Origin of the sequence: Achromobacter pulmonis, assembly GCF_002885955.2 — a bacterium.
Taxonomy (GTDB): domain Bacteria; phylum Pseudomonadota; class Gammaproteobacteria; order Burkholderiales; family Burkholderiaceae_B; genus Achromobacter; species Achromobacter pulmonis_A.
On record NZ_POQS01000007.1, the window covers coordinates 407591 to 463604 of the forward strand.

53 protein-coding genes, 1 tRNA gene and 1 pseudogene (2 of these 55 cut by a window edge) are annotated in these 56014 nt (G+C 68.3%); 36 read left to right on the plus strand and 19 right to left on the minus strand.

Annotation, left to right across the window (positions count from 1 at the left end):
• From gpmA to C1I89_RS26210, 7 genes are all read left to right on the plus strand, one after another.
• Nucleotides 1–581 carry the 3' portion of a 2,3-diphosphoglycerate-dependent phosphoglycerate mutase gene (gene gpmA, locus C1I89_RS26180; RefSeq protein WP_102775303.1) on the plus strand. It extends 172 nt beyond the left edge of the window, so only the last 581 of its 753 coding nucleotides appear in the window; the start codon falls outside the window, past its left edge; the stop codon is at nt 579–581.
• Nucleotides 582–606: 25 nt separating this feature from the next.
• Nucleotides 607–2184, plus strand: coding sequence for a murein hydrolase activator EnvC family protein (locus C1I89_RS26185; RefSeq protein WP_102775304.1), 1578 nt, complete (start codon nt 607–609; stop codon nt 2182–2184).
• Between the two features lie 118 nt (nt 2185–2302).
• Nucleotides 2303–3748, plus strand: a complete 1446-nt coding sequence (locus C1I89_RS26190; RefSeq protein ID WP_102775305.1) for a S41 family peptidase — start codon at nt 2303–2305, stop codon at nt 3746–3748.
• Nucleotides 3745–4500, plus strand: coding sequence for a HesA/MoeB/ThiF family protein (locus C1I89_RS26195; protein WP_102775306.1), 756 nt, complete (start codon nt 3745–3747; stop codon nt 4498–4500). Before C1I89_RS26190 ends, C1I89_RS26195 begins: the two co-directional genes overlap by 4 nt.
• Nucleotides 4501–4608: 108 nt before the next feature.
• Nucleotides 4609–5808, plus strand: a complete 1200-nt coding sequence (locus C1I89_RS26200) for a GGDEF domain-containing protein (protein ID WP_102775307.1) — start codon at nt 4609–4611, stop codon at nt 5806–5808.
• A 76-nt stretch (nt 5809–5884) separates the two neighbouring features.
• Entirely contained in the window at nt 5885–6601 is a 717-nt protein-coding gene (locus C1I89_RS26205; RefSeq protein ID WP_102775308.1) for a FadR/GntR family transcriptional regulator, read from the plus strand.
• The gene (locus C1I89_RS26210; protein ID WP_102775309.1) at nt 6598–8010 is read left to right on the plus strand and encodes an FAD-binding oxidoreductase; all 1413 of its coding nucleotides are present in this window, start codon (nt 6598–6600) and stop codon (nt 8008–8010) included. Before C1I89_RS26205 ends, C1I89_RS26210 begins: the two co-directional genes overlap by 4 nt.
• A 200-nt stretch (nt 8011–8210) precedes the next feature.
• Here the strand turns inward: C1I89_RS26210 and thiC are convergent, their stop codons facing one another.
• Nucleotides 8211–10124 carry a phosphomethylpyrimidine synthase ThiC gene (thiC, locus tag C1I89_RS26215; protein ID WP_102775310.1) on the minus strand — a complete coding sequence of 638 codons (1914 nt, stop codon included), beginning with the start codon at nt 10122–10124 and terminating at the stop codon, nt 8211–8213.
• A 351-nt stretch (nt 10125–10475) separates the two neighbouring features.
• On the opposite strand from thiC, the gene C1I89_RS26220 reads away from it, so the two are divergent.
• On the plus strand, nt 10476–11030 hold the full coding sequence (locus tag C1I89_RS26220) for a SecDF P1 head subdomain-containing protein (RefSeq protein ID WP_102775311.1): 555 nt from the start codon (nt 10476–10478) through the stop codon (nt 11028–11030).
• 74 nt (nt 11031–11104) lie between these two features.
• Here C1I89_RS26220 and C1I89_RS26225 read toward each other — a convergent pair whose 3' ends face one another.
• A complete protein-coding gene (locus C1I89_RS26225; protein ID WP_102775312.1) occupies nt 11105–11557 on the minus strand; it encodes a helix-turn-helix domain-containing protein in 453 nt (150 codons plus the stop codon).
• 86 nt (nt 11558–11643) lie between these two features.
• Between C1I89_RS26225 and C1I89_RS26230 the strand changes: the two genes are divergently transcribed.
• Nucleotides 11644–12309: a winged helix-turn-helix domain-containing protein gene (locus C1I89_RS26230; protein ID WP_102775313.1), complete on the plus strand. Its 666-nt coding sequence runs from the start codon at nt 11644–11646 to the stop codon at nt 12307–12309.
• A gap of 10 nt (nt 12310–12319) precedes the next feature.
• On the opposite strand, the gene proB is transcribed toward C1I89_RS26230, so the two are convergent.
• The 4 genes from proB to rplU form a co-directional block, all read right to left on the minus strand.
• The gene (proB, locus tag C1I89_RS26235; protein WP_102775314.1) at nt 12320–13456 is read right to left on the minus strand and encodes a glutamate 5-kinase; all 1137 of its coding nucleotides are present in this window, start codon (nt 13454–13456) and stop codon (nt 12320–12322) included.
• Nucleotides 13457–13514: 58 nt separating this feature from the next.
• A complete protein-coding gene (gene obgE / locus C1I89_RS26240; RefSeq protein ID WP_102775315.1) occupies nt 13515–14651 on the minus strand; it encodes a GTPase ObgE in 1137 nt (378 codons plus the stop codon).
• A gap of 133 nt (nt 14652–14784) precedes the next feature.
• Nucleotides 14785–15045: a 50S ribosomal protein L27 gene (gene rpmA, locus C1I89_RS26245; protein WP_006389959.1), complete on the minus strand. Its 261-nt coding sequence runs from the start codon at nt 15043–15045 to the stop codon at nt 14785–14787.
• Nucleotides 15046–15079: 34 nt separating this feature from the next.
• The gene (rplU, locus tag C1I89_RS26250) at nt 15080–15391 is read right to left on the minus strand and encodes a 50S ribosomal protein L21 (RefSeq protein ID WP_006216228.1); all 312 of its coding nucleotides are present in this window, start codon (nt 15389–15391) and stop codon (nt 15080–15082) included.
• A gap of 439 nt (nt 15392–15830) precedes the next feature.
• Here rplU and ispB point away from each other — a divergent pair, with 439 nt between their 5' ends.
• On the plus strand, nt 15831–16796 hold the full coding sequence (gene ispB, locus C1I89_RS26255; protein ID WP_102775316.1) for an octaprenyl diphosphate synthase: 966 nt from the start codon (nt 15831–15833) through the stop codon (nt 16794–16796).
• A gap of 88 nt (nt 16797–16884) precedes the next feature.
• A tRNA-Pro gene (locus C1I89_RS26260) sits at nt 16885–16961 on the plus strand.
• 133 nt (nt 16962–17094) lie between these two features.
• On the opposite strand, the gene C1I89_RS36000 is transcribed toward C1I89_RS26260, so the two are convergent.
• The 5 genes and pseudogenes from C1I89_RS36000 to C1I89_RS26275 form a co-directional block, all read right to left on the minus strand.
• Nucleotides 17095–17235, minus strand: a complete 141-nt coding sequence (locus C1I89_RS36000; protein ID WP_440130665.1) for a hypothetical protein — start codon at nt 17233–17235, stop codon at nt 17095–17097.
• A 3-nt stretch (nt 17236–17238) separates the two neighbouring features.
• Nucleotides 17239–17301 (minus strand): annotated as a pseudogene (locus tag C1I89_RS36005) (hypothetical protein); the annotation flags it as partial.
• On the minus strand, nt 17283–17519 hold the full coding sequence (locus C1I89_RS34930; RefSeq protein WP_219929610.1) for a hypothetical protein: 237 nt from the start codon (nt 17517–17519) through the stop codon (nt 17283–17285). The gene C1I89_RS34930 and the pseudogene C1I89_RS36005, both read right to left, overlap by 19 nt.
• A gap of 13 nt (nt 17520–17532) precedes the next feature.
• Nucleotides 17533–17991 carry a type II toxin-antitoxin system TacA family antitoxin gene (locus C1I89_RS26270; protein ID WP_102775317.1) on the minus strand — a complete coding sequence of 153 codons (459 nt, stop codon included), beginning with the start codon at nt 17989–17991 and terminating at the stop codon, nt 17533–17535.
• A gap of 65 nt (nt 17992–18056) precedes the next feature.
• Complete coding sequence (locus C1I89_RS26275; protein WP_102775318.1) at nt 18057–19034, minus strand: LysR family transcriptional regulator; 978 nt, start codon at nt 19032–19034, stop codon at nt 18057–18059.
• Between the two features lie 122 nt (nt 19035–19156).
• Here C1I89_RS26275 and C1I89_RS26280 point away from each other — a divergent pair, with 122 nt between their 5' ends.
• From C1I89_RS26280 to C1I89_RS26295, 4 genes are all read left to right on the plus strand, one after another.
• On the plus strand, nt 19157–20125 hold the full coding sequence (locus C1I89_RS26280) for a tripartite tricarboxylate transporter substrate binding protein (protein WP_181391053.1): 969 nt from the start codon (nt 19157–19159) through the stop codon (nt 20123–20125).
• An 8-nt stretch (nt 20126–20133) separates the two neighbouring features.
• Nucleotides 20134–21663, plus strand: a complete 1530-nt coding sequence (locus tag C1I89_RS26285; protein WP_102775320.1) for a sulfatase-like hydrolase/transferase — start codon at nt 20134–20136, stop codon at nt 21661–21663.
• Nucleotides 21664–21777: 114 nt separating this feature from the next.
• Nucleotides 21778–22461, plus strand: a complete 684-nt coding sequence (locus C1I89_RS26290) for a LuxR C-terminal-related transcriptional regulator (protein WP_102775382.1) — start codon at nt 21778–21780, stop codon at nt 22459–22461.
• On the plus strand, nt 22371–24320 hold the full coding sequence (locus tag C1I89_RS26295) for a sensor histidine kinase (RefSeq protein WP_102775321.1): 1950 nt from the start codon (nt 22371–22373) through the stop codon (nt 24318–24320). Before C1I89_RS26290 ends, C1I89_RS26295 begins: the two co-directional genes overlap by 91 nt.
• Before the next feature lie 9 nt (nt 24321–24329).
• Here the strand turns inward: C1I89_RS26295 and C1I89_RS26300 are convergent, their stop codons facing one another.
• Complete coding sequence (locus tag C1I89_RS26300) at nt 24330–24713, minus strand: SecDF P1 head subdomain-containing protein (RefSeq protein ID WP_102775322.1); 384 nt, start codon at nt 24711–24713, stop codon at nt 24330–24332.
• Between the two features lie 217 nt (nt 24714–24930).
• On the opposite strand from C1I89_RS26300, the gene C1I89_RS26305 reads away from it, so the two are divergent.
• The 9 genes from C1I89_RS26305 (at nt 24931) to otnK (ending at nt 34543) form a co-directional block, all read left to right on the plus strand.
• Nucleotides 24931–27195 (plus strand): TonB-dependent receptor, encoded by a 2265-nt coding sequence (locus C1I89_RS26305; protein WP_102775323.1) that lies wholly within the window; start codon nt 24931–24933, stop codon nt 27193–27195.
• A 103-nt stretch (nt 27196–27298) separates the two neighbouring features.
• The gene (locus tag C1I89_RS26310) at nt 27299–27712 is read left to right on the plus strand and encodes a carboxymuconolactone decarboxylase family protein (RefSeq protein ID WP_102775324.1); all 414 of its coding nucleotides are present in this window, start codon (nt 27299–27301) and stop codon (nt 27710–27712) included.
• 158 nt (nt 27713–27870) lie between these two features.
• The gene (locus C1I89_RS26315) at nt 27871–28731 is read left to right on the plus strand and encodes a decaprenyl-phosphate phosphoribosyltransferase (RefSeq protein WP_102775325.1); all 861 of its coding nucleotides are present in this window, start codon (nt 27871–27873) and stop codon (nt 28729–28731) included.
• Nucleotides 28732–28733: 2 nt separating this feature from the next.
• Nucleotides 28734–29867, plus strand: coding sequence for a hypothetical protein (locus tag C1I89_RS26320; protein ID WP_258231529.1), 1134 nt, complete (start codon nt 28734–28736; stop codon nt 29865–29867).
• A gap of 62 nt (nt 29868–29929) precedes the next feature.
• Nucleotides 29930–30568, plus strand: coding sequence for a 3-oxo-tetronate 4-phosphate decarboxylase (gene otnC / locus C1I89_RS26325; protein WP_102775327.1), 639 nt, complete (start codon nt 29930–29932; stop codon nt 30566–30568).
• A gap of 8 nt (nt 30569–30576) precedes the next feature.
• Nucleotides 30577–31374, plus strand: a complete 798-nt coding sequence (gene otnI / locus C1I89_RS26330) for a 2-oxo-tetronate isomerase (protein ID WP_102775328.1) — start codon at nt 30577–30579, stop codon at nt 31372–31374.
• Nucleotides 31371–32345: a D-erythronate dehydrogenase gene (denD, locus tag C1I89_RS26335; RefSeq protein WP_102775329.1), complete on the plus strand. Its 975-nt coding sequence runs from the start codon at nt 31371–31373 to the stop codon at nt 32343–32345. Before otnI (C1I89_RS26330) ends, denD begins: the two co-directional genes overlap by 4 nt.
• Before the next feature lie 27 nt (nt 32346–32372).
• The gene (ltnD, locus tag C1I89_RS26340; RefSeq protein ID WP_102775330.1) at nt 32373–33281 is read left to right on the plus strand and encodes an L-threonate dehydrogenase; all 909 of its coding nucleotides are present in this window, start codon (nt 32373–32375) and stop codon (nt 33279–33281) included.
• On the plus strand, nt 33278–34543 hold the full coding sequence (otnK, locus tag C1I89_RS26345; RefSeq protein ID WP_102775331.1) for a 3-oxo-tetronate kinase: 1266 nt from the start codon (nt 33278–33280) through the stop codon (nt 34541–34543). Before ltnD ends, otnK begins: the two co-directional genes overlap by 4 nt.
• Here the strand turns inward: otnK and C1I89_RS26350 are convergent.
• From C1I89_RS26350 to C1I89_RS26380, 7 genes are all read right to left on the minus strand, one after another.
• On the minus strand, nt 34540–35247 hold the full coding sequence (locus tag C1I89_RS26350) for a FadR/GntR family transcriptional regulator (protein WP_102775332.1): 708 nt from the start codon (nt 35245–35247) through the stop codon (nt 34540–34542). The genes otnK and C1I89_RS26350 overlap by 4 nt on opposite strands.
• Nucleotides 35248–35329: 82 nt before the next feature.
• Nucleotides 35330–36238: a LysR family transcriptional regulator gene (locus C1I89_RS26355; protein ID WP_102775333.1), complete on the minus strand. Its 909-nt coding sequence runs from the start codon at nt 36236–36238 to the stop codon at nt 35330–35332.
• Between the two features lie 54 nt (nt 36239–36292).
• On the minus strand, nt 36293–37246 hold the full coding sequence (locus tag C1I89_RS26360) for an ABC transporter ATP-binding protein (protein ID WP_246842534.1): 954 nt from the start codon (nt 37244–37246) through the stop codon (nt 36293–36295).
• A complete protein-coding gene (locus C1I89_RS26365; RefSeq protein ID WP_102775335.1) occupies nt 37236–38261 on the minus strand; it encodes an ABC transporter ATP-binding protein in 1026 nt (341 codons plus the stop codon). Before C1I89_RS26365 ends, C1I89_RS26360 begins: the two co-directional genes overlap by 11 nt.
• Nucleotides 38262–38265: 4 nt before the next feature.
• Nucleotides 38266–39171: a nickel transporter permease gene (gene nikC, locus C1I89_RS26370; RefSeq protein ID WP_102775336.1), complete on the minus strand. Its 906-nt coding sequence runs from the start codon at nt 39169–39171 to the stop codon at nt 38266–38268.
• Nucleotides 39172–39176: 5 nt separating this feature from the next.
• Nucleotides 39177–40187: an ABC transporter permease gene (locus tag C1I89_RS26375; RefSeq protein WP_102775337.1), complete on the minus strand. Its 1011-nt coding sequence runs from the start codon at nt 40185–40187 to the stop codon at nt 39177–39179.
• Nucleotide 40188: 1 nt separating this feature from the next.
• Nucleotides 40189–41769: an ABC transporter substrate-binding protein gene (locus C1I89_RS26380; RefSeq protein WP_102775338.1), complete on the minus strand. Its 1581-nt coding sequence runs from the start codon at nt 41767–41769 to the stop codon at nt 40189–40191.
• 233 nt (nt 41770–42002) lie between these two features.
• Here C1I89_RS26380 and C1I89_RS26385 point away from each other — a divergent pair, with 233 nt between their 5' ends.
• The 12 genes from C1I89_RS26385 to C1I89_RS26440 form a co-directional block, all read left to right on the plus strand.
• Nucleotides 42003–43109, plus strand: a complete 1107-nt coding sequence (locus C1I89_RS26385) for a DUF917 domain-containing protein (protein ID WP_102775339.1) — start codon at nt 42003–42005, stop codon at nt 43107–43109.
• Nucleotides 43110–43118: 9 nt separating this feature from the next.
• A complete protein-coding gene (locus C1I89_RS26390) occupies nt 43119–44660 on the plus strand; it encodes a hydantoinase/oxoprolinase N-terminal domain-containing protein (RefSeq protein WP_102775340.1) in 1542 nt (513 codons plus the stop codon).
• A gap of 323 nt (nt 44661–44983) precedes the next feature.
• A complete protein-coding gene (locus tag C1I89_RS26395) occupies nt 44984–45742 on the plus strand; it encodes an ABC transporter permease (RefSeq protein ID WP_258231536.1) in 759 nt (252 codons plus the stop codon).
• Between the two features lie 3 nt (nt 45743–45745).
• On the plus strand, nt 45746–46792 hold the full coding sequence (locus tag C1I89_RS26400; protein ID WP_102775341.1) for an ABC transporter ATP-binding protein: 1047 nt from the start codon (nt 45746–45748) through the stop codon (nt 46790–46792).
• A gap of 8 nt (nt 46793–46800) precedes the next feature.
• Nucleotides 46801–47682 carry an ABC transporter permease gene (locus C1I89_RS26405; protein WP_102775342.1) on the plus strand — a complete coding sequence of 294 codons (882 nt, stop codon included), beginning with the start codon at nt 46801–46803 and terminating at the stop codon, nt 47680–47682.
• A gap of 26 nt (nt 47683–47708) precedes the next feature.
• The gene (locus C1I89_RS26410) at nt 47709–48956 is read left to right on the plus strand and encodes a metal-dependent hydrolase family protein (RefSeq protein WP_102775343.1); all 1248 of its coding nucleotides are present in this window, start codon (nt 47709–47711) and stop codon (nt 48954–48956) included.
• 5 nt (nt 48957–48961) lie between these two features.
• On the plus strand, nt 48962–50620 hold the full coding sequence (locus C1I89_RS26415; RefSeq protein ID WP_102775344.1) for an amidohydrolase family protein: 1659 nt from the start codon (nt 48962–48964) through the stop codon (nt 50618–50620).
• 1 nt (nt 50621) lies between these two features.
• Nucleotides 50622–51596, plus strand: a complete 975-nt coding sequence (locus tag C1I89_RS26420; RefSeq protein WP_102775345.1) for a CobW family GTP-binding protein — start codon at nt 50622–50624, stop codon at nt 51594–51596.
• Nucleotides 51597–51639: 43 nt separating this feature from the next.
• Nucleotides 51640–52689 (plus strand): ABC transporter substrate-binding protein, encoded by a 1050-nt coding sequence (locus tag C1I89_RS26425; RefSeq protein ID WP_102775346.1) that lies wholly within the window; start codon nt 51640–51642, stop codon nt 52687–52689.
• 123 nt (nt 52690–52812) lie between these two features.
• Nucleotides 52813–54888 (plus strand): TonB-dependent receptor domain-containing protein, encoded by a 2076-nt coding sequence (locus tag C1I89_RS26430; protein WP_440130666.1) that lies wholly within the window; start codon nt 52813–52815, stop codon nt 54886–54888.
• A 50-nt stretch (nt 54889–54938) separates the two neighbouring features.
• Nucleotides 54939–55724: a 2-oxo-tetronate isomerase gene (gene otnI / locus C1I89_RS26435; RefSeq protein ID WP_102775347.1), complete on the plus strand. Its 786-nt coding sequence runs from the start codon at nt 54939–54941 to the stop codon at nt 55722–55724.
• A gap of 123 nt (nt 55725–55847) precedes the next feature.
• Nucleotides 55848–56014: the 5' portion of a hypothetical protein gene (locus C1I89_RS26440; protein WP_102775348.1), read on the plus strand. It continues 409 nt past the right edge of the window; the window shows 167 of its 576 coding nt (coding positions 1–167); its start codon is at nt 55848–55850; the stop codon falls past the right edge of the window.

Below are 56014 nucleotides of genomic sequence, written 5' to 3' on the forward strand. Positions count from 1 at the left end.
TCAAGCGCGCCATCCGCACCCTGTGGATCGCCCTGGACGCCATGGACGCCATGTACACCCCCGTGGGCGTGAACTGGCGCCTGAACGAACGCCACTACGGCGCGCTGCAGGGCCTGAACAAGTCCGAAACCGCGGCCAAGTACGGCGACGAGCAAGTGCTGATCTGGCGCCGCGCCTACGCCATCGCCCCGGAACCGCTGTCGCTGGACGACGAACGCCACCCGCGCTTCGACAGCCGCTACGCGCGCATCCCGGCCGACCAGCTGCCGGCCACCGAGTGCCTGAAGGACACCGTGGCCCGCGTGCTGCCGTTCTGGAACGAATCCATCGCCCCGGCCATCCGCGCCGGCCGCAAGGTGCTCATCGCCGCCCACGGCAACAGCCTGCGCGCCCTGATCAAGCATCTGGACAATGTGTCGGACGACGACATCGTCAACCTCAACATCCCCACCGGGCAGCCGCTGGTGTATGAATTGGATGATGACCTGAAGCCCATCCGCCACTATTATCTGGGCGATGCGGCCGAGATCGAGGCTGCCATGGCGGCCGTGGCCGCCCAGGGCAAGGCCAAGAAGGGCTGATATCCACAGAAGGACTGATATTTCCATGTGTCGCGCGGCGGGGTTGTTGTTGGCGGTCATGCTGGCCGGAGGGGCGTTGCCGGCCGGCGCCGCAACCGACGACCTTGCCGGCCGTCAGTCCGATGCCGAAAGGCAGCAGGCCGCCCTGCGCGACCGCATCGAAAACCTGCAGAAGGAAATCGACGACCGCGAGGCCGCCCGCAAGGAAGCGGCCGACGCGCTCAAGCAGTCCGAGTCGGCCATTTCCCGGATCAACCTGCGCCTGCGTGAACTGGCCGAGGCCAACCGCCAGGCCCAGTCCGACCTGGCCGGCCTGGAACAGCAGATCGACGCCCAGCAGGCCGTGCTGGCCAAGCGCCGCACCGAACTGGCCGAGCAGCTGCGCACGCAGTACACCAGCGGCCTGTCGCCCTGGACCGCGCTGCTGTCCGGCGACGATCCCCAGGTGCTGGGACGCAACCTGGGCTACCTGGATTACGTCTCGCGCGCCCGCGCCGCCGCGGTGCAGGCCCTGAGGGCCGACATCGACCGCCTGGCCGCGCTGCAGGGGCGCGCCGACGCCCGGCGCGCCGAGATCGAAAAGGTCGTGGCCGAGACCTCCGAACAGAAAACCGCGCTGGTCGCGCAGCAGAAAGAGCGCGCCACGCTGCTGGCGCAGCTGGAAGGCCAGATCGCCGCCCAGCGCGCCGAGGCCAACAAGCTGGGCCGCGACGACCAGCGCCTGTCGCGCCTGATTACCGACCTGGACGCGGCCATCGCCCGCCAGATCGAAGAGGCGCGCAAGGCCGAAGAAGCCCGCAGAAAGGCCGAAGAGGCCCGCCGGGCCGAGGAAGCGCGCCGCGCGGCCGCCGAAGCCGCCCGCAAGCAGGCCGAGGCCGAACAGGCCCGCAAGAAAGCCGAGGCGGACCGCCTGGCCGCCGCCGACAAGGCGCGGCGCGAACGCGACGCCCGCGACGCCCGTGAAGCGGCCCAGGCCCGCGAGCAGGTCGAGGCGGCCTCGCGCCAGAACCGCGGCCCGGTGGCCCTGGCCGATCCGGACGCCGCCGGCCTGCGTCCGGCCGAACAGCGCGAATCCCGCGTGATCGTGCCGCCGGCACCGCCCGTGGAAAAACCCGAGCCGGCGCCGCAGAAAGCGGAACCCGCGCCCGAGAAACCCGCTCCAACCCGCAGCGAGTCTGCGCAGCAGACGGCGCGCGCCGCGCCGCTGGGCGGCGGCAACGGCCTGCGCCGCGGCCTGGCCATGCCGGTGCGCGGCCAGGTGCAGGGCCGCTTCGGGGTCGACCGCCCCGACGGCGGCGTCTGGCGCGGCGTGGTGCTGCGCGCGCCCGAGGGCACGCCGGTCAAGGTGGTGGCGCCCGGCACCGTGGTCTACGCCGATTGGCTGCGCGGTTTCGGCAACCTCATCATTGTGGATCATGGGCAGCAGTACCTGACCGTCTATGCTTACAACCAAAGCCTGCTCAAGCGGGTGGGAGATTCGGTGACGGGTGGCGACACGATCGCCACGGTCGGCGCAACCGGCGGCCAAGTGGAATCCGGCCTATACTTTGAAATTCGCCATCGCGGCGCGCCTGTCGATCCAGCCCAGTGGCTGGCGCAGTAAGCGCCGTCGGCAAATGCGTGTCGTTGGCAATTATGTGTCGTTGGTAGAAAACCGTTGGTAAATTCCAAACCCTACCAAACCCCAACCCATCGGCGAAAACACAATTCGGGAAGTGTGCATGGGCACTCGTAAGTTTCGCGGTTTCGGTCTGATTGCCATCGGTGCGGTGGCTGGTGTGTTGCTCAGCGTGGGCGTGACGGCAGTCGCGCAGCGCGGCAGTCCCCTGCCTCTGGACGAGCTCAGGCAACTGAGCAACGTATTTGCCGCCATCAAGAACAACTACGTCGAGGCCGTCGACGACAAGACCCTGATCGACAATGCCATCTCCGGCATGGTGTCGAACCTGGACCCCCACTCCGCCTACCTGGATGCCGACGCGTTCCGCGAAATGCAGACGGCCACGCAGGGCGAGTTCGGCGGGCTGGGCATCGAGGTCGGCGCCGAGGACGGCTTCGTCAAGGTGATCTCGCCCATCGAGGACACGCCCGCCGCGCGCGCCGGCGTAATGGCCGGCGACCTCATCATCAAGATCGACGACACGCCCACCAAGGGCATGACGCTCAACGACGCGGTCAAGCTGATGCGCGGCGCGCCCAAGTCGCCGATCACGCTGACCATCATGCGCGCCGACCGTCCGCAGCCCATCGTGCTGAAAATCGTGCGCGACATCATCAAGGTGCGCAGCGTGCGCAGCAAGATGCTGGACAACGGCGTGGGCTACGTGCGCATCGCCCAGTTCCAGGAAAAGACCGGCGCGGACCTGGCCAAGCAGCTCAAGGACCTGGGCGCCAAGGAAGCTCCCAAGGGCCTGGTGCTGGACCTGCGCAACGACCCGGGCGGCCTGCTGACCAGCGCCATCGGCGTGGCCGGCGCCTTCCTGCCGCCCGATGCGCTGGTGGTGTCCACCGACGGCCGCACGCCCGACGCGCGCCACAAGTACCTGGCCACCCCGTCCGAGTACGCCCGCGGCGAAAGCAACTACCTGGCCGGCCTGCCGGCCTGGACCAAGAAGGTGCCGATGGTGGTGCTGGTCAACGTCGGTTCGGCCTCGGCTTCCGAGATCGTGGCCGGCGCGCTGCAGGACCACAAGCGCGCCAAGGTCCTGGGCAACCGCAGCTTCGGCAAGGGCTCGGTGCAGGTGATCCTGCCGCTGTCGGAAACCACCGCGGTCAAGCTCACCACCTCGCGCTACTTCACGCCCAGCGGCCGCTCGATCCAGGCCACCGGCATCGAGCCCGACTACGTCGTGGCCGACACCGCCGACGGCGACCTGTTCCGCCTGCCGCGCGAAGCCGACCTGCAGCGCCACCTGTCGAACCAGCAGACGGCCAACGAAGTGAAATCCAACGCCGACCAGGACAACGTCGACGTGCCGGCCAAGGTGTTCGAATTCGGCGGCAAGGACGACTTCCAGCTGCAGCAGGCGCTGAACCTGCTGGCCGGCAAGCCGGTGCAGAAGGGTTCGGCCCGCGCCCAGGCCAAGGCCGATTCCAAGCCCGGCGTGGGCGCCGCCCAGCGCATGACGATCACGCCGACCGGAGTCGAGCCCGTCAAGACCAAATGAACGACGAGCAACTGCTGCGCTACGCCCGCCACATCCTGCTCGACGAGCTGGGCATAGAAGGGCAGGAAAAACTGCTGGCGGCGCGTGTGCTCATCGTGGGGGCGGGTGGACTGGGTTCGCCTGCCGCGCTCTACCTGGCCACCGCCGGCGTGGGCGACATCACCCTGGCCGACGACGACGTCGTCGAGCTCAGCAACCTGCAGCGCCAGATCCTGCACACCAACGCCAGCGTCGGCCGCCGCAAGGCCGAGTCCGGGCGCGACATGCTGGCGGCCTTCAATCCGCAGACGCGGGTCCACGCCCGCGTCGAGCGGCTCGCGGGCCAGGCCCTGTCGGACGCGGTCGCGCAGGCCGACCTGGTGCTGGACTGCACCGACAACTTCACCACCCGCCACGCCATCAACCGCGCCTGCGTCCAGCACCGCAAGCCGCTGGTGTCCGGGGCCGCGATCCGCTTCGACGGCCAGGTCAGCGTCTACGACCTGCGCGACGACGACGCGCCCTGCTACCACTGCCTGTTTCCCGAAGCCGACGACGTCGAAGAGGCCAATTGCGCCACCATGGGCGTGTTCGCGCCGGTGGTGGGCATCATCGGCAGCATGCAGGCCGCGGAGGCCCTCAAGCTGCTGTCCGGCGTGGGCGAGAGCCTGTCGGGGCGGCTGCTGTGGCTGGACGTGCGCACCATGCAATGGCGCAGCGTCAACGTGCAGCGCGATCCGGAGTGCGCCGTCTGCGGCCATCGCGGGCGATGAACCGGCCCGGGTATTGAACCCGCGGACAATACTAAAGGCGTCACAGACCTGCTATAACGCCAGCCTGCCCATCTGAAACCGGATGGACGTGGCCAGGGACGTGACAGCGTGGATACTGCACTGAAGTTCAGCTTGCCCAGATGGCGCCTGACGCGCTGGCTCACGCATTCCGGGCACGATACGCCGGCGGACATCCGCGCGGCGCTGATCGCCAGCCTGTTCGGCACGCTGCCGATCTTCGCCGGCGGCGTCATCAACACCCTGATGATCTCGGGCGTGGTCGCCTGGCGGCGTCCCGAGCCGCTGTACCTGTCCTGGCTGGCGATGGAAGTCCTGCTGGCCGTGGTCCGGGTGACCGTGCTGCGCTCCGCGCTGAAGGCCGCGCCCCGCGGCGGCAACACCCATACCGACATCTACATCCTGCTGGCCCTGCTGTGGGCCTTCAGCGTGGGCTACGGCGTCTTCGTCACCTTCCTCAACGGCGACTGGCTGGCCGCCACGCTGGCCGGGGTGTCCTGCGGCGCCATGGCCGGCGGCATCTGCTTTCGCAACTACGGCGCGCCGCGGCTGGTCGGCGCCATGATCTTCCTCAGCCTGGGGCCGATGTGCCTGGGCGCGCTGTTCACGGGCGAATACGTCACCGCCATCGTGTTCATCCAGATCCCGTTCTACCTGGTCAGCATGAGCATCGCGTCGCACCGGCTCAACCGCATCCTGGTGTCGACCATGCTGGCCGAGCGCGACAGCGAACGCCGCGCCAGCCAGGACGCGCTGACCGGCCTGGCCAACCGCGCCGGCCTGCAGGCCGCGCTCGAACGCGTCTGCGCCAGCGCGCGCAGCCAGGACAGCTCGGCGGCGCTGCTGTACATGGACATGGACGACTTCAAGCTCATCAACGACACCTACGGCCATGCCGCGGGCGACCAGGTGCTCATGACCATCGGCCAGCGCATGCGCGCCATGCTGCGGGTCGACGACATGGCCGCGCGCATCGGCGGCGACGAATTCATCGTGCTGGTGACCGGCATCGACGCCACCTCCGCACTGCGCCTGGGCGAGCACCTGCTGCACGACGTCTCGCAGCCGATCACGCTGGCCGACGGCACCCGCGTCAGCGTGGGCCTGTCCATCGGCATCTCCATCGTGTCGGGGGCCAACCGCAGCCCGCAGGCGGCGCTGGATTCCGCCGACGCCGCGCTGTATCGCGCCAAGGCGCGCGGCGGACGCTGCTGCGCGGTGGCCGGCGGCGGCGAGCCGGGCGCGGCCGATGGCGGCGTGCTGCCGGACGGCGCGCGCGCGGTGGCCTGAAACGCCGCACCGGTATGCGGGCATCGTTTTCAATAAAGTTATCAGATAACCTGAAAAGTCTGTCTATAATCGCTCCATGCTGAGCAAGAGCCTGACCCTGACCGAACAGGTCGCCCGCCGGATCGCGGGCGACATCGCCGAGGGCGCCCATCCCGTGGGCGCCAAGCTGCCGCCCGGGCGCGTCCTGGCGCAGCAGTACGGCGTCAGCGCCGCCGTCATCCGCGAGGCCACCGAGCGCCTGCGCGCCCAGGGCCTGATCCAGAGCCGCCAGGGCTCGGGCAGCGTGGTGGTGTCGCGCACCGGCGCGCAGGGCTTTCAGGTGTCGGCTGGCATCGCCGACCGCGAACAATTGGCCAGCGTGTACGAACTGCGCATGGAACTGGAAGGCGGCGCGGCCGCGCTGGCGGCGCTGCGCCGCAACGCCGCGGACCTGGCGGCCATGGGGCAGGCCCTGGCCGCGCTGCAGCAGCATCTGGACGATCCGGAGCAGGGCGTGGAGCACGACATCGCGTTCCACGTCGCGATCGCCGCGGCCACCCACAACCGCTACTACCAGGATCTGCTGCAGTACCTCAACCTGCAGCTGCGCCTTGCCGTCAGCACCGCGCGCAGCAACAGCCGCCGCCAGGCCGGCCTGACCGCGGCCGTGCACCAGGAGCACGTGGCCGTGTTCGAGGCCATCAGCGCCGGCGACGCCGAGCGCGCCCGGCTGGCGGCCACCCGGCATTTGCAGCAGGCGGCCAGCCGCCTGAACCTCGAACTCTTCTTTCCGGCCGCAAGGCAGACATCATGAGCGCAACCGACTTCACGCAACGCCTGGTCCAGGCCCTGGGCCCCGACACCGTTCTCACCGCCGAGGCCGACATCGCGCCCTGGCTTTCCGACTGGCGCGGCCTTTACAAGGGCCAGGCCCAGGCCGTGGTGCGCCCGCGCAGGACCGAAGAAGTCGCGACCTGCCTGGCGCTGTGCCAGCAGGCCGGCGTGCCGGTGGTGCCGCGCGGCGGCAACACCGGGCTGTGCGGCGGCGCCACGCCGGACGCGGGCGCGGCCAACGTGGTGCTCAGCCTGGACCGCATGAACGCCGTGCGCGCCATCGACACCGTGGCCAACACGATGGTGGCGGAAGCCGGCGCCATCCTCGGCAACCTGCGCCGCGCGGCCCAGGAAGCCGGCCGCCTGCTGCCGCTCAGCCTGGCGGCGGAGGATTCCAGCCAGATCGGCGGCAACGTGGCCACCAACGCCGGCGGCGTGAACGTGGTGCGCTACGGCATGGCGCGCGAACTGGTGCTGGGCCTGGAAGCGGTGCTGCCCACCGGCGAAATCTTCCACGGCCTGCGCACGCTGCGCAAGGACAATACCGGCTACGACCTCAAGCAGCTGCTGATCGGCTCGGAAGGCACGCTGGGCGTGATCACGGCGGTGGCGCTGCGCCTGTTCCCGCGCACCGACGTGCGCTCGGTGGTGCTGGCCGCGGTGGAGTCGCCGGCGCAGGCCCTGCAGCTGTTCGAGATCCTGTTCGAGCAGTGCGGCGCGCGCCTGCAGGCCTTCGAGTACTTTTCGGGCGATTGCCTGGACCTGGTGCTGGCGCACGCCGAAGGCGTGCAGGAGCCTTTCGCGCAGCGCTACCCGGGCTATGTGCTGGTGGAACTGGCCGATACCGCCGACGAGGCGGCCCTGACGAATCTGCTGGAGAACGTGATCGGCGCCGCGCTGGAGCGCGGGCTGTGCCTGGACGCGGCGGTGTCGGCGTCGCTGGCGCAACTGCAGGCGCTGTGGAAGCTGCGCGAAGAGATCTCAGAAGCGCAGCGCGCCGACGGTCCGCACCTCAAGCACGATGTGTCGCTGCCCATCGAACGCATCCCGGAATTCATGGAATCGGCCGAGGCGCGGGTGCGGGCGCTGTTCCCGGACATCCGTCCGTTCATCTTCGGCCATTTCGGCGACGGCAACCTGCACTACAACCTGTCGCGGCCGGCCGGCGCCGACCGCGACTGGGTGGCGGTGCATGGAGAGGCGATCACGGACGCCGTGCTGGACGAGGTGAACCGCTACGGCGGGAGTATTTCGGCGGAGCACGGGATCGGGCAGCTCAAGCGGGCGCATTTCCTGCACAGCAAGGACCCGCTGGAGCTGCGCTTGATGCGCCAGATCAAGGCGGTGCTGGACCCGGCCGGGATCATGAATCCCGGGAAGCTTCTGTAGGATGGGTGCAGCGCGAGAGCATCCGGGCAAGGAACCGGATGCTCATCGCGCGTAACCCATCGGCCGGCGGGAGCCGGCTTTGTCTCTTGCCACGAAAAACGGCGGCTGGCGCCGCCTGATGGGTTACGCGCGTTGGATATTTGAGTTCTTGCTTAAGGACTCTCGCGCTGCACCCATCCTACGACGCGACGCGCCGCCTGTCACTGCCGGTGATAAACCTCGGCTCCCTTCTTCACGAACTCCACCGACTTCTCCTGCATCCCCTTCTGCAGCGCGTCCTTCTCGCTCACGCCCTGCGCCGCGGCGTAATCGCGCACGTCCTGCGTGATCTTCATGCTGCAGAAGTGCGGGCCGCACATGGAGCAGAAGTGCGCGACTTTCATCGAGTCCTTGGGCAGGGTCTCGTCGTGGAACTCCTTGGCGGTGTCGGGGTCCAGGCCCAGGTTGAACTGATCGTCCCAGCGGAACTCGAAGCGCGCCTTGGACAGGGCGTTGTCGCGGATCGCGGCGCCGGGGTGGCCCTTGGCCAGGTCGGCGGCATGGGCGGCGATTTTGTAGGTGATGATGCCGTCCTTCACGTCCTTCTTGTTCGGCAGGCCCAGGTGCTCCTTCGGCGTGACGTAACAGAGCATCGCCGTGCCGTACCAGCCGATCAGCGCCGCGCCGATGCCGGAGGTGATGTGGTCGTAGCCCGGGGCGATGTCGGTGGTCAGGGGGCCCAGCGTGTAGAACGGCGCCTCGTGGCAGTGCTCCAGCTGCAGCTCCATGTTTTCCTTGATCATCTGCATCGGCACGTGGCCGGGGCCTTCGATCATGACCTGCACGTCGTGCTTCCAGGCCACCTGGGTCAGCTCGCCCAGGGTCTTGAGTTCGGCGAATTGCGCTTCGTCGTTGGCGTCGTAGCCCGAGCCGGGACGCAGGCCGTCGCCCAGCGAGAAGCTGACGTCGTAGGCCTTCATGATTTCGCAGATTTCCTCGAAGCGCTCGTAGAGGAAGCTTTCCTTGTGGTGGGCCAGGCACCACTTCGCCATGATGGAGCCGCCGCGCGAGACGATGCCGGTCATGCGGTCGGCGGTCATGGGGATGAACGGCAGGCGCACGCCGGCGTGGATGGTGAAGTAGTCCACGCCTTGCTCGGCCTGTTCGATCAGGGTGTCGCGGAAGATTTCCCAGGTCAGTTCCTCCGCCTTGCCGTCGACCTTCTCCAGCGCCTGGTAGATCGGCACGGTGCCGATGGGCACGGGCGAGTTGCGGATGATCCATTCGCGCGTTTCGTGGATGTGCTTGCCGGTGGACAGGTCCATGACCGTGTCGCCGCCCCAGCGGATCGCCCAGGTCATTTTCTCGACTTCCTCGCCGATGCCGGAGCTGACCGCGGAGTTGCCGATGTTGGCGTTGATCTTCACCAGGAAATTGCGGCCGATGGCCATCGGCTCGATTTCGGGGTGGTTGATGTTGGCCGGGATGATGGCGCGGCCGCGCGCGATCTCGTCGCGCACGAATTCGGGCGTGATGGCCGCGGGAATCGAGGCGCCGAACGATTGGCCGGGATGCTGGCGCAGCAGGCGCTTGACCATCTTCTCGCCGTCGGGGCCGCTGTCGCGCAGCGACTGCAGGTATTGCTCGCGGCGCAGGCTTTCGCGGATCGCCACGTATTCCATTTCCGGCGTGACGATGCCGCGGCGCGCATAGTGCATCTGGGTCACGTTGGCGCCGGCCTTGGCGCGGCGCGGCGGGCGCTGCAGGTCGAAGCGCATGGCCGTCAGCTTGGGATCGGCCAGGCGCGCCTTGCCGTAGTCGCTGGTGGGGCCGGCCAGCACCTCGGTGTCGCCGCGTTCCTCGATCCAGGCGCGGCGCACTTCGGGCAGGCCGCGGCGGATGTCGATGCGCACGTTCGGGTCGGTATAGGGGCCGCTGCAGTCATAGACCGTGAGCGGCGGGTTCTTCTCGCCGCCGAACATGGTCGGCGTGTCGGCCTGTTCGATCTCGCGAAACGGCACGCGGATGTCGGGCCGCGAACCGGTTTCGTACACCTTGCGCGATTTGGGCAGCGGCGCGACGGCGGCCGCGTCCACTTCTGCGGTGGCGGCCAGGAATTTGGGATTTGCGTTCATGGAAAGCTCCAAGCGAGTGGTTGGAGCCGATCGGGAAGGAATTTCCGCCGCGCGCGGGCGGACGGAAATACGGCTCCCAGCATCGGCATTATCCGTACTGGTACGAAGGGACTCTCTCAACACGTCGCGGCGTTTAAGCCGCGGCGAGTACCCCTGCACGAAAGCGGAGTATAGATGCTGGCGGGCGATTCCGACGAATCGCGGCGTGCGCGGCCGGCGAGCAGGCTGGTATTACCGCTTTACAATTGGAATCAGACTGCGGCGACACGCCGATTCAGGTTCGGTACACTTTTCAGACGTGCCGGGCGCGCGCCGCGACCTGGTCTTAGTCCACTTGAGAAGGAATCGAGCATGCAACTTACCTTACGCAAATTGGCGCCCGCCCTGGTTGTCGTGACGTTGGCGCTAGCGGGTTGCAAGACCGCCCCGACCAAGACCTCCGACACCGGCGCCACCGCGCCCGCGGCCGGCCAGCAATCGACCACGCCCGCCACCGCCGCCAGCGTGGACTTCTACCTGGCCCACAAGCAGCCCGGCGCGGGCCTGCGTGAAATCAGCCTGCCCGACGGCAAGCTCTACATGCAGGAAGTGCCCGTGCTCACGCGCGCCGACCTGACCGACGCCGCCGCGCTGGTCGACCGCCAGGGCCAGAACTTCGTGGGCCTGCGCTTCTCCGAAGCCGGCGCGCGCAAGCTCAACGACGTCAGCTCCAAGAACGTCGGCAACATGCTGGCGCTGGTGATCGACCGCGAACTGGTCGCCGCTCCGCTGATCGGCGAACCGCTGAACCGCGGCGTGCTGGCCTTCGGCGTGCCCTCGGCCAAGGCCGCTTCGGAAATCGCCGCCAAGATCCGCGGCGACGCCGCGGTGCCCGCCACCAGCACGACGCCGGCCGCCAAGCCCTGATCGGCTCGCGCACGAAAGCCCGCTACGGCGGGCTTTTTTTCGTTTGAAATAGGACCACGATACGGCCCCGATCGTCAGCCGCTCTTGCGGCCGCGCGGCTTGGCGTTGCGGCGGATGCGCAGGACCTGTTCGATATAGGTCTGCGCAATGGCTTCCAGTCCGATGCGTTCGTCGGATGTGAGCGATTCCACCTGGGCTGGCGATATATTGAAGAACGGCCAGGGCGCATGCGGACGATGCCGGCCGCTGGCGCGCGGCGGACCTTCCGCCACGCCGGTGACCGGTAGCGTGTCGCTCAGGTCGTACCCGTCCATGGGCAGTTCCATCGGGCCCTTGCCGGTCTCCAGCCATTCGGCTTCGACCTTCAGCACCTGCGCCAGCTTGCGCGAAGAACGGCTGGAATGCCGCAGTCCGCTCTCATAGCTGCCGATGGCGCTTTGCGAAAGGCGCGCCATACGGGCGAGCGTTTTCTGCGTGTGGCCACGCAAAAGACGCGCATGCTTCAGCCGGTCCGAGAATGTCTTCACAAAGCGATTGAAGCGTGGCGTTAGTTTACGTTGGTAGTTATAAATATTACCTAAGTGATAAACGTATTGATGGGCAGGAGGACGGCATGCAGCAACGAGGCAGCGTTTTCGTACTCGCAAGCGATGGTGCAGCTCGCGATCTGGTCGCAATGTTGCGCACGTTCCATTGGACGGTTTGCGCGTTTGATTCCCTGGCGGCGCTACTGGACGGCCTGCAGGCCCAGATGGTCGATGTGCTGGTGTTGCAGGGCAGTTGGCCGGACGTGGCCGAGCGCGTGGTTTCGCTGGGCCGCGCGGTGCCGGCGGCGGCGCTGGTCTGGCGGGTGCGCGGCGGCGTCACGGTCGAGCGGCGCATCGCGGCGCTGGATGCCGGCGTGGACGTCTGCGTCGAAGCCGGCATGCCCGGGCCGGAATGGGATGCCTTGCTGCGCAGCCTGTGCCGGCGCGGGCGCCGGGGCGGCTCGCCGTGGCGCGTCGACCTGCAGGCCGGCGCGCTGGCCGGGCCTGCCGGCCAGCGCGTGCCCCTGACTGCGGCTGAATGTGCGTTTCTCGTCCGCCTGCTGAACGCGCCCGGCCACAGGCTGCCGCGCGAAGCGCTGCTGCCCGAGGAAGTGCGCGGCTCGCAGGTCGGCATGCGGCGGGTGGACGTGCTGGTGTCGCGGCTGCGCGCCAAGGCGCGCCGCCTCAATGTGGAATTTCCGGTGCTCGCGGTGCGCGGCTGGGGCTATATGCTGCTGCCCGACGGCAGTTAGCGCCTTGCCGCTACAGCACCACCAGGTTGTCCCGGTGCATGAGTTCCGGTTCGGTCATGCTGCCCAGAATGCGCGCAATCTGAGACGAAGGCTGGCGCAGGATGCGCCGCGTATCGGCCGACGAATAATTGATCAGCCCGCGTGCGCATTCATGTCCCTGGCTATCCACGCAGGCCACCACGTCGCCGCGGCCGAACTCGCCTTCCACGTCGGTCACGCCGATGGGCAGCAGGCTCTTGCCTTCGCGCAGCAGCGCCCGCACGGCGCCGTCGTCCAGCACCACGCGGCCGCGCAGGCGCAGGTGGTCGGCCAGCCATTGCTTGCGCGCCGACCACACCGGCAGCACGGCGCGCAGTTCGCTGCCTATGCATTCGCCTTCGGCCAGCCGCGTGAGCACGTTACGCTCGCGGCCGGACGCAATCACCGTGTGCGCGCCGCTGTGGGCGGCGCGCTTGGCCGCCAGCACCTTGGTCAGCATGCCGCCGGTGCCGATGCCGCTGCCGGCGCCGCCGGCCATGGCTTCCAGCGCCGGATCGCCGGCCTGGGCGTGCGCCATGAACTTGGCGTCGGGATTCTTGCGGGGGTCGGAATCGTACAGGCCGCGCTGGTCCGTCAGGATGATCAGCGTGTCGGCTTCGATCAGGTTGGTGACCAGCGCGCCCAGCGTGTCGTTGTCGCCCAGCCGGATTTCATCGGTGACCACCGTGTCGTTTTCGTTCACGATGGGCACCACGCCCAGGCGCAGCAGCGCGAACAGCGTGCTGCGCGCGTTCAGGTAGCGGTGGCGGTCGGCCAGGTCTTCGTGGGTCAGCAGGATCTGCGCGGTGCGCAGGCCGAATTCGGCGAACGCGGCCTCGTAGGCCTGGCATAGGCCCATCTGGCCCACGGCGGCGGCGGCCTGCAGCTCATGCATCACCGACGGGCGCTTGCGCCAGCCCAGGCGCGCCATGCCTTCAGCGATGGCGCCGCTGGAGACCAGCACGACCTGCTTGCCCTGCTTGTGCAGGGCGGCGATCTGCGCGGCCCAGTGGGCCACGGCGGCGCGGTCCAGGCCGCGGCCTTCGTTGGTGACCAGCGACGAGCCGACTTTGGCGACGAGGCGCTGAGCTTGTGAGACGACGGAAACTGCGGGTGATTCGGCAGACATGATGGCGGCGGGCTGCGGCGCGGAAAAAAGGCGTAATCGTAAGGACTGCGATTATGGCTTATTCGTCGCCGCTGCGCGGCGTGGAACGCGGGTCGGCGTCCGAGCGCTTGTCGTCGAAGCGGGGGTCCGGCGCCACGTAGCTGCCATCGGCCTGGTCCTGCGCCAGCTGTTCCTTTTCACGCTCGGCGTCCAGGTAATCCTGCAGCGCGTAGATCAGGTCCTGCGTGCCCTCGCCGGACAGGCCGGAGATGCCGAACACCGGGCCCTTCCAGCCGTACAGCTCCAGGAAGCGGCGCTTGGTGTCCTCGGGGTCGGCCACCATGTCCAGCTTGTTCAGCACCAGCCAGCGCGGCTTGGCGGCCAGCTCGGGATCGTAGCGGCGCAGCTCCTCGACGATGGCGCGGGCATCGGTGACGGCCTGTTCGACCGGGTCCGCATCGGGATCGGGCGTGGACACGTCCACCAGGTGCAGCAGCACACGGGTGCGCGCCAGGTGGCGCAGGAACAGGTGGCCCAGGCCGGCGCCCTCGGAGGCGCCTTCGATCAGGCCGGGAATGTCGGCCACGACGAAACTGCGCGACGGCGAGGTGCGCACCACGCCCAGGTTGGGATGCAGCGTGGTGAACGGGTAGTCCGCGATCTTCGGCTTGGCGTTGGAGATGCGGGTGATCAGGGTGGACTTGCCGGCGTTGGGCAGGCCGAGCAGGCCCACGTCGGCCAGCACCTTCAGCTCCATGCGCAGGTAGCGGTGCTCGCCTTCCTTGCCCGGCGTCCACTGGCGCGGCGCGCGGTTCACGCTGGACTTGAAATGGATGTTGCCCATGCCGCCCTGGCCGCCGGCGGCCAGCACCACCTTCTGGTCGTGCTGGTTCAGGTCGAACAGGACTTCGCCGGTTTCCGCGTCATGGATGACGGTGCCGACCGGCACGCGCAGCGTGATGTCGGGCGCGGCCGCGCCGTACTGGTCCGAGCCGCGGCCGTTTTCGCCGTTCTTGGCGCGGTGCAGGCGGGCGTAGCGGAAATCGATCAGCGTATTGATGTTGCGGTCGGCCACCGCGTAGATGGAGCCGCCGCGACCGCCGTCGCCGCCGTCCGGGCCGCCCTTGGGGATGAACTTTTCGCGGCGAAAGCTCGCCACGCCATTGCCGCCTTTGCCGGCGACGACCTCGATGGTGGCTTCGTCTACGAATTTCATGGTGTCCGTGCGTATGAAAAGTGAGGGCAGGGCGGGACGTCCCGGCCGCTGCCTTGAAACAAAAAAGCCCTGCCGCATGCGACAGGGCTTTGCCGAACGCGGCGGACCGCGTTGCTGACCGTGCTCTTGCCGATTACTCGGCGGCGACGATCGAAACGGTCTGCTTGTTCAACGCGCCCTTGAAGCCGAATTGAACCTTGCCGTCGACCAGCGCGAACAGGGTGTGGTCCTTGCCCATGCCGACGTTCACGCCAGCGTGGAAACGGGTGCCGCGCTGACGCACGATGATCGAACCGGCGGGGATCAATTCACCGCCGAATGCCTTGACGCCCAGACGCTTCGATTCTGAGTCGCGTCCGTTTCGCGTAGAGCCGCCGCCCTTTTTCTGTGCCATGTTTAGCTCCTGCTAAGTGGTACCGAGTCGCTACTTAAGCCGTGATGGCTTCGATGCGGATTTCGGTGTAGTTCTGACGGTGGCCCTGACGCTTCTGATAGTGCTTGCGACGGCGCATCTTGAAGATCTTGACCTTGTCGTGGCGGCCTTGCGCAAGAACCGTTGCCTTGACCACGGCGCCGGAGACGAGGGGCGTGCCAACTTTCAGCTGGTCGCCTTCGCCCACGGACAGCACTTGGTCCAGGGTGATTTCTTGCCCAATGTCAGCCGGTATCTGTTCTATCTTGAGTTTTTCGCCAGCGGCAACGCGATACTGCTTGCCACCGGTTTTTACGACCGCGTACATGGGGTGTTCCTTAAATAGGTAAAAAGGTCCATTTGCCTGGCCGGCCCTGCTGGGCGGGCTGCGCGCTGTGCCTGCCTGCCGTGCTCCGGATTGCAGGAGCACCACGTGCATCTGGCACAAATCACTCGGCATAAATGAAACCGACGTAATTCGGCCATTGCTGACCGAATCGAGGATATTAGCCCGAGATGCGCGGAAAGTCAAAAAGCGCTTGTAGGGTAAGGGCTTAGGTGTGGCGTACAGGCTTCATGCGGCATCGCCAGGCCTTGCGCCTTCGGTCCCAGAGTTCCGCCGGGCCGGCCGGCGGCGGCCCGGCGCGCGCCCGCGCACGTTACTCCCCGTATAATCGCTGGTCGAATCCCCCGGCCTGGTCCGGCGGTCCAGCGGTAAGAGCCGTCACGCGTACACCCTACGGCTCGTTTCACACTCCGGATACGTCTTGAATCTCCCCGCGCTCATTGCCCCCATTGCTGACGATATGAAAGCCGTCGATGCGGTTATCCGCGAGCGGCTGAACTCCGACGTGGTCCTGATCCGCACCATCGGCGACTACATCATCGGCGCCGGCGGCAAGCGCATGCGGCCGGCCATGGTGCTGATGGTGGCCCGCGCGCTGGGCTATGAAGGGACGCATCACCAGCTGCTGGCCGCGGTGGTGGAATTCATCCATACCGCCACCTTGCTGCACGACGACGTGGTCGACGAATCCGACCTGCGCCGCGGCCGCGAAACCGCCAACGCGGTGTTCGGCAACGCCGCCAGCGTGCTGGTGGGCGACTACCTGTATTCCCGTTCCTTCGAAATGATGGTCGAGGCCGACTCGATGCGCGTCATGAGCATCCTGTCCGAGGCCACCACCGTCATCGCCGAAGGCGAGGTGCTGCAGCTGCTCAACGTGCACGACCCCGACGTCTCGCAGGAGCGCTATCTGCAGGTCGTGCGCTACAAGACCGCCAAGCTGTTCGAGGCCGCCGCCCAGGTCGGCGCCGTGCTGGCCGGCGCCACGCCCGAGCAGGAAGCCGCCGCGGCGGCCTACGGCCGTCATGTCGGCACCGCCTTCCAGCTGGTCGACGACGTGCTGGACTACAGCGGCGACGCCGCCGCGCTGGGCAAGAACGTGGGCGACGACCTGCGCGAGGGCAAGCCCACGCTGCCGCTGATCCGCGTAATGGAAGTGGGCACGCCCGAACAGCAGCAACTGATCCGCGACGCCATCAAGACCGGTGACGCCGACTTCGCCGCCGTGGCCGCCGCCATCCAGGCGACCGACGCCCTGGAACACGCCCGCCAGGCCGCAATCGCCGAGGCCGAACTGGCCAAAAAAGCACTTTCCGACTATCCCATTTCCCCTTTTCAAAAATCTCTGTTAGAATTCTGCGCTTTCGCGGTAAACAGAGATCGCTGAACAAATTCAGCGGTATCGGGACCGAGAGAAAGGCAGGACAGCCCAGCCGTACTGAGCACGGCGAAGCTGAAAGTAGTAGGTAGTAAATCGGGGCGTAGCTCAGCCTGGTAGAGTACTGCGTTCGGGACGCAGGAGTCGGAGGTTCGAATCCTCTCGCCCCGACCACTCAATGTGGTCGAATTCATGAAGGTGTTTCCCGACGCCTCAAGCTGAAAGCCGGTATCGCACAAGCGCTGCCGGCTTTTTTGCGTTCGCTCGCTCAAAGACCGTTTACATGCGGGCGTGGGGAGGTCGGACGCTATGCGCTCGGCTGTTCTATGGCGCTGCGCGCATTCTTCGCGGTCATAAAAAGCTTCAACGGATCCACGTCCCGAAGGGCGATAAAACCATACTTGCGATAAAACGCTGCCGCTTCGTCATCCTTTGCGTCAACCAGCACCACTGTCACCGCGAGTGGACCCGAGATTGCCAGTTCAAGCGCCTCGATCAGGAGCGCGCCGCCCAGGCCCTGGCCTGCGGCAGGCGTGTCAATTCCACCGCGCCAGCCGAAAGCGTGAAGAATCCCGCCACCATGTCGTCGCTCAGAAGCAGATGCGCACGCGCGGAATTTCGTTCCTCATCTTGTCCCAGCCGTTCAACAAAATACCTATCGAGTTCCGGGTTGCCGCAGCAAAACCCCCTACGGTCAATCGACTTCGAGAAGGGCGCGAATTGGAACGCCATGCCGTGTCAGCCCTTATTGGCCTTCGACTTGACGCAGGATCTTTTTCCGCGTCGTCGCCGCGCGTTTGAGCGCGGCCGTCGGTTCGGATGGTTCGGCGTCAATCGCTGCGGCGATTGTTTCGGAGTCCCGTTTGGACAGCCGCAAAATCACCTGATGCTCGATCTGGCGCAGTGCGGCCTGGTGGGCCGCGTGCACCACGAAGTCGGAGAGCGAGCGGCCGGAAATATCGGCTGCGCGTTGAATGACAGCGCGTTCTTTCGCGGTCAATCTGGCGTCCAGGCGAGCGGTTCGGGGCTCGTCCACGCGCTCAAGTTCCTGGCCGATGAGCTCGCGTAGACAGGCGATGACGTCGCTCGGCACCTGCTCTGTGATTCGCGTTTCCTGGGACGGGTTGTGTTCCGGGCCGGGGTGTTTGCGCTTGGGCTTTTGCTTGAGCGCCGCAATGATGCTTTCTTCGTGCTGTGTGGTCATGGCGCATCCTTCATGTACGGAAAATCACGTACAAAAATGTAGTGTACGGAAAAATTCGTACCTGCTCAACGCCCAACTGCCTCCCCGTCCGGCGCGACGCTCGCCACCGCTTGCAGGCATTCGATCAGCCCCCGCATGTGCGGAGACAGGTCCAGGCTGCAATGGCGGACCAGGCCGATGGGGCCGAAGACGGGCGGCAGGTCGATGTCGAGGATGGCCAGGCCCTGGCCGCGGGCCAGGTGGCGGGCCACGCAGCGCGGCATGAGCGACAGGGTGTCGCTGCTGTTCATCAGGATGGTGTTGTTCAGCGCGGACGCCGATTCGATCCGGGCGTAGGGATAGACGCCATGGCGTTGCAGCAGCATGTCCAGGCCGATGCGCACCGGGCTGCCGCGCGGCGGCATGATCCATGGGTAGGCGGCCAGCCGTTGCCACGGCACGCCCGGTTCGCCGGCCAGCGGGTGGCCGGCGCGCGCGCAGACGCACATCGGCTCTTCATACAGCACCTGGCTGGCGAGGTCGGGTTTGCGCACGGCCTCGCCCAGCCTGGCGACCAGCAGGTCGAGCTTGCGGGTGTACAGCTCCGGGGCCAGCGCTTCGAGCGAGCCTTCGCGCACCAGCACGTTGACGTTGGCGGCCTGCTGCTTGAACCGCAGCAGCGCGCGCGGCACGAGGAAGGCGGCGGCGGTGGAGTTGACGCCGATGCTGATGGTCTCGACGTCCAGGTCCGGCGCGCCGGACCATTCGCCGCTCATGCGTTCCAGGTCGCCCAGCACCCAGCGCGCATGGCGGATCAGCGATTCGCCGTGGCGCGTGGGGAAGGTGCCTTTGGGCGTGCGGTCGAACAGGCGCGCGCCGAGCATGTCTTCGAGTTCGGCGATCATGCGCGATACGGCCGGCTGGGTGGTGGCCAGGCGCCGGGCCGCCAGGCCGACGTTGTGGACTTCGTCCAGCACCCGCATCAGGTGCAGGTGGCGCAGCCGCAGCCGCCCGCGCAGATACCAGCCGGGCGGCAGGGCGGGGGAGTCGTCGGCGGGCTGCATCTACATATCAACATTGATATGGAAAGGCCAAAATATATCATTGGACCGGAATGTGCCGCTGTTCCATGATCGTCATGACCAGCGCGCCCGCCGACGAGGCGCGCGGCGGGAAGGAGACGATCATGCTGAATTTCATACGCGCGCCGCTGGCCATGCTGTGCCTGGCGATTCCGCTGGCCGCCGCCGCGGCCTACCCCGACCGGCCGATCACGCTCATCGTGCCCTCCGTGCCCGGCGGCGGCGCGGACGTGGCGGGCCGGCTGGTGGCCGCGGAGCTGGCCAGGCGGCTGGAGGTGCCGGTGATCGTCGAGAACCGGGCCGGGGTCGCGGGCATCATCGGCTCGCAGGCCGTGGCGCGGGCCAGGCCCGACGGTTATACGCTGCTGCTGGGCCTGGACGCTTCGTTTACCGCGGCGCCTTATCTGATGGAGGAGGCGCCGTACCGGACGGAGGATTTCGCGCCCATCGCCACGCTGGCCACCTTGCAGTACGTGCTGGTGGCCTCGCCCTCGGCGCCGTTCGGCTCGCTGCGCGAGCTGCTGGACCAGGCGCGGGCGCGCCCGGACACGATCACCTACGCCAGCGGCGGGCTGGGCTCGACGCATCATCTGGCCATGGCGCTGTTCGAGCACGATGCCGGCATATCGCTCAAGCACGTGCCGTACAAGGCCGCGCCGCAGGGCTTCGTGGGGGTGATGGGCAGCCAGGTCGATCTGATGTTCATCGTGGCCAGCACGGCGTTGCCGCAGGTCCGGGCGGGCAAGGTGCGCGGGCTGGCCAACGCCGGCACGGCGCCCATCGCGGGCGCGCCCGATCTGCCGATGATCAAGGAGGCCGTGCCCGGCTACACCTTCTATAGCTGGTTCGGCCTGTTCGCGCCGGCCAGGACGCCGGCGCCGGTGGTCGAGGCGCTGGGCAAGGCGGTGGCCGCCGCGCTCAAGAGCCCCGAGCTGCGCGACAAGATGCAGGCCCAGGGCATGATCGTGGGCGACGAAGGCGCCGAGGGCCTGCGCCAGCGCATCGCCCGCGACACCCGTGTTTTCGCTCCCATGCTCGCCGACATCAAGACCGCAGCCGCCAGACAGCCATGAAACCAGCCATGAAACGTCCCAATATCCTGCTCATCACCACCGACCAGCATCGCGGCGACTGCCTGGGCTACGCCGGACGGCGGGTCAAGACGCCGCACATCGACCTGCTGGCGCGCAACGGCACGCACTTCTCGGCCTGCATCACGCCCAACGTGGTCTGCCAGCCGTCGCGCGCGTCCATGCTGACGGGCCTGCTGCCGCTGACGCACGGGGTGTGCGACAACGGCATCGACCTGGACCTGCGCACCGGCGAGGCCGGCTTTGCCGGCAGCCTGGCCGCCGCGGGCTACGACACGGGCTTCATCGGCAAGGCGCACTTCTCCACTCACCACACCTTCGAGGCCACGGGGCGTCCGGAGTGCCAGTACAGCGAGGCGGCCCTGGGGCCGGGCTGGAACGGCCCGTACATGGGTTTCGAGCACGTGGAGCTGGTGGTCGAGGGCCACAACTACTGGCTGCCCACGCCGCTGCCGGGCGGCCTGCACCATTCGCGCTGGCACTACGGCGACGGGCAGGGGGAACTGCGCAACCAGCTCTACCAGAAGGACCTGGGGCCGCCCAGCGGCGCGCCACAGACCTTCAATTCGGCGCTGCCGGCGGCCTGGCACAACTCGGCCTGGATCGGCGACCGGACCATCGAATACCTGCGCCGGCATGGCCAGGAGCGGCCGTTCTGCCTGTGGGCCTCGTTTCCCGATCCGCACCATCCCTTCGATTGCCCCGAGCCCTGGTCGCGCCTGCATCATCCCGACGAGGTCGATCTGCCGCGCCATCGCAGCACCGACTACGACCGCCGGCCGTGGTGGCACCGGGCCAGCATGGAAAGCAAGCCCATGGGCAATGCCGAGGTGCAGGCGCTGCGCCAGAACTTCTCGCGCATGCCGACGCCGTCCGAAGCGGCGCTGCGGCGCATCACCGCCAACTACTACGGCATGATTTCGCTGGTGGACCACCAGGTCGGGCGCGTCATGAAAGCGCTGGCCGAGTACGGGCTGGACCGGGACACCATCGTGATCTTCACGTCCGACCACGGCGAGTGGCTGGGCGACCACGGGCTGATGCTGAAAGGGCCGATGCCGTACGAGGGCCTGCTGCGCGTGGCCATGGTGGCCAGCGGTCCGGGCATCGAGGCCGGCCGGCAGGTGGCCGATCCGGTGTCGACGCTGGACCTGGCCGCCACCCTGTACGACTACGGCGGCGCCTCGGCCCTGGGGCCGGTGCACGGGCGCAGCCTGCGTCCGCTGCTCGAAGGCCGGGATGCCGGCCGCGCGTTCGCGCTCAGCGAATGGGACGTGGCGGCCTCGCGCTGCGGGGTCGAACTGAAGCTGCGCACGGCTCGCACCCGCGACTGGAAGCTGACGCTGGAACTGGATAGCGGCGCGGGCGAGATGTACTGCCTGGCCGAAGATCCGGACGAGATGGACAACCTGTTCGACGATCCCGGCTACGCGGCCCGGCGGCGCGAACTGACCGACATGATCAGGAGCCGTCCCGCCGATCAGCTGCCGGCGCGCCTGCCGGCTTCGGGCATCGCCTGAAGGCGCGCGCCGGCATTTGCTTTATATTCCCTGCGAATACCAACTTCCAGGGATACCCGGCCGGCTGCGACTGCGTCATAGTTCGGCGTGGGCAATGCCGCCCGCGCCTTTCTCATGACCGTCGCCATGCTTGCTTCCGAGTCGACCCTGCCTGCCCCGGTGCTGCTGGTGGAGGACGAACCCCTGATCTGCCGCCGGCTCGAAGGCCTGCTGCTGCAGCTCGGGTATGCGCCCGAGGCGCTGGTGTTCGCCGCCACGCTGGCCGAGGCGCGCGCCTGCCTGGCCACGCAGCCCGTGGCCCTGGCGCTGGTGGACCTGGGCCTGCCCGACGGCAACGGCACCGAACTGATCACGGAAATGCACGCGGCCGATCCGGGGCTGGCGATACTGGTCATTTCGGCCTGGAGCACCGAGGACGCGATCCTGGCGGCGCTGCGGGCCGGTGCCACCGGCTATGTGCTCAAGGAGCGCGACGACCTGGAGGTGTCGCTGTCGATCCGCAGCGTGCTGCGCGGCGGCGCGCCCATCGACCCCTTCGTCGCGCGCCGCATCATCGAGGAATTGCGCCCCAGGCCGGCGGAGCCGGCAGGCGCGGCCGCCGGCGAGACGCTCAGTCCTCGCGAAAACCAGATTCTTCGCCTAGTATCCGAGGGGCTGGGAAACCGCGAAATCGCCGAGGAACTGCACCTGTCGCGCTACACCGTCGAATGCCACGTCAAGCACATCTACCGCAAGCTCGCTGTTTCCTCGCGCACCCGGGCGATCCACGCCGCGCGGTCGCGGGGGCTGCTCGATTGAGGCTGGCGATCCGGCTGGCGGTCTTGTGGCTGGCGCTGGCTTTTTCCCCGGTATGGGCGCAGGCGGAATGCACGGCCCAGGTGCTGTCGATCCAATCGGCGCAGGGCGATGCCGAGGGCGGCCGTCCCGGGCCGGACGCATGGCGGCCGGTGACGCTGCCCGATGACTGGACCGCGCGCTGGCCCGACTACAGCGGTACGGCCTGGTATCGCATCGACTGGCGGGCGCAGTGCCCGGACGGGCGCGCCGGGCCGGTGGCGCTGGTGCTCGAATCGGTGGTCATGGCTGGCGAGGTCTACGTCAACGATGCGCGCATCTGGAGCGATCCTCAGCTGAGCGAGCCCCTGTCGCGCAGCTGGAACATGCCGCGCTACTGGCTCATCCCCGAGGCCCTGATGCGCGATGGCGTGAACACGCTGTGGCTGCGGGTGGTGGGCGTGGCCGAGCAGACGCCCGGCCTGGGGCCGGTCTACCTCGGAGAGCCCGGCCCGCTGCTGCGGCGCTACGAGGACCTGCGGTGGCGCAACCGCACGCTGTTCATGCTCAACCTGATCGTGTCGGCCGTCCTGGGCGGGCTGTGCTTCTGCATCTGGCTGATGCGCCGCGAGCAGCGCGCCTTTGGCTGGTATGCGCTGATGGCGCTGTTCTGGGTGCTGTTCATCGCCAACGTGCTGGTCACCAGCCCCTGGCCATTTGCCGACAGCATCGGGGCGGCGCGCGCCAACGCCATGGTGCTGGTGCTGTACGTGGCGTGCTTCTGCATTTTCACGTGGCGCTTCGGCGAGCAATCGCTGCCGCGCACCGAAAAGGCCTTGTGGATACTGTCCGCGGCGCTGCTGGCGGCGGTGGCCCTGGCGCCGCGGGCGCAGCTGCCCGAGGTCCGGCTGGCCGCGGTGCTGACCGCGTCCGCCATTTTTTTCGCGAACTGCCTGCAGTTCCCGTTCCACGCCTGGCGCACCCGGCGGCCCGAAAACCTCATGCTGGCGGCCTGCCTGCTGGTGTTCCTGGCCGTCAGCGTCCATGACCTGCTGCGCATCCTCAAGCTCATCTCCAGCGACACCGCGTATACGCCGTTCACCAGCGTGGTGGTCACGCTGTGCATATCGGCCGTGCTGGGGCTGCGCCACGCGCGCAACGTGCGCCGCATCGAACGCTTCAGCCAGGATCTGGCCGTGGGCATCGCGCAGGCGCGCACCGAGCTGGCCACGACGCTGGAGCGCGAGCACGCGCTGGCGCTGGCCAATGCGCGCCTGCAGGACCGCCTGCAGATCGCCCACGACCTGCACGACGGCCTGGGCGGTTCGCTGGTGCGCATGATGGCCGCGGTGGAGCAGGCCAGCCAGCCGGTGCAGAGCCAGCAGTTCCTGTCCATGCTCAAGCTGTTGCGCGACGACCTGCGCCAGACCATAGACAGCGGATCGAGCGCGGGCGTGAAGGTGCCAGCCACCCCGCGCGAGTGGATCGCGCCGCTGCGCCACCGTTTCATGCAGCTTTTCGACGAACTGGAGATCCGCGCGAGCTGGGCGGTCCCGGCGCAGTGGCGCACGCCGCCCAGCGCCTTGCAGTGCATGGCGCTGACCCGGCTGGTCGAGGAATCGCTGGTGAACGTGCTCAAGCACAGCCGCGCCCGCCGCGTCGAGCTGGCGCTGCGCCAGCCCGAATCCGACAGCCTGGAGCTGCTGATCGAGGACGACGGCGCCGGTTTCGATGTGGCGGCGGTGCTGCGGGCCGGTATCAGCGTGGGCATGCGCAGCATGCACACCCGCATCGAGCGGGTGGGCGGCAGGCTGGAGGTGGCGTCCCGCCCGGGACGGACCGCGCTGACCGCCACGCTGGCGCTGCGCGCGTCCCAGCCCTGAGGCGCGCCGCTACCGGTTTTCGTCGCCTATCGTCAGCCCGCCGGCCTTCATGATGCGTTGGGCGATCTCTTCGGCGGACTTGCCTTCGAAGCCATGTTCGCCCGCGACGATGCGCAGGTTGTCGCTTTCCAGCGGGGCCATGAGGGTGGCCGACGACAGCACCACGCCGTCGGCGCGCAGCTGAATGCGCTGGCCGACGCGCGCGCGGGTGAAGTCGGCCAGCGCCTTGGCGCTTTCCGGCTTCAGCGTGATTTCCACCGTGCGGGCCGAGGTGGCCGGATCGGCGCTCGCCGTCGCCTGCTGCGCCTGCAGCATGACCGTCTCGGCCTGCGCCGCGCAGGGCAAAAGCTCGGCCAGCAGGGCGGCGCGCAGCAAATGGCGGATGGGCGGCATGGAACTCTCCTTCCGGGCAACGGCCCGCGTTTTCGCATCCTAGCCTATCCCCTGGTGTTGTTAATCGGCCAGAAAATTCGACAAAAATGACGAATTTCTGAATAAAGCCTGACAAATAGTTGAATGCAATAATGGTAATGAATATCATTGGCCTTCTTATAAAACCAAGAGCGCATCCATAGCGCACCCGCCGCGGGGCGGTTTCCGAAAGAGTCCAATGAGCAAAGCAGAGAGTTTGACGGCCGGCGCCAAGGCCGGCGGCAGCATTTCGTCTACGAATTCCACGATCTACGCCGCGGTCTGCGGCGCCCTGATGTCGCCGGGCCTGGTCCTGGCGCAGGGCAGCCTGGCGCCGGGAGCGGTGCCGGAACTGTCGCCCGTGCAGGTGCAGGGCCAGGCGGTCAGCGACGGCTACGAGGCGAACGTCGCCTCGTCTCCCAAGATGACGGCGCCCCTGCTGGACACGCCGCGCTCGGTGACCGTGATCACCGAGCAGCTGATGCGGGACCGCGCCGCCTCGTCGCTGATGGACGTGCTGCGCACCGCGCCCGGCATCACTTTCGGCGCGGGCGAGGGCGGCACGCCCGCCGGCGACCGGCCCTTCGTGCGCGGCTACGAGGCCAGCACCGACATGATGGTCGACGGCATGCGCGACCTGGGCCGCTTCTCGCACGAGACCTTCAACCTGGAATCGGTCGAGATCCTGAAGGGCCCCAGCTCGGCCTACACCGGGCGCGGTTCGACCGGCGGCAGCATCAACCTGGTCAGCAAGACGCCCAAGCTGGAAGACTTCGTCGAAGGCACGGTCGGCGTCGGCACCGACAAGAACTGGCGCCTGACCGGCGACGCCAACTGGGGGCTGGGCGAGAGTTCGGCGTTCCGCCTGAACTTCATGAAGCAGGGCGGCGACATCCCGGGCCGCGACCACGTCGAGACCGACCGCTGGGGCGTGGCGCCGTCGTTCACCTGGGGCCTGGGCACGCCGACCCAGGTCACGCTCAGCTACTACCATCTGCAGAACGACGACACGCCCGACCTGGGCATCCCGTTCAAGAACGAATCGCGCCCCGGGCGCGTGACGCCGCCCGACGTGGACCGCGACAACTACTACGGGCTGGTCGGGCGCGACTACCGCAAGAACCAGGCCGACATGGGCACCCTGATGGTGGAGCACAAGTTCAGCGACAGCCTGAAGCTGCGCAACGGCACGCGCTACACCCAGTCCAGCAACGAATACGCCATGACGCGCCCCTCGTTCGACAACTGCGCGGCGCGCACGGGCGGGCGGCCCAATCCGGCCTATGGCGTGGCGCCGTGCTCCACCGAGGCGCCGGGCGTGCAGATGACCAAGGCGCTGCGCACGCTGAACCAGACCAACCGGTCCTTCATCAACCAGACCGACCTGTTCGGCGAATTCCTCGCCGGCGGCGTGCGCCACAGCTATGCGGCCGGCCTGGAATACAGCAACGAGAAGATCATCAAGCGCGACGGCGTGCCCCGCGGCGGCTTCGACAAGGCCCTGATCGACGATCTCTACCACCCGAACCCGCACCAGGCCTATACCGGCAGCCTGAGCTGGGGCCCCAGGTACGACGCCGCCGAAACCATCACCCGCGCGGCCTACCTGTTCGACACGATGAAGTTCAGCGAGCAATGGGAGGCCAACGTCGGCCTGCGCTATGACAACTACCGCGTCACCAGCGGCGATGCGCAGCGCACCGACAATATGTGGAACTACCAGTTGGGCCTGGTCTACAAGCCCGCGCCCAATGGCAGCATCTACGTGTCCTACGGCACTTCGTCCAACCCGTCCGGCGAAACCGCGGCCCAGTCGGGCGGCGCCGACGGCGCGGCCGGCGGCCGCCTGACCGCGGACACGGCGCAATTGGCGCCGGAAAAGAGCCGCAGCATCGAAGTGGGCACCAAGTGGGACGTGTTCGACGAGCGCCTGTCGCTGACGGCGGCGGTGTTCGAGACCCGCAAGACCGACGCGCGCAGCGCCGACCCGATCACCGGCGACGTGACGCTGTCGGGCAGCAACCGCGTGCGCGGCATCGAACTGGGCGCGGCCGGCGCCATCACGCCGAAATGGCAGGTGTGGGCGGGTTACAGCTACATGGACCCCAAGGTCACCAGCTACCAGAGCGGCGGCACGGACTACAGCGGCAACCAGATGAAGTTCATTGCGCGCCAGAGCGCCAGCCTGTGGAGCACCTACCGCCTCATGCCCGAGCTGACGGTGGGCGCCGGCGCCACCTATACCGGCAAGCGCTACGTGGACGACGCCAACGTCTACCAGCTGCCCTCGTACTGGCGCTACGACGCGATGGCGTCCTACCAGTTCAACCGCAACTTCAGCCTGCAGCTCAACCTGAACAACCTGACCGACGAGACCATATACGAAGCCTCGCACGTGGGCCTGTTCAGCTACGTGGCGCCGGGCCGCTCGGCCATGCTGACCGCCACCTTCCGCTACGACTGAGGCGCGAAGCCGGCCCAGCCGCGGGGCCGGCCATGATTGCGCGCCGGTCCGCCATGGTCAAGAATGTTGCTCACCGAGTGTCGGCAACATCAAAGGAGCAACCATGGCAGACATCAAATCCGAAACCCAGGCCCTGTTCGACCAGGGCCTGGAACTGCGCCGCGAGGTGCTGGGCAGCGAATACGTGGACGGCTCGATGGCCCGGGCCAACGAGTTCATGATGGCGTTCCAGCACATCACCACCGAGTGGTGCTGGGGCTACACCTGGGGCCGGCCCGGCCTGGAGAAAAAGACTCGCAGCATGCTGAACCTGGCCATGCTGACGGCGCTGAACCGTCCGGCCGAAATCAAGCTGCACGTCAAGGGCGCGCTCAACAACGGCGTGACGGTCGAGGAGATCAAGGAGATCCTGCTGCAGGCCACCGTGTACTGCGGCATTCCGGCGGGCCTGGACGCCTTCAAGGCCGCCAATCAGGTGCTGGAGGAAGAGGGCGCCTTCAAGGCTGACGCGTCGTAAGCCGGCGCCGCCCGCTGCGGCGGGCATGAGTCTGATAAAGCGCGGCGGCGTCCCGGGCGCCGTGCTTTCGCTGGCATAGTCTGCGGCACTTCAACGGACGGATTCCGTCGCGCCAGCCGCATGACCCTACCACCGCAGTCCTTCCCGCGGGCGCTTCCATGAGCGCCGTCATCACGCTACTGCGTCCGCAGCAATGGCTGAAGAACGGCTTCGTGCTGATCGGCCTGATCTTCAGCAACGGCTGGGCCGATCCCCGCCTGGTGTTCGCCGTGTGCGTGGGCTTCGTGGCGTTCTGCCTGGCGTCCAGCGCGGCCTACGTGCTGAACGACTACCACGACCGCGGCGCCGACGCCGCGCATCCCGTAAAGCGCCATCGTCCCATCCCGGCCGGCCGGGTCGGGCTGCGCGAGGCGCGCGCGCTGATGCTGCTGCTGGCCTGGGGCGCCCTGGCCATTCCGCTGGGCACGGGGCAGTGGGCGGTGGCGCTGGCCGTGGCGGTTTATCTGCTGCTCAACGTCGCCTACAGCCTGAGCCTGAAGCATCACGTGCTGGTGGACGTGTTCTGTATTTCCGCCGGCTTCATGCTGCGGCTGGCCTGCGGTACGTATGCGGTAGGCATCGCGCCCTCGCGCTGGATGCTGCTGTGCAGTTTCATGCTGACCCTGTTCCTGGGGTTCGCCAAACGCCGCGCCGAAATCGCCGTGCGGTCCGAAGGCGCGCGCAGCGTGCTGCAAGACTACAGCGCGCAGCTGCTGGATGCGCTGGTCGCCATCACCGCCTGCGCCAGCCTGCTGGCCTACGGGCTGTACACCGTGGACCCGGAGGTCGCGGCGCTGCACGGCACCGACCATCTCATCGCCACCCTGCCCATCGTCACCTTCGGGGTGTTCCGTTACCTGTACCTGCTGTACCGGGAAGGCGCGGGCCAGGAGCCGGGCCGCGATCTGCTGGCCGACGGCCAGATCCGCCTGGCGGTGCTGGCCTGGGCGGCGGCGGCCATTCTGTTGCTGGGAGCATGAACATGACTGCGCTGGCGCGAATGTTCGCCTTCGAGCGTCCGGGCTTGCGCCGGTTCCTGCTGTGCTGCGCCTATGTGGTGGTCGCGGCCGCGGCGTTCAACGGCTTCTACACCAAGTGGCGGCTCAATGACGGCAATCCGGCCCTGAGCCTGGCGCACATGGTGGAGGGCACGGCCCACCGTCCCTATGTGTACCGGCAATTCGTGCCCGCGCTGGCCAACGGCATCCAGGCGCTGCTGCCGCCGGCGATGGTAGCGCGCATCTCCGCGCGTCTGGCGCGGCCGGAGCGGGTCGACAGCCGCTGGGGACTGGCGATGCGCTATCCGGCCTCGGAATCGCTGATCCCCGCGGTCGCGCTGCGCTATCACCTCGTCTATTACCTGGCCTTTCTCGCGCTGGTGGCCGCGCTTTTCGTCATGCGGCGCGTATGTCTGCGGGCCGGCGCCGACCGGATGGGCGCGACCCTGGCGCCGGCCGCCGTCGCGCTGCTGCTGCCGTTCTTCCTGACCGGGGGCGGCTATTTCTACGACTTCTTCGAACTGCTGTTCATGATGGGCGCGGTGCTGCTGGCGCTGGGCGCGGATCGCCGCCGGCCGCTGCGCATGCTCGGGCTGCTGGTATTGACCGGCGTGGCGGCCTGGAACAAGGAAGCCTTTTTCTTTTTCGCGCTCTCGCTCTATCCGCTGTTGCGCCGCGGGCTGCCGCGCTGGCAGGCCGGCGCGCTGGTGATGGGCATGCTGGCGATAAGCGGCTGCGTATACCTGGCGCTGCGCTTGCGTTATGCCGGCAATCCGGGGGGAACCGTCAGTTATCAGCTGTTGCATACCCTGCGCTTTTACGTCAATCCGGGCAACTGGCTGCTGACGGAAAGCACCTACGGCGTGCTGCTGCCGCGCGGCTTCGGCATCGTGAGCGCGCTGGCGCTGGCCGGCGTGGCGGCCGCCGGCTGGGAGCGTCTGCCGCCGGCGCTGCGCCGGCACGCGCGCCTGGCCCTGTGGATCAATCTGCCGCTCTTCCTGCTGTTCTGCTCGCCGGCGGAAATGCGCAACCTGAGCATGCTGTACCCCACGCTGACATGCCTGATGGCCCTGGCGCTGGATCGGTGGGCGCGGGAACGGCCGCCGCCAACGGGTTAGCCCTAGGTGTGGGGAATCGTCAAAGTTGTATGATGACCCGATTACTTCCAGCGCTGTTTCCCATGTCCGAAGAAGCCCGCATCCGCGAAGAAATCTGCACGGTAGGCGCCAGCCTGTACGACCGCGGCTACACGGTCGGGGCGGCCGGCAACATCAGCGCGCGGCTCGACGACGGCTGGCTGATCACGCCCACCGACGCCTGCCTGGGCCGGCTGGACCCGGCGCAGCTGGCCAAGGTGGACGCGGCCGGCAACTGGGTGTCGGGCGCCAAGCCTTCCAAGACCCTGGCGCTGCACCAGGGCATTTACCGCACCAGCCCGCAGTCGCGCGGCGTGGTCCATACGCATTCCACCCACCTGGTGGCCCTGACCCTGGCCGGCGTGTGGCGGACCGACGAAGTGCTGCCGCCCATCACGCCTTACCAGGTCATGAAGGTGGGGCGGATTCCGCTGATCGGCTATCGCCGTCCGGGCGATGCGCAGGCCGCGGCCGAGGTCGCGGCCGTGGCGGCGCAGGTGCGCGGGGCCTTGTTCGAGCGGCTGGGGCCGGTGGTGTGGGAGCGCTCCGTGTCGCACGCCTCTCATGCGCTGGAAGAACTGGAAGAAACGGCCAGGCTGTGGCTGATGAGCGATCCGCGCCCGCAGCCGCTGAGCGCCGAGGCCATCGAAGAACTGCGCGCCGTCTTCGGCGCGCGCTACTAGGAGCCGCCATGCCGCGCCTGGCCGCTAACCTGAGCATGATGTATGCCGAGCACCCGTTCCTGGACCGCTTCAAGGCGGCGGCGGACGATGGATTTGCCGGCGTGGAGTTCCTGTTTCCCTACGAATTCGCGGCGGCCGACCTCAAGGCGCGGCTGGCCGATCACGGCCTGACGCAGGCCTTGTTCAATGCGCCGCCCGGCGATTGGGAAGCCGGCGAGCGGGGCATCGCCTCGCTGCCCGGCCGCGAGGACGAATTCCGCCGCGGCCTGGACCGGGCGCTGGAATATGCGGCCGCGCTGGGCTGCCGCCGGCTGCACGTGATGGCCGGCCTGATCCGCCCGGACCAGGACCGCGAGGCGCATCGCCAGGCCTATCTGGAGAACCTGGCGCGGGCCGCGCTGGCGGCGGCGCCGGCAGGCATCACCGTGGTGATAGAACCCATCAACCCGCGCGACATGCCGGGCTTTTTCCTCAACCGCCAGGACGAGGCCCAGGCCATCTGCGCCGAAGTCGGCGCCGACAACCTCAAGGTGCAGTTCGATATCTACCACTGCCAGATCGTGGAAGGCGACATCGCCATGAAGCTGCAGCGCGACATGGCGGGCATCGGCCACATCCAGATCGCGGGCGTGCCGGACCGCCACGAGCCCGACCTGGGCGAGCTGAACTACCCCTATCTGTTCGAGCGCATCGACGCGCTGGGCTACGCCGGCTGGATCGGCTGCGAATACCGCCCCAAGGCCGGCACCTCCGCCGGCCTGCGCTGGGCGCGACCCTATCTTTGCGGCACTGGGCACTCATCATGAAAATACTGATTACTGGCGGCGCGGGCTTTCTGGGCCAGCGGCTGGCGCGCAAACTGCTGGAACGGGGCGCGCTGGCGCTGGATGGCGGCGCGCCCCAGCCCATCGGCCGGATCGATCTGCTGGACGTGGCCGAGGCGGGCGCCTGCGCCGATCCGCGCATGCGGTCGCTGGTCGGCGACATCGCCGATCCGGCCGTGCTGCGCCAGGCCATCGACGCCGATACCCGCGTCATCTTCCACCTGGCCGCCATCGTCAGCGGCCAGGCCGAGACCGACTTCGACCTGGGGATGCGGATCAACCTGGACGCCTCGCGCGCGCTGCTCGAAACCTGCCGCCAGCTCGGCCATCGCCCGCGCGTGATCTTCACCAGTTCGGTGGCGGTGTACGGCGGCGACTTGCCCGAGACGGTGCGCGACGACACCGCGCTCAATCCCCAGTCGTCCTACGGCACGCAAAAGGCGATTGCCGAGTTGCTGCTGGCCGACTACACGCGGCGCGGCTACGTCGATGGCCGCGTGCTGCGCCTGCCGACCATCAGTGTGCGCCCGGGCCGTCCGAACGCGGCGGCCTCGTCGTTCGCCAGCGGCATGATCCGCGAACCGCTCAACGGCGAGGCGGCGGTCTGTCCGGTCGGCCCCGATACCCGGCTGTGGCTGCTGTCGCCGCGCGGCGCGATCCAGGCGCTGATCGCCGGCTGCGAGCTGCCGGCCGCGGCAGTGGCCGACCGCCGGCCGATCAACCTGCCGGGCGTGTCCGTCACCGCCGGCGACATGCAGCAGGCGCTGCGCGAGGTGGCCGGCGACGAGGTCGCCGACCGCATCGCCTGGCAGGCGGACGAACGGGTCGAGCGCATCGTCGGCAGCTGGCCCGGACGCTGGGACACGACGCGCGCGGCCGCGCTGGGGCTGCAGGGCGAGCGCGATTTCGCCGAAATCATCCGCGCCTACCTGGCCGACGACCTGCCGCGCTGAACGCCGGGCTTTCTGGATCTCCATACCATGAACCATCCGCAGACTACTCCGCGCCGCGTCGGCGTGATCGGCCTGGGCGCCATGGGCGCGGGCATCGCGCAAAGCCTGCGCCGCGCCGGCCACGAGGTGCATGCCTACGACATCCGGCCCGGCGTGGCCGAGGCCTACGCGGCCGAGGGCGGCGTGGCCTGCGCCTCGCTGGCCGAGATGGCGCAGGCCTGCGACATCGTGATCAGCGTGGTCGTCAACGCACAGCAGACCGAGGCGGTGCTGTACGGCGACGGCGGCATCGCCGCCGCGCTGCGCCCGGGCGCCGTGTTCGTGATGTGCTCCACCGTGGACCCGAACTGGTCGGTCGCGCAGGAGGCGCGCCTGGCCGGGCTGGGCGTGCTGTACGTGGACGCGCCCATCTCCGGCGGCGCGGCCCGTGCCGCCGCGGGCGAAATGACCATGATGACCGCCGCCCGGCCGGCCGCCTACGAGGCCTGCGGCGGCGTGCTGGAATCGATGGCCGGCAAGGTGTATCGCCTGGGCGACCGGGCGGGGGCGGGCAGCAAGGTCAAGATCATCAACCAGCTGCTGGCCGGCGTGCATATCGCGGTCGCCGCGGAGGCCATGGCGCTGGGCCTGCGCGAAGGGGTGGACGCCGACGCGCTGTACGAAGTCATCACCCACAGCGCCGGCAACAGCTGGATGTTCGAGAACCGCATGGCCCACGTCCTGGCCGGCGACTACGCGCCGCTGTCGGCGGTGGACATCTTCGTGAAGGACCTGGGCCTGGTGCTGGACACCGCGCGCCACAGCAAGTTTCCGCTGCCGCTGGCGGCGACCGCGCACCAGATGTTCATGCAGGCCTCGTCGGCCGGGCATGGCCGCGAGGACGACAGCGCCGTGATCAAGATTTTTCCGGGAATCCTCCTGCCGGAGCCGAAATGAGCCTCAAACTGGGTTGCATCGCCGACGATTTCACGGGGGCCACGGACCTGGCCAACAATCTGGTGCGCGCCGGCATGCGCGCGGTGCAGACCATCGGCGTGCCGGGCGCGCCGCTGCGCGGCGACGCCGACGCAGTGGTGGTGGCGCTGAAAACCCGCACCCTGCCCGCCGACGAGGCCGTGGCGCAGTCGCTGGCGGCGCTGGACTGGCTGCAGGCGCAGGGCGCCGAGCAGATCTATTTCAAGTACTGCTCCACCTTCGACAGCACGCCGCGGGGCAATATCGGTCCGGTCATCGATGCCCTCATGGCGCGCCTGGGCACGGATTTCACCATCGCCACGCCGGCCTTTCCGGACAACGGGCGCACGGTGTTCAAGGGCTATCTGTTCGCCGGCGACGTGCTGCTGAACGAATCGGGCATGCAGCATCATCCGCTCACGCCCATGACCGATCCCAACCTGGTGCGCGTGCTGTCGGCGCAGACCTCACGCAAGGTCGGGCTGATCGACTATGCCGTGGTGGCGCGCGGCAGCGACGCGATCGGCGCGCGCATGCGCGAGCTGGCATCCGAGGGCGTCGGGATCGCCATCGTCGATGCGGTCGGCAACGCCGACCTGCTGGCCCTGGGCCCGGCGCTGCGCGGCATGCCGCTGGTGACCGCCGGCTCGGGCGTGGCGATCGGCCTGCCGGCCAACTGGGGTTTGGCGCCCGGCGGGCGCGCCGCACTGGCGCGCGTGCCGGGGCCGCAGGCGGTGCTGGCCGGCAGCTGCTCGGCCGCCACCAACGGGCAGGTCGCGGCCTTCATCGAAAGCGGGCGGCCGGCGCTGGCGCTGGACCCGCTGCGGCTGGCGGCCGGCGACGACGTGGCCGGCGAGGCGCTGGCCTGGGCCGCGCCGCGGCTGGCCGACGGACCGGTGCTGATCTATTCCACCGCGCAGCCCGAGCAGGTGCGCCAGGCCCAGGGCGCGCTGGGCGCCGAACGCGCCGGCGCGCTGGTCGAGGCGGCGCTGGCGCGCATCGCGGCCGGGCTGGTCGAACGCGGCGTGCGACAGCTGATCGTGGCCGGCGGCGAGACCTCGGGCGCGGTGGTGCAGGCGCTGGGCCTGGAGCAGATCGCCATCGGCGAACAGATCGACCCGGGCGTGCCGTGGTGCGCGGGCTATGCGCCCGCCGCGCAAGGGGACATCAGCATTGCGCTGAAGTCGGGGAACTTCGGTACACGGGATTTTTTCATCAAGGCATTCGCCAAGGCGTTTGCCTAACGATGCGCCTGCCGCAGCCGCCTGGCTGCGTTCACCATATGGATGCGGGCCGCTTCGCGCGCGCCGTCGACATCCTTGTTGCGTATGGCTTCGACGATGGCGGCGTGTTCCTGCAGTACGTCGCGCATGAGGTTGGCGTGGCGCGCCTCGTTGCCGCGCGTGACGCGGGTGGCGGCTTCGAGGAACTGGCTGACGAAGGCCAGCGTGGTCAGGAAGTACGGGTTGCCGGTGGCGCGCGCGATGCTGCGGTGAAACGCCACGTCTTCTTTCACGCCGTCGCCGCCGTCCGCGACCGCCTGCGAGATCGCGGCCAGCGCCGCGTCGATGTCGGCCATGTCCTGCTTCTTGCGCATGGCGGCGGCCTGCGCGGCGATTTCGGTTTCCAGCGCGCGGCGCAGGTCCACGATATGCAGCACCGCCTCGATCGAGGACAGCTCGGCCGCGTCGATGCGCAGGGGGCGGTTGCCGGTGGCGGCGGTGACGTACACGCCGCTGCCCTGGCGCGCCTCGACCACGCCGTCCTGGCGCAGCCGGGACACGGCTTCGCGGATGACGGTGCGGCTGACGCCGAACTGCTGCGCCAGCGTGGTCTCGGGCGGCAGTTTGGCGCCGGGCGGCAGGCGGCCCGTGTCGATCTCGGCGCGCAGCTGCTTGGCGACCGTATCGGTCAGCGTGGGCGGGGAGGGAAGTCGGGGAAACGACATGGATGCGCAGCGCCTGGGAATGAGCCGCACACGAGTCGGCGGGGCAGCGTCGATGATAACCGCTAGGCGCGCGCCGCGCGGCTCAGGGTTGCGCGGGCAGGCAGCCCTGGCTTTCCAGGTACTGTAGGAAACGCTGGTCGGCGGGGCTGAGGCCGGCCTGTTCGTGGCGGGCCAGGTAGACCGGCAGGACGATGGGCGGCAGCGGCAGTTCGGCCATGCCGGGGTCCTGCGCGGCATAGCGCCTGGGCAGCGCGCCGATGCCGGCGCCGGCGCGCACCAGCGCGGCCAGCGATTCGCAGTCCGGCGCCTCGGCCACGGTGGGGCCTTCCAGGCCGGCGCGTATGCGGTGCACGGACAGCGCGGCCAGCGGCGAGCCGGTCTGCTCGTCCTCGAAGCCGATCACCGGCGCGGCGTGCGGATCATCGGCGCCGTGGACCGCGCCGTGGCCCATATAGTGGCCCATTTCCTGGTCGAACAGCTTGCGCTGCACCAGCACCGGGCGCGCGTCGCGCGCCGACACCACGCCCAGCGTGGCGTGCTTCTGGGCGAGCTGGCCGAGGATGTCGGCGCAGGTTCCGCGCTTGACGCGAAAGCGCACCAGCGGATATTGCTGGCGGTAGCCGGCGATCAGGGCCGGCAGTTCCGGCCAATGGATATGTCCGCTCAGGTGCAGCGTGACGATGCCCTGCACCACGCCGTGGGCGGCGTCCAGCGCCTTGGGCAGCGCCGTGACGATGCCGTAGATATCGGCGCAGTGCCGGTACAGCACCTCGCCGGCAGCGGTGGGCTGGAAGGCGGCGGCGCCGCCGCGTTCGATCAGGCGACGTTCCAGGCGCTCCTCCAGCCGGCGCAGCGCGGCGCTGACTGAAGGCTGGGTCACCGACAGGCGGTGCGCGGCCAGCGTGATGCTGCGCTCCTGCACGATCACCATGAAGGTGCGCAGCAGGTTCCAGTCCAGCTGATTGGCGAATTTGTCCAGGAGAGCGGTCATGCCGGGCGACTCGTATCAGCGTGCAGTTTTACCATTCCCGGTCCGGCTTCGGTGTCAGGGCGCCGGCGCATACAGGTGGCAGCGCGCCTCGTGCGCCGCCCCGGTGGCGTACAGGCCGGGTTGCGCGGCGTCGCAGCGGCCCGCGATGGCCTTGCCGCAGCGGGAAGCGAAGGCGCAGCCGCGCGGCAGGTCGATGGGCGAGGGAATGTCGCCCTGCAGCGTGATGCGCCGCTCGGGCTGGCGGCCCTCCGGCACGGGGATGGCGTCGATCAGCGCCTCGGCATAGGGATGGCGGGGCTGGACGAACACTTCTTCGGTGGGGCCTTGTTCGACGATGCGGCCCAGGTACATGACCGCCACGCGCGGGCACAGGGCGCGGATCACGGCCAGATTGTGCGAGATGAACAGATAGGAAAGGTTGAAGCGCGCCTGCAGCTCTTTCAGGAAGCTCAGGATCTGCGCCTGCACCGATACGTCGAGCGCCGAAGTGGGTTCGTCCAGCACCAGCAGCCTGGGCTTGAGCGCGATGGCGCGCGCGATGCAGACGCGCTGCTTCTGGCCGCCGGACAGCTCGTGCGGATAGCGGCTCAGGAACTGGGCCGGCAGGCCGACCATCTCCATCAGTTCGGCCGCCTGCGCGCGCAGGCGCGCGCCGCGCAGGTCGGTGTGCAGGATCAGCGGCTCGGACACGCTGCGCAGAATCGTCATGCGCGGATTCAGCGCGGAATGCGGGTCCTGGAAAATGAACTGCACCGAGCGGCGCAGCGCGCGCAGGTCGCGCGGGCTCAGCCGGGTCACGTCGCGGCCGTCGAAGTGCACGCTGCCGCTGGTGGGGTCCAGCGCCCGCGCGCACAGGCGGCCCAGCGTGGACTTGCCGCAGCCGGACTCGCCCACCAGCCCCAGCGCCTGGCCGGGTTCGATGCCGAAGCTCACGTCGCTGACGGCGTGCAGGCTGCGGCCGTCGTTCATGCGGAATTCTCGGGAGACGGAGCGCAGTTCAAGCAGCATGGGCATCGGGCTCGTGGGCCGGGCGCCGGGCCAGCAGCAGGCAGGCGGCGCTGTGTTGAGGGGCTAGGGAAACCGTGGCCGGCCGCTGTTGGCTACAGGCGGGCACGGCCGCGCTGCAGCGCGCCTGGAAACGGCAGCCGGCCGGCGGATGCAGCAGGTTGGGCACGGTGCCGGGGATGCCGGCCAGCATCTGCGCCGGCTTGCGCGGATGCGGCACGGACGCCAGCAGGCCGCGGGTGTAGGGATGGCGCGGATCGTCGAACAGGCTGGCGACCGGCGCGGTTTCGACCACGGTGCCGGCATACATCACCGCGACGCGGTCGCACACGCGCGAGATCACGCCCAGGTCGTGGGAGATCAGCAGGATGGCCAGGCCCAGGTCGCGCCGCAGTTCGTCCAGCAGGTCCAGGATCTGCGCCTGGATGGTGACGTCCAGCGCCGTGGTGGGCTCGTCGGCGATCAGCAGCGACGGCGAGCCGGACAGCGCCATGGCGATCAGCACCCGCTGACGCTGGCCGCCGGACAGCTGGTGCGGATAGCGGGCCAGCTGCGTGTCCGGATTGGGCAGGTGCACGCGCGCCAGCATGTCCGCGGCCAGTTGCCGGCGCTGGCGCGCGCTGCGGCGTTGCGCGCGCGGCTTGGCGGCGTCGTGCGCGGCGATCACGGCCGACATCTGGTCGCCGATGGTGAACAGCGGATTCAGGTACGTCATGGGGTCCTGGAAGATCATCGCGATCTCCACGCCGCGTATCCTGCGCATGGCGGCTTCGTCCAGGCCCAGCAGGCTCTGCCCGCGGTAGCGCAGGTCGCCGCCGGCCACGCGCGCCGGCGGGCTGGGAACCAGCCCCAGCACGCTTTTGGCGGTGACCGACTTGCCGCAGCCGGTTTCGCCCACGATGCCCAGGCTTTCGCCCGGGGCGATGCTGAGCGTGACGCCGTCGAGCGCCTGGTAGCAGCCGTCGAAGGTGTCGAAATGCAGGCGGAAGTCGTCGAATTCCAGCAGGGGAGCCGTCATGGTGTCAGCTCCGCTGCTTGGGATCGAGCACGTCGCGCAGGCCGTCGCCGATCAGGTTGAAGCCCAGCACCGTGAGGTAGATGGCCAGGCCAGGAAAGGCCGAATACCACCACCATTGCGGCAAATAGTTGCGTCCCACGGAAATCATCGCGCCCCACTCCGGCGAGGGCGGCTGCGCGCCCAGGCCCAGAAAGCCCAGGCTGGCCGCGCTGAGAATCGCCATGCCCATGTCCATGGACGCCTTGATGACGATGGGCGAGACGCAGTTGGGCAGGATGTGCACGAACACGATGCGCAGCGGCCCGGCGCCCATCATGCGGGCGGCGTCGATGTAAACCTCGCCCTTGAGCGACAGCGTCTTGGCCTGGACCAGCCGCACATAGCCCGGCCACCACACCAGCGACAGCGCGATCATGGCGTTCAGGATGCCCGGCCCCAGCGCGCCCACGATGGCGATGGCCAGCACCAGCCCCGGCACCGACAGGAAGATGTCGGTGACGCGCATGATCAGCTCCTGCACGCGGCCGCCGAAATAGCCGGCGATCACGCCCAGCGGCACGCCGATCAGCACGGCGATGCCGGTGATGGTCAGCCCGATCTGCAGCGAAGTGCGCGCGCCCAGCAGCACGCGCGACAGGATGTCGTTGCCCATTTCGTCGGTGCCGAACCAGTGCGCCGGGCTGGGCGGCAGCAGCTTCTGCGCCAGCTTGACGGAGCCGGCCGCGTCTTCCGGATAGGGCGCCAGCCAGGGCGCGAACAGCGCCACCAGCAGGAAGCCGACGACGATGGCCAGCCCCAGCATCGCGGACTTGTTGCGCGCGAAGGTGGCGGCGTACAGCCGCAGCTGGCGCGACAGCCCGTGGCGGGCCGGTTGCGGCTGCGGCGGGGAAATGGCGGTGGTGGTGGACATGAGGCTCAGCCCTGATGGCGGACGCGCGGGTCCAGCGCGCCGTAGACGATGTCGATGACGAAGTTGATCAGCATGAAGCTCGCGCCCAGCACCAGCGTGACGCCCATGATGGGCTGGAAGTCCGAGTTCATCGTGGCCTGCACCGCGTACAGCCCGATGCCGGGCCAGTCGAACACCGATTCGATCAGCACGGTGCCGCCCAGCATCCAGCCGAAGCGCAGGCCTATCATGGCCAGGGTCGGCAGCATGGCGTTGCGCAGGGCGTACTTGGCGATCACGCGCCACGGCGCCACGCCGTGCGCGCGCGCCGCCACGATGTAGTCCTGGCGCAGCACTTCCAGCATCTCGGCGCGGTTGACGCGGATGATGGACGCCAGCGCCGGAAACGCCAGCGCCAGCGCCGGCAGGATCATGTAGCCCAGGGCCGAGGCGAAGGTCTCGACGTCGCCATGCAGCAGGCTGTCCACGGTGTAGAAGCCGGTGATGGTGTCGGGCGGAAAGGCCAGCATGTCCAGCCTGCCGCCCAGCGGCAGCCATTCCAGGTGCTGCGCGAACACGTATTTCAGCAGCAGCCCCAGCGAGAACATCGGAAAGGCCACGCCCGAGGTCGACAGCAGGCGGATGAGGTGGTCGGGCCAGCGGTTCTGCGTGGCCGCGGCCACGGTGCCCAGCAGCACGCCGCCCACGATGGCCAGCAGGATGGAGAAGCACACCAGTTCCAGCGTGGCCGGGAAAAAGCGCAGCAGGTCCTGGAACACCGGCCGGGTGGTGGTGATGGAGCGCCCCAGGTCGCCCTGCACCACGCCGCCCAGGTAGGTGGCGAACTGCGCCAGCACCGGGCGGTCCATGCCGTATTCCTCCCGGATGGTCTGCACCATGGCCTCGGTGGCGTTGGGGCCGGCCGCCAGGCGCGCCGGGTCGCCCGGCGCGACATGCGAGATGGTGAAGGTGATGGCCAGCAGGCCGGCCAGCATCAACAGCATGAACGCCGAGCGTTTGACGATGAAGCGCAGCATGCTAGCGGCCGATGTACAGCGGATACAGGTCGAATTCGCTGGCCATGCGGATCGGCGAGTCCACCAGGCCCTGCACATAATCGCGCGAGGCCGTGGTGCGGTCGCGGATCATGCCGAAGATCTCGGGCTGGGCGGCCACGATGCGGCGCTGGATGTCTTCGTACAGGGGCTTGCGCTCGGACCAGGCGGACAGCGTGCGGGCGCGTTCGATCAGCGCGAACAGCTCCGGATCGTTCAGGAAGTGCGTGCCGTAGTACTGGCCCCAGGAACCCTTGTGGTACATGTAGGCGACCGAATCGGGATCGATCGACATGACCGAGGTGAACGAGGCGAAGATGTCGGGCGAGGTCTCGGCCTTGGCGCCGCGCGCCACCATGTTGGGCCAGGTCAGCGGCACCATGCGCACGCCGATGCCCAGCGGCTTGAGGTTGTCGATCAGCAGCAGGCCCATCTGGCGTTCTTCCTCCAGGCCCTGCACGTACACGTATTCCAGTTCGATGCCGCCCTGCGGCCATTTCGATTTGGCCAGGTACTGGCGCGCGCGCTCCATGTCGCGGCGCGGCATCTCCGGCATCGCCATGTATCCCTGCACCGACGGCGAGAACGGGCTTTCCATCAGGCGCGCCTTGCCGTTGTAGATCTTCAGCAGCGATTCGTAGTCGAACGCGTAGGCCAGCGCGCGGCGCAGGTTCAGGTCCGACATGTACTTGCCCTGGGTGTTGAACTTCAGGCCGAATCCGCCCATGCCGGGCTTGCGTCCGATCTTCACGCCCTTGACCGAAGAGAGCTGGTCGATGTCCTCGGGCGAGAGGCTGGCGGCGATGTCGATCTCGCCGCGCGCCAGCGCCGCGCGGCGGCTGGAGTTCTCGGTGATGACGCGGTAGATGATGCCGCCCAGGCGCGCCTTCTCGGGCTGCGACCAGCCCTTCCAGTAGTCGTTCCAGGTTTCCAGCTCGTACAGGGAGTTCGGCTCCACGCGCTTGACGCGGAACGGGCCGGAGCCGGCCGTGTGTTCGGTCAGCCATTGCTGGCCGTAGTCGCCGTTCTGTTCGTGTTCCATCGCCTGCTTGACGTTGACGATGTACCACCACGGCATCAGGCCCAGGAACGCGGCGTAGGGGCGCGTGAGCTTGAATCGGATGGTCTGCGGGTCGTCCACCACGATGTTCTCGGGCTTGAGGAAGTCCGCGTACATCCAGGCCGGTCCCTTGTTCAGCTTGAGCGTGCGTTCGAACGAGGCCTTCACGGCGGCGGCGTCGACGGGGTCGCCGTTCTGGAAGCGGGCGCGCGGGTCGAGCTTGAAGGTCCATTCCGAGGCGTCGGCGTTGGACGACCACGAGGTCGCGAGCCAGGGCTTGAGTTCGGGCGGATCGCCTTCGTACTTGAGCAGCGCGTCGTAGGTGGCCTGCTGGATGGTGCGGATGGACAGGTCGTATTTCTGCGCCGGGTCCATCACGGAGACGGCCTGCTGGCCTCCGATGACGAGGATGCGCTTGCCGTTGGAGGTTTCGAACGCATGCGAGGCCATCGGCGCGCAGGCGATGGTCGCTGCCAGAAGAAAGGTGCTGAGGCGTTGCCGCATTGGTGTTTCCCCTTGTATATCGCTTGCCGGTCGGTGCCGGAGGCCGTGGCCCGATATTTGCAGATGCATCAGGCCACGGCAAATAAATACGAAGAATGCGGCACATAGGTTCAACACATGCAGGCGCATGATTTGGGTCTATGCGAGACATGCGCATATTCAATTTGCCCGCCGTATTCGCAGCGAAGTAAGGTTTGTTTCCCATTCCGGCTCACTTCTGACTTCATCGAACCATGCTATCTGTAGCCGCAAGCACGAACACCGGAACGCGCGTCGTTTCCGCCGAAGAGATGGAAGCCCTGGCCGTGGGCGCCTGGATTCTGGGCACCGGCGGCGGCGGCGATCCCTACCAGAAACTGTTGAACATGCGCCAGCTGTACAAGAAGGGCTACAGCGTTTCGCTGCTGGACCCCATGTACCTGGAAGACGAAGACCGCGTGGCGGTGGTGTCGGGCATGGGCGCGCCGCTGGTCGGTCAGGAACGCCTGGCCGATCCGCATTTCGCGGTCAAGCCGGTGCGCATGATGGAGGAGTATTGCGGCGCGCGCTTTCGCGCCGTGATGGCCCTGGAGATCGGCGGCGGCAATGGCCTGCAGCCCTTCATGGTGGCGGCCCTGACCGGCCTGCCGGTGGTCGACGCCGACAGCATGGGCCGGGCCTATCCCGAAGCCCAGATGACGAGCTTCGCCGCCAACGACCTGCCCATGTATCCGCTGGCGGTGGCCGACATCCGCGACAACGAAGTCATCGTCACCCGCGCGGCCTCGGCCACCTGGGTCGAGCGCCTGAGCCGCAAGGTGGTGGTCGAAATGGGTTCCACGGCGGCGACCTGCAAGACGCCGCGCCGCGGCAGCGAGGTCAAGGACCACGGCATTCTCTACACCGTCAGCAAGGCCATCCGCCTGGGCGAAGTGGTGCTGCGCGCGCGCCGCCAGCATGCCGACGTGATCGGCGCCGTGCTGCAGGAGACGGCCGGCAAGCGCATGTTCAGCGGCAAGGTCATCGACGTGGAGCGCCGCACCACGGCCGGCTTTCTGCGCGGCCGCGCGGTGCTGGAAGGGCTGGGCGAGGACCGCGGTTCGCGCTACACGCTGCACTTCCAGAACGAATTCTCGGTGGGCGAGCGCGACGGCGTGCCCGAGGTCATGACGCCCGACCTGATCTGCGTGCTGGACTCGGTCAGCGGCGACGGCATCGGCACCGACGTGCTGCGCTTCGGCCAGCGCGTGAGCGTGCTGGCGCTGCCCGCGCCTGCCGTTTTCACCACGCCGCGCGGCCTGGAGCTGGTCGGTCCGCGCGCCTTCGGTTTCGACTTCGACTATCGCTCGGTCTTCGCATAGAGCCCTCACATGAAACACATAGGCATAGACGTAGGCGGCACCAACACGGACGCCGTATTCGTGCAGGACAACAAGGTGCTGGGCGCGGTCAAGTCGCCCACCACCGCTGACGTCACCAGCGGCGTGCGGCGCGCGCTGGCCGCGCTGATCCAGGCCTGCCCGCAGGCCGGCGAGCCCGACGCGGTGATGATAGGCACCACCCATTTCACCAACGCCGTGGTGCAGCGGCGCGACCTGGAGCCGGCCGCCGCGCTGCGCGTGTGCCTGCCGGCCGCTGCCTCGCTGCTGCCGTTCTGCGACTGGCCGGAGGACCTGGCGCAGAAGGTCAACGGCGGCACCTATCTGGTGCAGGGCGGCCATGAATTCGACGGCCGCGAACTGATGCCGCTGGACGAACGCGCGGTGCGCGACGCCGCGCGCGCCATCCGCGCCTCGGGCATTTCCACGGTGGCGGTCAGCGGCGTGTTCTCGCCGCTGATCGGCGCGGCCGAACTGCGCGCCGGCGAGATCCTGCTGCAGGAGCATCCCGATTGCCGCATTACCTATTCGCACCAGCTGGGCCGCATCGGCCTGCTGGGCCGCGAGAACGTGGCGCTGTTGAACGCCACGCTGATCGACCTGGCGCACAAGACCACCGACGCCTTCGTGCAGGCGCTTGCCGACAGCGGCATCCGCGCGCCGCTCTTTCTGACGCAGAACGACGGCACGGTCACGCTGGCCGAGAACGCGCGCGATTTTCCCGTGCATTCCTTCGCGTCCGGCCCCACCAACTCCATGCGCGGGGCCGTGTTCCTGGCCTCGATCAACGACGCCGTGGTCTGCGACGTGGGCGGCACCACGGCCGACGTGGGTTATGTGCACAACGGCTTTCCGCGCCAGGCCAACAACATGGTGGAAGTGGGCGGGGTGCGCACCGCGTTCCGCATGCCCGACCTGCTGTCCATCGGCGTGGGCGGCGGTACGCTGGTGGACCCGCAGACGCTGCAGGTCGGCCCGGTCAGCGTCGGCCACCGCCTGCTCGAAGAGGCGCTGGTGTTCGGCGGCACGCAGCTCACCTGCACCGACATCGCGGTTGCCGCGGGCCTGGCGGACATCGGCGACCGTTCCCGCGTGGCGCATCTGGACCCGGCGATGGTGCGCGGCGCGCTGGCGCGCATGCACGACGCCATTTCCGAAGCCTGCGACCGCATGAAAAGCGACGCGCGCGAGGTGCCGCTGATCGCGGTGGGCGGCGGCTCGGTGCTGATCCCGGATCGGGTCGCGGGCTTTTCCGAAGTGGTGCGCGTCGAGAACCACGCCGTGGCCAACGCAGTGGGCGCGGCCATCGCGCAGGTCTCGGGCGAGGTCGACCAGATCTTCACCAACCTGGGCCGCGAGGAACTGCTGGAGCGCGCGCGCGGCATCGCGGTCGAGCGCGCCGTGGCCGCCGGCGCGGACCCCGCCACGATCAGCGTGATCGAACAGGAAGACATTCCGCTGGCCTACCTGCCGGGCAACGCCGTCCGGGCGCGGGTCCGCGTGGTGGGCGAGATCGCCGGCCGCGCGCACTAGGCACGGGAACCTGGGTTGCACCTGCCGCCGCCATTTCCGGCGTCGGGTTGCACCCGCGCGCGGCGGGCGCGCCGCCGCGCGCATGCAAGAGGCTCGCAATAATGGGTTATCCCTAGTTGAGCCGCGCAGCAACCCGTCGATATGCTCTGGTTAACCGTAGATACCGCAGGTTTCTACCCAGGATACTAGCCGGCTGCTGCTGACAAGGAACCAGGGATTTGCATAACGCGCCTCCTTTGAACTCGGCCGCCACGGCCGTCCGGGACCGGACCCTGCGGGTGATTCCGTGGGCGACGTGGTTGCATCGCGTCTTCGTCGTGCTCATGTACGCGTTCATGCTCAGCCCCATCGTGCTGGTGGTCTGGCTGAGCTTCTTCAAGGACGCCATTCTCTACTTCCCGCCGTCGGGCTATACGCTGTCCTGGTACGTGAAGGCCTGGGAAAACCCGGCTTTCGCCAACGGCTTCATCTTCAGCCTGCAGGTCTCGCTGGTGGCGGCCGCCATCGGCGTGGCCCTGGGCGTGCTGGCCGCGGTCGGCATCGCGCGCTACCGCTTCAGCGGCAGCAAGAGCATCAACACCCTGCTGCTGTCGCCGCTGCTGATTCCCGGCATCGTGGCCGGCGTGGGCATCTACCTGTTCTATCTGCGCGCCGAAGAAGCGCTGGACCAGGACATCATCGGCACCTTCGGCGGGCTGGTGATCGCGCACATCTGCCTCACCATTCCGTGGACGGTCCGGCTGGTCACGGCCGGCATGGCGGGCCTGGACGGCTCCATCGAAGAGGCCGCGCGCAACCTGGGCGCCAGCGCGCCGGTCGCGTTCATGCGGATCACGCTGCCCATGCTGCGCCCGTCCATCGTGGCCGCGGCGCTGTTCAGCTTCGTGGTGTCGTTCGAGAACCTGGAGCTGTCGCTGTCGCTGGTCGGCCCCGGCCGCACCACCTTGCCGATCGCGATCATGCAGTACCTCGAATTCAACCTGGACCCGACCATCGCCGCGGTGGCCTCGGTGCAGATTCTGCTGTTGGGCATCATCATGCTAGTGACCGACCGCTACGTGAAACTCAGTCAGGTGGTATAGAAGATGGCGAAGGTCTCTATCGAAAACATCCGCAAGCAGTTCGGACAGGCGGTGGCGGTATCCGATTTCTCGCTGGAGATCGGCGACGGCGAACTGGTGGCGTTCCTGGGCCCCAGCGGCTGCGGCAAGACCACCACGCTGCGCATGATCGCCGGCTTCATCGCGCCCACGGCTGGACGCATCCGCATCGGCGACACCGACGTGACGCGCCTGCCGGTGCACAAGCGCGACACGGGCATGGTGTTCCAGCGCTATGCGCTGTTTCCGCACATGACGGTGGCCGAGAACGTGGCCTTCGGGCTGGAGATGCACAAGGTTCCCAAGGCCGACCGCGACGCCAGGATCAGGCGCGTGCTGGACATGGTGCGCATGAGCGAGCTGCGCGAGCGTTATCCGCGCCAGCTCTCCGGCGGGCAGCAGCAGCGCGTCGCGATCGCGCGCGCGCTGGCCATCGAGCCCAAGGTGTTCCTGCTCGACGAGCCCTTGTCCAACCTGGACGCCAAGCTGCGCGTGGAAGTGCGCGAGGAGATCCGCGCGCTGCAGCAGCGCCTGGGCCTGACCACGGTATTCGTCACGCACGACCAGGAAGAGGCGCTGGCGATCGCCGACCGCATGGCCATCATGCACGACGGCATCGTGCAGCAGGTCGGCTCGCCGGACGCGCTGTACGAGCGGCCGGCCAATCTGTTCGTGGCCGATTTCCTGGGCAAGATGAATGTGTTCAAGGGGCGCGGCGAAGCCGGCAACGTCTTCCAGACCGACGCCGGCCAGCGCATCGCGGCTCCCGGCGGCGCCGGCGCCACGCACCTGGGCGTGCGCCCCGAGCGCGTGAGCCTGCGCGCGCAGCCGGCCGGCGGCAACGCGCTGGCGGGCGTGGTCGAGTCCTCGCTGTACCTGGGTTCGGTGCTGGAGGTGCGGGTGCAGCTGGAAGGCGGCGAGCGCATGCTCAGCCAGGTCGTCAACGCCGGCGCGCGCCAGGCGCAGCCGGCGGCCGGCGAGCGCGTCTACGCGTGCTTCGAACCGGACGACTGCGTGGCGTTCACGCAATAGGAGCCGCCATGACGACCGCGACGCAGAACGGGCCCCGCCGGGGCTGGCTGGGGCCGGGGCTGGCGTTTCCGGCCTCGCTGGTGGTGCTGGCCATCATCATGGTGCCCATCCTGCAGCTGGCGCGCTACAGCTTCAACCGTTTCGATCCCGCGGAGCTGATGCAGTCCGCCTTCACCTTCGACAACTACGCCAAGTTCTTCGGCGACCCCTACTACCGCGACGTATTCCTGACGACGCTGGGCATCGCCGGGCTGTGCACTGTGCTGGCGCTGGTGCTGGGCTTTCCGGTGGCGTATTTCCTGGCGCGCACGCAAAGCCGCTACAAGAGCCTGTTCGTGATCCTGCTGGTGTTTCCGCTGATGGTGGGCAACGTGGTGCGCGCCGCCGGCTGGATGGTGGCGCTGGGCAACGCCGGGGTGGTGAACGCCGTGCTGCAGGCAATGGGCCTGATCGACGGGCCGCTGACCATGATGTACACGCCCACGGCCGTGGTGATCGGCACCACCGCCGTGGTCATGCCGTACCTGATCCTGACGCTGCAAAGCGTGCTCGAAGGCATGGACCTGTCGGTGGAAGAGGCCGCGCGCAACGTGGGCGCCAGCTTTTTCACCACGCTGCGCCGCATCGTGCTGCCGATCGCCGCGCCCGGCGTGGCGGCCGGCACCATGCTGGTGTTCATCCTGTGCATGAACGCCTATGCCACGCCGGTGCTGCTGGGCGGCTCCGGCCTGACCATGATGGCGCCGGCGCTGTACGACCAGATCACCAAGGCCTCGAACTGGCCGTTCGGCGCCGCGCTGGCCGTGGTGCTGGTCTGCGGCACCCTCGTCATCGCCCTGATTTCCAACTGGCTGATCCATCGCCGCTACCTCAAGACCATGGCGTCCTGAGTCCGGCGCCACACAAGGAATTCCTCATGGCTTCTGTACTGTTCAAGAACGCGAACCTGCTCGATCCCTTGCAGGCGGAATTGCTGGAAGGCCAGCACGTGCTGGTCGAGGACAGCGTCATCAAGGAAGTCTCCGACCGGCCGATCGCGACGGCGTCGGCGCGCGTGATCGACGCCGCCGGCCGCACGCTCATGCCAGGGCTGATCGACCTGCACGCGCACGTGATGGCCACGCAGCTCAACCTCAGCGCCCAGGGCGTGCTGCCCGACGCGCTGGTGATGATGCGCGCCGTGCCCATCATGGCCGCGATGCTGCGCCGCGGCTTCACCACCGTGCGCGACGCGGGCGGCGCGGGCTGGGGCCTGAAGTGCGCCGTCAACGAAGGCACGGTCCAGGGGCCGCGCCTGTTCATCTCGGGCCGCGCCATCAGCCAGACCGGCGGCCACGGCGACCCGCGGCCGCGCTCCGACCATCTGCGCCCCATGAGCTTCTGCGGCTGCTGCTTCCGCGCCGGCGACATCGGCCGCGTGGCCGACGGCATCGACGACGTGCGCAAGGCGGTGCGCCAGGAACTGCAGATGGGCGCCGACCAGATCAAGATGATGGCCTCCGGCGGCGTGGCCTCGCCGACCGACCCGATCGCGTCCTACGGCTATTCGGAAGATGAAATCCGCGTGATCGTCGAGGAGGCGGCCGGCCGCCAGACCTATGTGATGGCGCACTCGTACACGGCCGACGCCATCGAGCGCGCCGTGCGCAACGGCGTGCGCACCATCGAGCACGGCAACCTGGTCGACGAACGGGTGGCGCGCTACATGGCCGAGCGCGGCGCCTTCGTCGTGCCCACGCTGGTCACCTACGAAGCGCTGGCCAACGAGGGCGCCGACTACGGCCTGCCGCCGGACTCGGTGGCCAAGATCGCCACCGTGCGCACCGCGGGCCTGCATTCGCTGGAAATCTACAAGAAGGCCGGCGTGAAAATCGGCTTCGGCTCGGACCTGCTGGGGCCGTCGCAGCGCCTGCAGAGCGACGAGTTCCGCATCCGCGCCGAGGTGCTGACGCCGCAGGAAGTGATCCAGTCCGCCACCACCACCGCCGCCGAGGTGCTCAACCAGGTGGGGCAGCTGGGGCGCATCCAGGCCGGCGCGCTGGCCGACGTGCTGCTGGTCGACGGCAATCCGTACCGCGACCTTTCCTGCCTGCTGGGCCAGGGCGAACACCTCGCGCTCATCATGAAGGGCGGCGTCATCGAACACGACGGACTGGGGGCATAGGCGCCATGAGCGATCCCACGCAACTGCAATCCGAAGTCGGCGAAGAGTCGCGCGACGTCAACGCCGCCAAGGGCTGGCATCCGCCTTCGGCGCCGGCGCCGCGCGACCGCGGGCTGGGCCCGTTTCCGCGCCTGATCCTGCGCGGCGCCACCGTGATCGACGGCACCGGCGCGCCGCCCTGGGGCCCGGTGGACATCGTGATCGAGAACGAGCGGATCACGGCGCTGGTCAACGTGGGCACGCCGCACAAACCCATCGACCCCAAGCGGCGTCCCGGCCCGGGCGACCACGAGATCGACTGCCACGGCAAGTTCGTCACGCCGGGTTTCGTGGACGCGCACGCGCACATCGGCACGCCGTACCACGCCATGAGCGGCATCGTGCCGCCGGCCGACTACATCTACCGGCTGTGGCTGGCGCACGGCGTGACCACGGTGCGGGAAATGGGCGCCATGGGCGGGCTGGGCTGGACGCTGGAGCAGCGCGAGCTGTCGGCGGCCAACAAGATCGCCGCGCCGCGCATGATCGTGCATTCGGTGTTCCCCGCGGTCAACGACCGGGTCAAGACCATCCACACGCCTGAGCAGGGGCGCGAGTGGGTGCGCAAGCTGGCCGCGCGCGGCGCCGACGGCATCAAGTTCTTCGGCGCGCCGCCGGCCATCATGCAGGCCGCGCTGGACGAGGCGGCGCAGCTGGGCCTGCGCTCGGGCTGCCACCATGCGCAGATGGCCGTCACCCGCGTCAACGCGCTGAAGTCGGCGCGCTGGGGCCTGACCAGTTCCGAGCACTACTACGGCCTGCCCGAGGCCTTGTTCGAGGACCGCGTGGTGCAGTCGTTTCCCACCGACTACAACTACAGCGATGAGTACTACCGCTTCGCCGCCGCCGGGCAGACCTTCATGCAGGCCGCCCAGCCGGGTTCGGCAAAATGGCGCCAGGTCATGGACAGTTTCCTGGAACTGGGCCACACCTTCGTGCCCACCTTCAACATCTACGACGCCAACCGCGACCTGATGCGCGCGCGCCGCGCCGACTGGCACGACCAGTACACCTGGAAGGCGGTGTGGAAATACTTCCAGCCGCAGCGCGGCGGGCACGGCGCCTACTGGTACCGCTGGAGCACCACCAACGAGATCGAGTGGAAGCAGAACTACCGCCTGTGGATGCAGTTCATCAACGAGTACAAGAACCAGGGCGGGCGCGTGTGCGCCGGCAGCGACTCGGGCTTCATCTACCAGATCTACGGCTTCGGCTTCATCCGCGAACTGGAACTGCTGCAGGAAGCGGGCTTTCATCCCATCGAAGTGCTGCGCGCCGCCACCTCGCAGAGCGCGGCGCTGCTGGGCATCGACGACGACACCGGCTCCATCGACGTGCAGAAGCGCGCCGACCTGCTGATCCACAACCAGAATCCGCTGACCGACTTCAAGCTGCTGTTCGGCACCGGCGCCATGCGCCTGAACGACGAGACCGCGCAGGTCGAATGGCAGCGCTGCCTGGAGACCACGATCAAGTCCGGCGTGGTGTACGACACGGCAGAACTGCTGGCCGACGTGCGCAACATGGTGCGCGACAGCTGGGCGGGCGATCCGGACGGCGAACGTCCGCCTTTGGGCGGCTCGCCCGCCGGTTCGCCGTGCGACGACGGACAGGCGGCGCCCTGACATGGCGGTCGATCTGTTCCTGCTTTGCGGGTTCCTGGGCAGCGGCAAGACCACGCTGCTGGTGGACTACCTGCGCACCGGCGCGGCCGATACCGGCGTGATCGTCAACGAGGCGGGCGAGGTCGGCGTGGACGGGGCCATCGTCGCCAACGACAGCGACAGCGTGCCGATGACCCTGCTGGCCAACGGCTGCGTCTGCTGCTCGCTCCGCAGCGACCTGGTCCATACGCTGAGCGCGCTGCTGGACGCGCCGCGCCCGTCCGGCGCCGCGCCGCTCAAGCGCGTCATCCTGGAGTGCAGCGGCCTGTCGCGCCCCGGGCCGGTGATCGCGTCGCTGGCCGATCCGGAGCTGGCCAGGCGCGGCCTGCGGCTGACGGTGGTCTGCACCGACGACTGCGGACGCGATCCCGATGCGCTGGCCGAAATGGACGAGGCCATGGCGCAGTTCGGCGCGGCCCATCGCATCGTGCTGACCAAGACCGATCTGCTGCCCGCGGCGGCCCTTGCCCAACGCGCGGCGCGCGCCGCCGCGCTCAATCCGCTGGCCGCGGTCATCGCCGAGCCGGACCGCGAGCGCGCCGTGGCGGCGGCGTTCGCGCCCGCGCAGGGCACGGCCGATCTGGCCGCGCTGGCCGCGCACATGCTGGCCGCCGGCGGCGCGGCGGCGGCGCATCCGCGCATCCGAGTCATGGCGGCGCGCGCCCGCGCCGGCATCAGCTGGACGGACTTTTCGGAATGGCTGGACGACCTGGCCGGCTTTTGCGGCGAGCGCCTGCTGCGCGTCAAGGCCGTGGTGCGGGTCAGCGACTGCGCCGAGCCCATCCTGATCCAGTCGGTCGGCGCCACCTTCAGCGCGCCGCAGCGCCTGACGCGCCAACCCGACGCGCGCGACGCCATCATCGTCATCGCCCGCGACATCGACGCCGAGGCGATCCGGGCCTGGGCGCCCGCCGCGCCGGTGGAGATGCTTGCCTGATTTTTCGCAGTAAACCGTCAGTTCTCTTCGATACGAGGTCGTTATGCAAGACAAAAACCTGACTCGCCGTGGCTTCATCAAGACGGCCTCCGGCCTGGCGCTGGCTCCCGCCCTGGGCTGGGTGCCGGGCATGGCGCAAGCCGCGGGCAAGGAAATCGTCGTGGGGACCTGGGGCGGCGACTACCAGAACCTGCTGCAGCAAATCATCAATCCCATCGTCGGCAAGGACGGCGTGAACGTGGTGTACGACACCGGCAACGCCGTGGGCCGCGTGACCAAGCTGCGCGCCGAAAAGAATTCGCGCCGCGGCAGCATGGACGTGGCGCTGCTGGGCGAAGTGGACATGTACGACGCCGAGCGTTCGGGCGCGCTGGCGCCGCTGGACACCGCCAAGCTGCCCAACCTGGCGCACGCCATCGGCGCGTTGAAGACGCCGTATTCCATCCCGCACATCTTCAGCGCGATGACGCTGGTCTACAACACCGAAAAATTCCCTACTCCGCCGGATTCGCTGGAGGTGCTGCTGGACCCGAAATGGAAGGGGCAGGTGGGCTTCTCGGACATCCTGTACCTGTACAACGCCGTGTTCGTCGGCCTGGGTGCGGGCGGCGACACCAAGAGCTTCGAAGGCGGCAAGCGCTTCCTGGCCAAGCTCAAGCCCAACGCGCCGCGGATCTATCCGTCCAACGAGGCGGTGGCGGCGGCCTTCAAGTCGGGCGAGATTGCGATTGCCTGCATGTGGAAGGCGCGCGCGCTGCAATGGCGCGACAGCGGCCTGCCGCTGGGCTTCGTGATCCCGAAGGAAGGTTCGGTGCCGGTGGCGTTCGAGGCCGCCGTGGCCAAGAACAGCCGCAACAAGGACGCGGCCTGGGCATACCTGAACGCCATGCTCGATCCGCAAGGCCAGATCGCGTTCGCCGAGAAGATGGGCTATGCGCCCACCGTCACCAACGCCACGCTGCCCGAGCCGCTCAAGCGCGTGGGCTTCTCGGACGCCGAGGTCAAGCTGCTGCACGCCTACGACCTGAAGGGCCTGACCGAAAAGAAGGCCGACATCCTGGAATTCTGGAACAAGGAATTCAAGGCGGGCTGAGCGCGCCGGCTTGCCGCAAAAGGGCGTCCCGCAAGGCCGGGGGCGCCTTTTTTTGTCCATAGTGATTGAGATGTTATATCATTCGCTTCTCATTTGTAATGATATAACATTTAGAGGATCATCATGCGTGGCAAGAAGCAAGGGCGGGAACATGGACGGGAGTTTCGCGGCAGGCTGGCGCCGCTGGCCTGCGCGCTGATGCTGGCCGCGCCGGCGGCCCAGGCGCAGGAAGAGGGCGCGGCGACGCTGGCGCCCATTACGGTGTCGGCCAATCCGCTGGGCCTGGACCTGAACAGCACCACGCTGCCGGCCTCGGTGCTGGAAGGCGGCGAGCTGACCGAGCAGCGCACCGGGACGCTGGGCGAGACCCTGAAAAACCTGCCCGGGGTCAATAGCGACACGTTCGGGGCCGGCGCCAGCCGTCCGGTGATCCGCGGCCAGACCGCGCCGCGCGTGAAGGTCCTGTCCGACGGTTCCGAAGTGATGGACGCGTCCAGTATCTCTCCCGACCACGCCGTGACGGTCGAGCCGCTGCTGGCCGAGCGCATCGAAGTGCTGCGCGGCCCGGCCACGCTGCTGTATGGCGGCGGCGCCATCGGCGGGGTGGTCAACGTGGTGGACAAGAAGGTCCCCACCGCGGTGCCCGAGCGCGGCGTCGAAGCCGAAGCCGAGCTGCGCGGCGCCACCGGCACGCGCGAACGGTCGGGCGCGGTCGGCATCACGGTCGGGGCCGACAATTTCGCCGTGCGGGTCGAGGGCCTGAAGCGGCGCAGCAGTGACTACGACGTGCCGGACTGGCCCGGCGGCAAGCTGGAAGGCTCGTACAGCGAATCCTCGCAGGGCTCGATCGGCATGTCGTGGATCACGCCGCGCGGCTATGTCGGCCTGGCTTTCACGCACCTGGAAAGCAAGTATGGGCTGCCCGGGCACAACCACGAATACGAAGGCTGCCACCCGCATGGCACGCACCTGCATTGCGGCGGCCATGATCACGGCGAGGAGGAGGACGGCCACGACCACGATCACGAGCATGAGCACGGCGACGTGCCCTACGTGAAGCTGCGCAGCAACCGCCTGGACCTGCGCGCCGAATACCAGGACCCGTTCGCGGGCTTTGAAAAAATCCGCCTGCGCGGCGGCCTGACCGACTACCAGCACGACGAGATCGAAGGCGGCGAGGTCGGCACCCGCTTCAAGAACAAGGGCTACGACCTGCGCCTGGAACTGCAGCACAAGCCGGTGGCGGGCTGGCGCGGCGTGGTCGGGTTGCAGAACGCCTACAGCGATTTCAGCGCCGACGGCGAAGAAGCGTTCCTGCCGCGCAGCACGACCCGTTCCTACGGCCTGTTCGTGCTGGAGGAATACCAGTTGAACGACTGGCGTTTCGAGCTGGGCGCGCGCCAGGACTGGCAGCGCATTTCGCCGGCGGACGGCAACCCCCGCAGCAGCCTGTCGGGCACGTCGTTCTCGGCCGCGGCCATCTGGGACTTCGCGCCGCAGTACTCGCTGGCGCTGTCGCTGTCGCGCTCGCAGCGCCTGCCCAGCGCGCAGGAGCTTTATGCCGACGGCGTGCACCTGGCCACCAACACCTATGAACTGGGCAACCCGGACCTGGGCCGCGAGACCTCGCACAACATCGACCTGACCCTGCGCAAGCACGCCGGCGACACCACGTTCTCGGCCAGCGTGTTCCACAACCGGGTGAAGAACTACATCTATGCCGACACGCTGGACCGCTACGAGGACTTCCGTCTGATCGAGTACGCCCAGCGCGACGCCGAATTCACCGGCGTGGAAGGCGAGCTGCGCCACCAGTTCACCCCGGTGTTCTCGGCCGCCGTGTTCGGCGACTACGTGCGCGGCAAGCTGACCGGCGGCGAGGGCAACCTGCCGCGGATTCCGGCGGCCCGCGCCGGCGTGCGCGGCAACGTCAAATGGGGGCCGTGGTCGGGCGGCGTGGAGTACGCGCGCGTGTTCGCGCAGAAGGACATCGCGGCCTATGAAGACAGCACGCCTGGCTACAACATGGTCAATGCGGTGGTGGCCTACCGCGGCCAGTACGGCGGCGCGGGTTACGAGGTCTACCTGCGCGGCACCAATCTGCTGAACCGCCTGGCCTATAACCATGCGTCCTTCATTTCCTCGGTGGCGCCGCTGCCCGGACGCAGCGTGCTGCTGGGCGTGCGGATGACATACTGAGGCAGCCGTTGTGCTATTTTCCAGCCATGCCGCCCGGTCCGGAGTCCGCCATGCTGAAGTTCGCCGCCAATCTCTCGATGCTGTATCCGGAACTCGCGTTCCTGGACCGCTATGAGGCCGCCGCGGCCGACGGCTTCGCGGGGGTGGAATGCATGTTCCCGTACGAGGCGCCGGCCGCGCTGGTGCGCGAACGCATCGACGCGGCCGGCGTCGCCCAGGTGCTGTTCAACGCGCCGCCGGGCGTGGCCGGGCGCGGCGAGCGCGGCCTGGCCGCCTTGCCCGGACGCCGGGACGAGTTCCAGGCCGGGATCGAGCTGGCCCTGTCCTACGCCACGATGCTGGCCTGCCCCAACGTGCACGTGATGGCGGGCCTGGCGCCGCAGGGCGCATCGCGCGAGGCCATGCTGGACTGCTATCGGGAGAACCTGGACTGGGCCGCGCGCCAGGCGCGTTCGGCCGGCGTCAACGTGCTGATCGAACCCATCAACACGCGCGACATCCCCGGCTATTTCCTGAACCGCCAGGAAGACGCGCACGCCGTGGTCCAGGCCGTCAACGCGACCAACCTGAAAGTGCAGATGGACCTCTACCACTGCCAGATCGCCGAAGGCGACGTCACCGCCCGGCTGCGCCAGTACCTGCCCACCGGGCGGGTCGGCCATCTGCAGATCGCCGGCGTGCCGCTGCGCCAGGAGCCGGACCGCGGCGAACTGGACTACGGCTGGGTGTTCGGGGTGCTGCGCGAGCTGGGCTACGACGGCTGGATCGGCTGCGAATACCGCCCGGCCGGCGCCACGTCCGCCGGCCTGCGCTGGCTGGCGGCCGCGCGCGCCTGACGCGCGCGGCGCGGCATGCGTAACAGGCGGCGCAAGGTGTAACGGCGGCGTGCGCGCCGGCGGCGCAAGCGTACGATGAAGCCATGTCGATCCTGCCCGGCGCGCCCGGGCGAGGAGCCTATCATGTCTCTGATCGTAGCTGCCCGCTTCGAGGGCTTCGAAGCGGCCCAGGCCGCGGCCGCGCGCCTGTCCGCCAACGGTTTCCCAGACTGGGACGTCAACATCTTCTACGTCAATCCGGCCGGCGAGCATGGCCGCTATCCGCTGGGCGGCGACCGCCGTTCGGACCC

What these genes read in the sequence shown, in the direction of transcription:
- C1I89_RS26185 (WP_102775304.1), top strand. Translation starts at nt 607, where the DNA reads ATGTGTCGCGCGGCGGGGTTGTTGTTGGCGGTCATGCTGGCCGGAGGG.
- C1I89_RS26190 (WP_102775305.1), top strand. Translation starts at nt 2,303, where the DNA reads ATGGGCACTCGTAAGTTTCGCGGTTTCGGTCTGATTGCCATCGGTGCG.
- C1I89_RS26195 (WP_102775306.1), top strand. Translation starts at nt 3,745, where the DNA reads ATGAACGACGAGCAACTGCTGCGCTACGCCCGCCACATCCTGCTCGAC.
- C1I89_RS26205 (WP_102775308.1), top strand. Translation starts at nt 5,885, where the DNA reads ATGCTGAGCAAGAGCCTGACCCTGACCGAACAGGTCGCCCGCCGGATC.
- C1I89_RS26210 (WP_102775309.1), top strand. Translation starts at nt 6,598, where the DNA reads ATGAGCGCAACCGACTTCACGCAACGCCTGGTCCAGGCCCTGGGCCCC.
- thiC (WP_102775310.1), bottom strand. Translation starts at nt 10,124, where the DNA reads ATGAACGCAAATCCCAAATTCCTGGCCGCCACCGCAGAAGTGGACGCG.
- C1I89_RS26220 (WP_102775311.1), top strand. Translation starts at nt 10,476, where the DNA reads ATGCAACTTACCTTACGCAAATTGGCGCCCGCCCTGGTTGTCGTGACG.
- C1I89_RS26230 (WP_102775313.1), top strand. Translation starts at nt 11,644, where the DNA reads ATGCAGCAACGAGGCAGCGTTTTCGTACTCGCAAGCGATGGTGCAGCT.
- proB (WP_102775314.1), bottom strand. Translation starts at nt 13,456, where the DNA reads ATGTCTGCCGAATCACCCGCAGTTTCCGTCGTCTCACAAGCTCAGCGC.
- obgE (WP_102775315.1), bottom strand. Translation starts at nt 14,651, where the DNA reads ATGAAATTCGTAGACGAAGCCACCATCGAGGTCGTCGCCGGCAAAGGC.
- rpmA (WP_006389959.1), bottom strand. Translation starts at nt 15,045, where the DNA reads ATGGCACAGAAAAAGGGCGGCGGCTCTACGCGAAACGGACGCGACTCA.
- rplU (WP_006216228.1), bottom strand. Translation starts at nt 15,391, where the DNA reads ATGTACGCGGTCGTAAAAACCGGTGGCAAGCAGTATCGCGTTGCCGCT.
- C1I89_RS34930 (WP_219929610.1), bottom strand. Translation starts at nt 17,519, where the DNA reads ATGGCGTTCCAATTCGCGCCCTTCTCGAAGTCGATTGACCGTAGGGGG.
- C1I89_RS26270 (WP_102775317.1), bottom strand. Translation starts at nt 17,991, where the DNA reads ATGACCACACAGCACGAAGAAAGCATCATTGCGGCGCTCAAGCAAAAG.
- C1I89_RS26275 (WP_102775318.1), bottom strand. Translation starts at nt 19,034, where the DNA reads ATGCAGCCCGCCGACGACTCCCCCGCCCTGCCGCCCGGCTGGTATCTG.
- C1I89_RS26280 (WP_181391053.1), top strand. Translation starts at nt 19,157, where the DNA reads ATGCTGAATTTCATACGCGCGCCGCTGGCCATGCTGTGCCTGGCGATT.
- C1I89_RS26285 (WP_102775320.1), top strand. Translation starts at nt 20,134, where the DNA reads ATGAAACGTCCCAATATCCTGCTCATCACCACCGACCAGCATCGCGGC.
- C1I89_RS26290 (WP_102775382.1), top strand. Translation starts at nt 21,778, where the DNA reads ATGACCGTCGCCATGCTTGCTTCCGAGTCGACCCTGCCTGCCCCGGTG.
- C1I89_RS26295 (WP_102775321.1), top strand. Translation starts at nt 22,371, where the DNA reads ATGCCACGTCAAGCACATCTACCGCAAGCTCGCTGTTTCCTCGCGCAC.
- C1I89_RS26300 (WP_102775322.1), bottom strand. Translation starts at nt 24,713, where the DNA reads ATGCCGCCCATCCGCCATTTGCTGCGCGCCGCCCTGCTGGCCGAGCTT.
- C1I89_RS26305 (WP_102775323.1), top strand. Translation starts at nt 24,931, where the DNA reads ATGAGCAAAGCAGAGAGTTTGACGGCCGGCGCCAAGGCCGGCGGCAGC.
- C1I89_RS26310 (WP_102775324.1), top strand. Translation starts at nt 27,299, where the DNA reads ATGGCAGACATCAAATCCGAAACCCAGGCCCTGTTCGACCAGGGCCTG.
- C1I89_RS26315 (WP_102775325.1), top strand. Translation starts at nt 27,871, where the DNA reads ATGAGCGCCGTCATCACGCTACTGCGTCCGCAGCAATGGCTGAAGAAC.
- C1I89_RS26320 (WP_258231529.1), top strand. Translation starts at nt 28,734, where the DNA reads ATGACTGCGCTGGCGCGAATGTTCGCCTTCGAGCGTCCGGGCTTGCGC.
- otnC (WP_102775327.1), top strand. Translation starts at nt 29,930, where the DNA reads ATGTCCGAAGAAGCCCGCATCCGCGAAGAAATCTGCACGGTAGGCGCC.
- otnI (WP_102775328.1), top strand. Translation starts at nt 30,577, where the DNA reads ATGCCGCGCCTGGCCGCTAACCTGAGCATGATGTATGCCGAGCACCCG.
- denD (WP_102775329.1), top strand. Translation starts at nt 31,371, where the DNA reads ATGAAAATACTGATTACTGGCGGCGCGGGCTTTCTGGGCCAGCGGCTG.
- ltnD (WP_102775330.1), top strand. Translation starts at nt 32,373, where the DNA reads ATGAACCATCCGCAGACTACTCCGCGCCGCGTCGGCGTGATCGGCCTG.
- otnK (WP_102775331.1), top strand. Translation starts at nt 33,278, where the DNA reads ATGAGCCTCAAACTGGGTTGCATCGCCGACGATTTCACGGGGGCCACG.
- C1I89_RS26350 (WP_102775332.1), bottom strand. Translation starts at nt 35,247, where the DNA reads ATGTCGTTTCCCCGACTTCCCTCCCCGCCCACGCTGACCGATACGGTC.
- C1I89_RS26355 (WP_102775333.1), bottom strand. Translation starts at nt 36,238, where the DNA reads ATGACCGCTCTCCTGGACAAATTCGCCAATCAGCTGGACTGGAACCTG.
- C1I89_RS26360 (WP_246842534.1), bottom strand. Translation starts at nt 37,246, where the DNA reads ATGCTGCTTGAACTGCGCTCCGTCTCCCGAGAATTCCGCATGAACGAC.
- C1I89_RS26365 (WP_102775335.1), bottom strand. Translation starts at nt 38,261, where the DNA reads ATGACGGCTCCCCTGCTGGAATTCGACGACTTCCGCCTGCATTTCGAC.
- nikC (WP_102775336.1), bottom strand. Translation starts at nt 39,171, where the DNA reads ATGTCCACCACCACCGCCATTTCCCCGCCGCAGCCGCAACCGGCCCGC.
- C1I89_RS26375 (WP_102775337.1), bottom strand. Translation starts at nt 40,187, where the DNA reads ATGCTGCGCTTCATCGTCAAACGCTCGGCGTTCATGCTGTTGATGCTG.
- C1I89_RS26380 (WP_102775338.1), bottom strand. Translation starts at nt 41,769, where the DNA reads ATGCGGCAACGCCTCAGCACCTTTCTTCTGGCAGCGACCATCGCCTGC.
- C1I89_RS26385 (WP_102775339.1), top strand. Translation starts at nt 42,003, where the DNA reads ATGCTATCTGTAGCCGCAAGCACGAACACCGGAACGCGCGTCGTTTCC.
- C1I89_RS26390 (WP_102775340.1), top strand. Translation starts at nt 43,119, where the DNA reads ATGAAACACATAGGCATAGACGTAGGCGGCACCAACACGGACGCCGTA.
- C1I89_RS26395 (WP_258231536.1), top strand. Translation starts at nt 44,984, where the DNA reads ATGTACGCGTTCATGCTCAGCCCCATCGTGCTGGTGGTCTGGCTGAGC.
- C1I89_RS26400 (WP_102775341.1), top strand. Translation starts at nt 45,746, where the DNA reads ATGGCGAAGGTCTCTATCGAAAACATCCGCAAGCAGTTCGGACAGGCG.
- C1I89_RS26405 (WP_102775342.1), top strand. Translation starts at nt 46,801, where the DNA reads ATGACGACCGCGACGCAGAACGGGCCCCGCCGGGGCTGGCTGGGGCCG.
- C1I89_RS26410 (WP_102775343.1), top strand. Translation starts at nt 47,709, where the DNA reads ATGGCTTCTGTACTGTTCAAGAACGCGAACCTGCTCGATCCCTTGCAG.
- C1I89_RS26415 (WP_102775344.1), top strand. Translation starts at nt 48,962, where the DNA reads ATGAGCGATCCCACGCAACTGCAATCCGAAGTCGGCGAAGAGTCGCGC.
- C1I89_RS26420 (WP_102775345.1), top strand. Translation starts at nt 50,622, where the DNA reads ATGGCGGTCGATCTGTTCCTGCTTTGCGGGTTCCTGGGCAGCGGCAAG.
- C1I89_RS26425 (WP_102775346.1), top strand. Translation starts at nt 51,640, where the DNA reads ATGCAAGACAAAAACCTGACTCGCCGTGGCTTCATCAAGACGGCCTCC.
- C1I89_RS26430 (WP_440130666.1), top strand. Translation starts at nt 52,813, where the DNA reads ATGCGTGGCAAGAAGCAAGGGCGGGAACATGGACGGGAGTTTCGCGGC.
- otnI (WP_102775347.1), top strand. Translation starts at nt 54,939, where the DNA reads ATGCTGAAGTTCGCCGCCAATCTCTCGATGCTGTATCCGGAACTCGCG.